Source organism: Pseudomonas fluorescens (assembly GCF_902497855.1).
Classification (GTDB): Bacteria; Pseudomonadota; Gammaproteobacteria; order Pseudomonadales; family Pseudomonadaceae; genus Aquipseudomonas; species Aquipseudomonas fluorescens_BI.
The window spans coordinates 338619-379039 of the sequence record NZ_CABVHU010000005.1 but is presented as its reverse complement, the minus strand read 5'-3'; the positions used below and the strand labels follow the sequence as shown (position 1 = coordinate 379039).

40 protein-coding genes and 1 pseudogene (1 of these 41 only partly in view) are annotated in these 40421 nt (G+C 59.3%); 19 read left to right on the top strand and 22 right to left on the bottom strand.

Features of this window, described 5'->3' with window-relative positions; translation table 11 throughout:
• Positions 1–365 precede the first annotated feature (365 nt).
• From glpD to F8N96_RS13560, 4 genes are all read right to left on the bottom strand, one after another.
• On the bottom strand, positions 366–1904 hold the full coding sequence (glpD, locus tag F8N96_RS13575; RefSeq protein ID WP_150798223.1) for a glycerol-3-phosphate dehydrogenase: 1539 nt from the start codon (positions 1902–1904) through the stop codon (positions 366–368).
• Positions 1905–2179: 275 nt separating this feature from the next.
• Positions 2180–2935 (bottom strand): DeoR/GlpR family transcriptional regulator, encoded by a 756-nt coding sequence (locus F8N96_RS13570; RefSeq protein ID WP_027922833.1) that lies wholly within the window; start codon positions 2933–2935, stop codon positions 2180–2182.
• A 95-nt stretch (positions 2936–3030) separates the two neighbouring features.
• The gene (glpK, locus tag F8N96_RS13565; protein ID WP_150798222.1) at positions 3031–4536 is read right to left on the bottom strand and encodes a glycerol kinase GlpK; all 1506 of its coding nucleotides are present in this window, start codon (positions 4534–4536) and stop codon (positions 3031–3033) included.
• A gap of 75 nt (positions 4537–4611) precedes the next feature.
• Positions 4612–5463, bottom strand: a complete 852-nt coding sequence (locus F8N96_RS13560; RefSeq protein WP_150798221.1) for an MIP/aquaporin family protein — start codon at positions 5461–5463, stop codon at positions 4612–4614.
• Between the two features lie 362 nt (positions 5464–5825).
• Here F8N96_RS13560 and ybaK point away from each other — a divergent pair, with 362 nt between their 5' ends.
• Entirely contained in the window at positions 5826–6296 is a 471-nt protein-coding gene (ybaK, locus tag F8N96_RS13555; RefSeq protein WP_150798220.1) for a Cys-tRNA(Pro) deacylase, read from the top strand.
• A pseudogene (locus F8N96_RS13550) lies at positions 6284–6412 on the top strand (isomerase); the annotation flags it as partial. The gene ybaK and the pseudogene F8N96_RS13550, both read left to right, overlap by 13 nt.
• Positions 6413–6523: 111 nt before the next feature.
• On the opposite strand, the gene F8N96_RS13545 reads toward F8N96_RS13550, so the two are convergent.
• Both F8N96_RS13545 and argF read right to left on the bottom strand, forming a co-directional pair.
• Complete coding sequence (locus tag F8N96_RS13545) at positions 6524–7633, bottom strand: ABC transporter ATP-binding protein (RefSeq protein ID WP_150798219.1); 1110 nt, start codon at positions 7631–7633, stop codon at positions 6524–6526.
• Positions 7630–8550, bottom strand: a complete 921-nt coding sequence (gene argF / locus F8N96_RS13540) for an ornithine carbamoyltransferase (protein ID WP_064679485.1) — start codon at positions 8548–8550, stop codon at positions 7630–7632. The genes F8N96_RS13545 and argF overlap by 4 nt, the downstream gene beginning before the upstream one ends.
• A 381-nt stretch (positions 8551–8931) precedes the next feature.
• Between argF and F8N96_RS13535 the strand changes: the two genes are divergently transcribed.
• From F8N96_RS13535 to grxD, 3 genes are all read left to right on the top strand, one after another.
• Positions 8932–9222: a hypothetical protein gene (locus F8N96_RS13535; protein ID WP_150798218.1), complete on the top strand. Its 291-nt coding sequence runs from the start codon at positions 8932–8934 to the stop codon at positions 9220–9222.
• A gap of 134 nt (positions 9223–9356) precedes the next feature.
• Positions 9357–11462, top strand: a complete 2106-nt coding sequence (locus F8N96_RS13530) for a molybdopterin oxidoreductase family protein (protein WP_150798217.1) — start codon at positions 9357–9359, stop codon at positions 11460–11462.
• A 96-nt stretch (positions 11463–11558) separates the two neighbouring features.
• Entirely contained in the window at positions 11559–11900 is a 342-nt protein-coding gene (grxD, locus tag F8N96_RS13525) for a Grx4 family monothiol glutaredoxin (protein ID WP_150798216.1), read from the top strand.
• Between the two features lie 274 nt (positions 11901–12174).
• Here the strand turns inward: grxD and bfr are convergent, their stop codons facing one another.
• Positions 12175–12648 carry a bacterioferritin gene (bfr, locus tag F8N96_RS13515; RefSeq protein ID WP_064679481.1) on the bottom strand — a complete coding sequence of 158 codons (474 nt, stop codon included), beginning with the start codon at positions 12646–12648 and terminating at the stop codon, positions 12175–12177.
• 198 nt (positions 12649–12846) lie between these two features.
• Complete coding sequence (locus F8N96_RS13510) at positions 12847–13065, bottom strand: bacterioferritin-associated ferredoxin (RefSeq protein WP_150798215.1); 219 nt, start codon at positions 13063–13065, stop codon at positions 12847–12849.
• A gap of 313 nt (positions 13066–13378) precedes the next feature.
• On the opposite strand from F8N96_RS13510, the gene F8N96_RS13505 reads away from it, so the two are divergent.
• On the top strand, positions 13379–13981 hold the full coding sequence (locus F8N96_RS13505; protein WP_128605461.1) for a peroxiredoxin: 603 nt from the start codon (positions 13379–13381) through the stop codon (positions 13979–13981).
• Positions 13982–14043: 62 nt separating this feature from the next.
• On the opposite strand, the gene rnt is transcribed toward F8N96_RS13505, so the two are convergent.
• Positions 14044–14721, bottom strand: coding sequence for a ribonuclease T (gene rnt / locus F8N96_RS13500; protein ID WP_064679478.1), 678 nt, complete (start codon positions 14719–14721; stop codon positions 14044–14046).
• On the bottom strand, positions 14718–15764 hold the full coding sequence (gene pyrC / locus F8N96_RS13495) for a dihydroorotase (protein ID WP_138968976.1): 1047 nt from the start codon (positions 15762–15764) through the stop codon (positions 14718–14720). The genes rnt and pyrC overlap by 4 nt, the downstream gene beginning before the upstream one ends.
• 159 nt (positions 15765–15923) lie before the next feature.
• Here pyrC and F8N96_RS13490 point away from each other — a divergent pair, with 159 nt between their 5' ends.
• Together F8N96_RS13490 and F8N96_RS13485 are read left to right on the top strand one after the other, a co-directional pair.
• Complete coding sequence (locus F8N96_RS13490; protein WP_150798214.1) at positions 15924–16832, top strand: flagellar protein MotY; 909 nt, start codon at positions 15924–15926, stop codon at positions 16830–16832.
• A 129-nt stretch (positions 16833–16961) separates the two neighbouring features.
• Positions 16962–18179, top strand: a complete 1218-nt coding sequence (locus tag F8N96_RS13485; RefSeq protein ID WP_007898502.1) for an argininosuccinate synthase — start codon at positions 16962–16964, stop codon at positions 18177–18179.
• Between the two features lie 149 nt (positions 18180–18328).
• On the opposite strand, the gene F8N96_RS13480 is transcribed toward F8N96_RS13485, so the two are convergent.
• Positions 18329–19027: a hypothetical protein gene (locus F8N96_RS13480; RefSeq protein WP_150798213.1), complete on the bottom strand. Its 699-nt coding sequence runs from the start codon at positions 19025–19027 to the stop codon at positions 18329–18331.
• Positions 19028–19523: 496 nt separating this feature from the next.
• On the opposite strand from F8N96_RS13480, the gene F8N96_RS13475 reads away from it, so the two are divergent.
• Positions 19524–20150, top strand: coding sequence for a response regulator transcription factor (locus F8N96_RS13475; protein WP_150763750.1), 627 nt, complete (start codon positions 19524–19526; stop codon positions 20148–20150).
• An 88-nt stretch (positions 20151–20238) separates the two neighbouring features.
• Here F8N96_RS13475 and F8N96_RS13470 read toward each other — a convergent pair whose 3' ends face one another.
• From F8N96_RS13470 to metG, 8 genes are all read right to left on the bottom strand, one after another.
• Entirely contained in the window at positions 20239–20418 is a 180-nt protein-coding gene (locus F8N96_RS13470; RefSeq protein ID WP_150798212.1) for a PA3496 family putative envelope integrity protein, read from the bottom strand.
• A 107-nt stretch (positions 20419–20525) separates the two neighbouring features.
• Positions 20526–21164, bottom strand: coding sequence for an endonuclease III (nth, locus tag F8N96_RS13465; protein WP_150798211.1), 639 nt, complete (start codon positions 21162–21164; stop codon positions 20526–20528).
• A 25-nt stretch (positions 21165–21189) separates the two neighbouring features.
• Positions 21190–21777, bottom strand: coding sequence for an Rnf-Nqr domain containing protein (locus F8N96_RS13460; protein WP_150798210.1), 588 nt, complete (start codon positions 21775–21777; stop codon positions 21190–21192).
• Positions 21770–22381: an RnfABCDGE type electron transport complex subunit G gene (locus tag F8N96_RS13455; protein ID WP_150798209.1), complete on the bottom strand. Its 612-nt coding sequence runs from the start codon at positions 22379–22381 to the stop codon at positions 21770–21772. The genes F8N96_RS13460 and F8N96_RS13455 overlap by 8 nt, the downstream gene beginning before the upstream one ends.
• Positions 22378–23370 carry an RnfABCDGE type electron transport complex subunit D gene (locus F8N96_RS13450; protein WP_150798208.1) on the bottom strand — a complete coding sequence of 331 codons (993 nt, stop codon included), beginning with the start codon at positions 23368–23370 and terminating at the stop codon, positions 22378–22380. Before F8N96_RS13450 ends, F8N96_RS13455 begins: the two co-directional genes overlap by 4 nt.
• Positions 23357–24367 (bottom strand): electron transport complex subunit RsxB, encoded by a 1011-nt coding sequence (gene rsxB, locus F8N96_RS13445; protein ID WP_150798207.1) that lies wholly within the window; start codon positions 24365–24367, stop codon positions 23357–23359. Before rsxB ends, F8N96_RS13450 begins: the two co-directional genes overlap by 14 nt.
• Positions 24364–24933, bottom strand: a complete 570-nt coding sequence (locus F8N96_RS13440; RefSeq protein WP_150798206.1) for an electron transport complex protein RnfA — start codon at positions 24931–24933, stop codon at positions 24364–24366. Before F8N96_RS13440 ends, rsxB begins: the two co-directional genes overlap by 4 nt.
• A gap of 144 nt (positions 24934–25077) precedes the next feature.
• The gene (metG, locus tag F8N96_RS13435; protein WP_150798205.1) at positions 25078–27129 is read right to left on the bottom strand and encodes a methionine--tRNA ligase; all 2052 of its coding nucleotides are present in this window, start codon (positions 27127–27129) and stop codon (positions 25078–25080) included.
• A gap of 337 nt (positions 27130–27466) precedes the next feature.
• Here metG and apbC point away from each other — a divergent pair, with 337 nt between their 5' ends.
• Positions 27467–28561: an iron-sulfur cluster carrier protein ApbC gene (gene apbC, locus F8N96_RS13430; protein ID WP_150798204.1), complete on the top strand. Its 1095-nt coding sequence runs from the start codon at positions 27467–27469 to the stop codon at positions 28559–28561.
• Between the two features lie 148 nt (positions 28562–28709).
• Here apbC and F8N96_RS13425 read toward each other — a convergent pair whose 3' ends face one another.
• A complete protein-coding gene (locus F8N96_RS13425; RefSeq protein WP_150798203.1) occupies positions 28710–29468 on the bottom strand; it encodes an SDR family oxidoreductase in 759 nt (252 codons plus the stop codon).
• Between the two features lie 163 nt (positions 29469–29631).
• Here F8N96_RS13425 and F8N96_RS13420 point away from each other — a divergent pair, with 163 nt between their 5' ends.
• The 4 genes from F8N96_RS13420 (at position 29632) to groL (ending at position 33137) form a co-directional block, all read left to right on the top strand.
• A complete protein-coding gene (locus F8N96_RS13420; protein ID WP_150798202.1) occupies positions 29632–30363 on the top strand; it encodes a HugZ family protein in 732 nt (243 codons plus the stop codon).
• Positions 30364–30429: 66 nt separating this feature from the next.
• Positions 30430–30906 (top strand): FxsA family protein, encoded by a 477-nt coding sequence (locus tag F8N96_RS13415; RefSeq protein WP_128872612.1) that lies wholly within the window; start codon positions 30430–30432, stop codon positions 30904–30906.
• 244 nt (positions 30907–31150) lie between these two features.
• Positions 31151–31444, top strand: coding sequence for a co-chaperone GroES (locus F8N96_RS13410; protein WP_007898444.1), 294 nt, complete (start codon positions 31151–31153; stop codon positions 31442–31444).
• A 49-nt stretch (positions 31445–31493) separates the two neighbouring features.
• The gene (gene groL / locus F8N96_RS13405) at positions 31494–33137 is read left to right on the top strand and encodes a chaperonin GroEL (protein WP_027922861.1); all 1644 of its coding nucleotides are present in this window, start codon (positions 31494–31496) and stop codon (positions 33135–33137) included.
• A 190-nt stretch (positions 33138–33327) separates the two neighbouring features.
• On the opposite strand, the gene F8N96_RS13400 is transcribed toward groL, so the two are convergent.
• Positions 33328–34071, bottom strand: a complete 744-nt coding sequence (locus tag F8N96_RS13400) for a phosphatase PAP2 family protein (protein WP_150798201.1) — start codon at positions 34069–34071, stop codon at positions 33328–33330.
• A 218-nt stretch (positions 34072–34289) separates the two neighbouring features.
• Between F8N96_RS13400 and colR the strand changes: the two genes are divergently transcribed.
• From colR to F8N96_RS13375, 5 genes are all read left to right on the top strand, one after another.
• Entirely contained in the window at positions 34290–34973 is a 684-nt protein-coding gene (gene colR, locus F8N96_RS13395) for a two-component system response regulator ColR (protein ID WP_008032118.1), read from the top strand.
• Complete coding sequence (locus F8N96_RS13390) at positions 34963–36243, top strand: sensor histidine kinase (RefSeq protein WP_150798200.1); 1281 nt, start codon at positions 34963–34965, stop codon at positions 36241–36243. Before colR ends, F8N96_RS13390 begins: the two co-directional genes overlap by 11 nt.
• 157 nt (positions 36244–36400) lie before the next feature.
• A complete protein-coding gene (locus F8N96_RS13385; protein WP_150798199.1) occupies positions 36401–37069 on the top strand; it encodes a class I SAM-dependent methyltransferase in 669 nt (222 codons plus the stop codon).
• 3 nt (positions 37070–37072) lie between these two features.
• On the top strand, positions 37073–37786 hold the full coding sequence (locus F8N96_RS13380) for a lipopolysaccharide kinase InaA family protein (RefSeq protein WP_150798198.1): 714 nt from the start codon (positions 37073–37075) through the stop codon (positions 37784–37786).
• Positions 37787–37788: 2 nt separating this feature from the next.
• A complete protein-coding gene (locus F8N96_RS13375) occupies positions 37789–38016 on the top strand; it encodes a hypothetical protein (RefSeq protein WP_150798197.1) in 228 nt (75 codons plus the stop codon).
• A 199-nt stretch (positions 38017–38215) separates the two neighbouring features.
• Here the strand turns inward: F8N96_RS13375 and F8N96_RS13365 are convergent, their stop codons facing one another.
• A protein-coding gene (locus tag F8N96_RS13365; protein WP_150798196.1) for a multidrug efflux RND transporter permease subunit crosses the window boundary here: on the bottom strand, positions 38216–40421 show its 3' portion. 833 nt of this gene lie beyond the right edge of the window; only the last 2206 of its 3039 coding nucleotides appear in the window; its start codon lies off the right edge, out of view; it ends in the stop codon at positions 38216–38218.

Below are 40421 nucleotides of genomic sequence, written 5' to 3'. Positions count from 1 at the left end.
GGGCTGGAGCACAATCTACATCACAGGCACAAAGCCTAAGGAGCTGCACGGCTTCCAGGTCCCTCCCTCGATGATCAGTCGAGAACTATCGCTCCTGATGGAGCGATAGTCGAGATACAAGGAGCTGGCTTGCCAGCGAAGGCGTCCCTGAGACCACCAAAAAATTCAAAGACCTCCACAAATCCCTGTAGGCGCTGGCTTGTCGGATCGGCGTACCGCAGCGAAGGTGTCCCTGAGACCAGTACAAAATCCAAGGGCCTCTTCGCTGGCAAGCCAGCTCCTACAGGGGATCGGCGGTGTTATCCAGAACGCAAAAAGCCCCTGAATCGTTAGATTCAGGGGCTTTCGTTCATTCGGTGTCCCGATCAGGCCGCTTCAATCTTGCTGCGGTTCTGCTCGACCTTGCTCAGATAGTCCGCCAACTTCTGTTGCTCTGCCGCCGTGGTGAACAACCCCAGCTTGCTACGCCGCCACAGAATGTCGTGCGCCGTGGTCGCCCACTCCTCGCTGCACAGGTAATCGACTTCGCGGGTATAGAGGCCGCCGCCGATGTGTTCGCCCAGGTCGCCGAGGTTCTGCACACCTTCAAGCATGCGCCAGGTGCGACTGCCGTAGGTGGTGGCCCAGCGTCGGGCGATCTCGGTGGGCACCCAGTCGAACGTGTCGCGGATTTTCGCGCACAAGGCTTGCGGGGTGGTCATGCCTTCGCCGCCCGGCAGGGTCGCGGTGGCGGTCCAGCAGGGCTTGATGTCCTTGAAGTACGGAGCCAGTTGCGCCAGCGCCGACTCGGCCAGTTTGCGATAAGTGGTCAGCTTGCCGCCGAACACCGACAGCAGCGGCGCTTCTTCGCCCGTGCCCGACAAGGCCAGGGTGTAGTCGCGGGTGACGGCCGACGGGTTGTCGGATTCGTCGTTGCACAGCGGCCGGACGCCGGAATAACTGTGCAGGATGTCGTCGCGGCTGATGCGCTTCTTGAAGTGGGCGTTGACCACTTTGAGCAGGTAATCGGTTTCGCCTTCGGTAATCGCCACCTTGGCCGGATCGCCGGTGTACTCGCGGTCGGTGGTGCCGATCAGGGTGAAGTGGTTCAGGTACGGAATGGTGAACACGATACGCTGGTCTTCGTTTTGCAGGATGTGCGCGTGTTCGCCTTCATACATTTTCGGCACGATCAGGTGGCTGCCCTGGATCAGGCGGATGCCGTACGGCGATTCCATTTTCAGGTCGTCACGGATGAACCTGGCGACCCACGGACCCGCCGCGTTGACCAGCGCCTTGGCGCGGATCGAAAACAGGCTGCCATCGGCGCGTTCCAGGTGCAGGTGCCACAGACCCTTGGTGCGACGAGCGCTGACGCAACGGGTCTGGGTGTGAACGTGGGCGCCGTTTTCGCGGGCGGCCATGGCGTTCAACACGACGAGGCGCGCGTCATCGACCCAGCAATCGGAGTATTCGAAGCCTTTGCTGATTTCGCTTTTCAGCGGGCTGTCCGGGCCGAACTTCAGGCTCTTGGAGCCTGCGAGTTTTTCCCTTTTGCCCAAGTGGTCATAAAGGAACAGGCCGGCACGGATCATCCAGGCTGGACGCAGGTGCGGACGGTGGGGCAGCACGAAGCGCATCTGCTTGACGATGTGCGGGGCCTTGGCCAGCAGCACTTCGCGCTCGGCCAGCGCTTCGCGCACCAGGCGGAACTCGTAATGTTCGAGGTAGCGCAGGCCACCATGGATCAGCTTGCTGCTGGCCGACGAGGTGTGGCTGGCCAGGTCATCCTTTTCGCAAAGGAACACCGAAAGGCCGCGACCGGCGGCATCCGCTGCGATCCCCACGCCATTGATCCCACCACCGATGACGGCGATATCGTAGACCTCGGCGAGAGGGGGCGTAGGCAAGGTAGAAGTGGGCATCGGCTGGCCTCGGGCTTTTTTGATGTTCTATATTGGATTTCGAACATTAATGTTCATTTGCGAAAATGGTAGCCCATAAACGCGCCCACAGCCAGCTAACTTCGATTGAAAATACTGATCGAAGGGCTAGGAAAGGAAAATTTTCGAACATTAAAAGCGAGCGGAGGGGTATTGCGGGGAGGCATATTGTAGGAGCCGGCTTGCTGGCGAAGGCGTACTCAAGGGCGCCTTCGCCAGCAAGCCGGCTCCTGCAGGTCGTTTAACACCCTTCGGGGTTAAACGACCTCGAGCCGAATCTTGTGCTGACTCAACAACTGGGCCAATGCCGGTACAGGCTGCTGATCAGTCACCAGGCAATCGATCAAGCTGATCGGCCCCAGGCGAATCATGGCGTTGCGCCCGAACTTGCTGGAGTCGGCGGCCAGGATCACTTTTCGGGCATTGGCGATGATCGCCTGGGACACCCGCACTTCCTGGTAGTCGAAATCCAGCAGGCTGCCATCCTCATCGATACCACTGATACCCACGAGGGCGAAGTCGACCTTGAACTGGTTGATGAAATCGACACTGGCCTGGCCGACCACGCCGCCATCACGCCGCACATTGCCGCCGGTCAGCAGCACGTCGAAATCATCCTTGGCGCTGAGCATCGAGGCTACATGCAGGTTGTTGGTGATGATCTTCAGGTGATTGTGGTTGAGCAGCGCCCGGGCGATCGATTCGGTCGTGGTGCCTATATTGATGAACAACGAGGCGTGATCGGGAATCTGTGCGGCAATGGCTTCGCCGATACGCTGTTTTTCATCGCGCATCTGGTCGGCGCGCATGGCGTAGGCAGTGTTTTCGACGCTGGAGTCGTAAGCGGCGCCGCCATGGTAGCGACGCAATAAATTGGCTTCCGCGAGCTGATTGATATCGCGGCGGATAGTTTGCGGGGTAACGACGAACAGCGTAGCCATTTCCTCGATGCTGACATAGCCGCGTTCGCGGACCAGTTCAAGGATTTGCTGCTGACGGGGAGGCAGATTCATGGGGCGTCCTTTGGGCTGCCGTGCAAAATTTGCCCATGATGCCGGAGGAATCTGCTCCCTACCAGTTACATACCGATACGAGTACCAGGGTTGGCTTATTCAGCGCCTTCGTGCGGTTCCCAATCGCGCGTGCGGCTGACGGCTTTTTTCCAGCCGGCGTAGAGTTTTTCCTTGGCGCTTTCTTCCAGGGTCGGTTCGAACTCGCGCTCGATCACCGCCTTGCCGCGCAACTCGTCCAGGCTGCCCCAGAAGCCACAAGCCAGGCCAGCCAGGTAAGCGGCGCCCAACGCGGTGGTTTCGCGCATTTGCGGACGCTCGACCTGAGTGCCGAGGATGTCGGCCTGGAACTGCATCAGGAAATTGTTCGCCACCGCGCCGCCGTCCACACGCAAGGACTTGAGGCGTTCGCCGGAGTCTTGCTGCATGGCATCGAGTACGTCGCGGGTCTGGTAGGCAATCGACTCCAGCGCAGCACGAATGATGTGATCCACACGCACGCCGCGGGTCAGGCCGAACAATGCGCCACGGGCATACGGATCCCAGTACGGCGCGCCCAGGCCAGTGAAGGCCGGTACCAGGTATACGCCGTTGCTGTCCTTGACCTTGTTGGCGAAGTATTCGGTGTCGTGGGCGTCGTTGATGATCTTCAGTTCGTCACGCAGCCACTGAACGGTAGAGCCGCCGTTGAACACGGCACCTTCCAGCGCGTAAGCCACTTCGCCGCGCGGACCGCAAGCGATGGTGGTCAACATGCCGTGCCTGGACTTCACGGCTTTGTCGCCGGTGTTCATCAGCAGGAAGCAGCCGGTGCCGTAGGTATTTTTCGCCTGGCCCGGCTCGACGCACATCTGGCCGAACAGCGCCGCCTGCTGGTCGCCGGCGATACCGCCGATGGCGATGCCGCTTTTAGTGTGACCGTAGATCTCGGACGAGGACTTAACTTCCGGCAGCATTTCGCGCGGAATATCCAGCACCTCCAGCATCTTCGCGTCCCACTCCAGGGTGTGGATGTTGAAAAGCAGGGTGCGCGAGGCGTTGGTGTAGTCGGTGACGTGCACCTTGCCGCCAGTGAATTTCCAGATCAGCCAGCTGTCGACGGTACCGAACAGCAGTTCGCCCTTGCGTGCGCGCTCGCGGCTGCCTTCGACGTTATCGAGGATCCACTTGAGCTTGGTGCCGGAGAAGTACGGGTCGGTGACCAGCCCGGTGGTGTCGCTGATGTATTGCTCATGACCATCGCGTTTGAGCTGCTGGCAGATTTCGGTGCTGCGCCGGCACTGCCAGACGATTGCGTTGTAGATCGGGCGGCCAGTGATCTTGTCCCAGACCACGGTGGTTTCGCGCTGGTTGGTGATGCCGATGGCCGCCACCTGGTCGTGATGCAGGCCGGCTTGAGCCAGGGCCTCGACCATCACTGCGCTCTGGGTGGCGAAGATTTCCATCGGGTCGTGTTCGACCCAACCGGCTTGCGGGTAATGTTGGGCGAATTCGCGCTGTGCGGTGCAGACCACATTCGCGTCACGGTCGAAAATGATTGCGCGGGAGCTGGTCGTACCCTGATCGAGGGCAATGATGTAGTTCTTATTCTGAATGTCGGTCATGTCGATTGCCTTGGACGAAATAAGGGAGTGGGATCAGGCGCGGGATCGAATGGGCAGGATCGCACGCCAACGCTATCAAGAGGTTCTTGGTTTGCCGTCAATGGCCGGTGCGGCGTCCGTAGTAGCGGGTATGGGGCTGGGCAGATGACGGGCAATCAGCCCGCGATAGGCACCAGCACCGAGGCAGGCACCGACAATCGGTGCAAAAACCGGAATCAGGAAATACGGGATATCGCGCCCGCCGGTGAGGGAAATTTCACCCCAGCCAGCGAAGAAAGTCATCAGTTTGGGACCGAAGTCACGTGCCGGGTTCATCGCGAAACCGGTCAGCGGGCCCATCGAGCTGCCGATCACGGCAATCAGCAGGCCGATCAGCAATGGCGCCAGCGGGCCTTTCGGCAGACCGTTGTTGTCGTCGGTCAGGGACATGATCACGCCCATCAGGATGGCGGTGATGATCACTTCCACCAGGAAGGCTTGAGCCGTGGTCAAGACCGGGTTCGGGAAGGTGGAGAACACCGACGCCAATTCGAGGCTGGCCTGAGTGCCACGAACCATATGGTGGGTTTGTTCGTAATCGAAGAATAAATTGCTGTAGAGCGTGTACACCAGCAACGCGCCACAGAAAGCACCAGCGATCTGGGCGAGGATATAAAAAGGCAGTTTGCGCTTTTCGAAATCAGCGAAAATGCTCAGGGCAATGCTGACGGCAGGATTGAGGTGCGCCCCGGAAACACCGGCGGTCAAGTAGATCGCCATGCTCACGCCAATACCCCAGATGATGCTGATTTCCCACAGGCCAAAGCTGGCACCCGCCACCTTGAGCGCGGCAACACAACCCGTACCAAAGAAGATCAGTAGCGCAGTACCCAGAAATTCGGCCATGCATTGGCTCGAGAGCGACGGTTGTTGTAAAGCGGTTGTCATTGAAAACCTCGTTTTTTGTTGTTGTATGGCGCTTTTTCAAAGCGCGATTTTCACCGAGGCAGGATCCCCATCCTGGTTCTCGGGTTACTGCCGGGTACTGCGGTGAGACAGTTGTACCGTATTCGTATTCGAAAAAATATAGACAAGAAACGCGGCTGTCAAAGGTCGAAAGTGAACCGTCAGTCACAATCGAACTGTTAGTCACATGAATGACCACATCGTTCACGCTACGGGCTGGACATGGACGAACGGTAAAAGGCTTCGCCAAGCCATTGAAACAGCACTGCAATAGAGCCATTTGTCGATCAATGTCCTAGAATCGAGCGCAGTATTTTTCTTCTCTCGCCAAGCCTGGAGCTGCCATGACCCCCGCATTGGATTTGTTGAAAAAAGTTCGTGCCGAACATCGAGTGCACAGTTACGAACATGATCCCAAGGCGGCGTCCTATGGGCTGGAGGCGGCGGAGAAACTGGGACTGGACCCTGCGCAGGTGTTCAAGACCTTGCTGGCGGCCAGTGAAAAAGGTGAGTTGCTGGTGGCAGTGGTGCCGGTCGTCGGAAGTCTCGACTTGAAGGGACTGGCGCACGCGGCGGGGGTGAAAAAAGTCGAAATGGCCGACCCGGCGGCGGCGCAGCGCTCCACCGGTTACCTGCTTGGGGGGATCAGTCCGCTGGGGCAGAAAAAACGCCTGCGCACCTTTATCGATACATCGGCCCAGCCTTTTGCCAGCATTTTTGTCAGTGCCGGTCGTCGTGGCCTGGAAGTCGAGTTGGCACCTGCCGTGCTGGCCGAACACACCCAGGCGAAGTTCGCCCATATCGGTCGCGTCTGACGGCTTTTCAGTGTTCGGTGCGGGGCGGGGAGTTGCTCTGCCGGCTGGAAGGGGATCGATTGAAGATTGGCGGCAATGCGACGCTCGTTGCGAGCGGAACGCTGGTCTTGGGTTAACCCCAATCCCTGTAGGAGCCGGCTTGCCGGCGAAGACGGTCTATCAGTTAACACCTCTACTGAATGTACCGCCGTCTTCGCCGGCAAGCCGGCTCCTACAGATTCCAGATTTCAGCTGGCTGTGCTGTAGCGGCGCACACCGGACTCGACCAGTGGAATCTGCGCCGCCGTGCTGCCCGATGCCTGGAACAGCACCAGGTGTTCAGCCGCCACACGAATGCCGACCTCTGCCCCCACCTGATGATCGGCATGGCTCGGAAAAATCGACTCCAGCTGCGCGCCCGTCGGCAACTGCAAGCGATACAAGGTCGACGCCCCCTGGAAAGACTTGCCGACAATCTTCGCCTTCAAGCCGTTGTCCGGCGCATAAACGATGTCATCCGGACGCAGCAGCACGTCCACTGCGCCACCGATCGGCCAAGTGTAAGCCCGGTTGCCGCGCAACTCGCCCAGCTCGGTCTGCACCGACTCCGGGCTGTTCAACAGGCCGCGAATGAAATAACCCTGGCCGATGAAACTGGCCACGAAGGGTGTCAGCGGTTCGTGATACAGGTTGTAAGGCGTGTCCCACTGTTCCAGGCGACCCTCTCTGAAAACCCCTACATGGTCGCTCACCGCGAACGCTTCTTCCTGGTCATGGGTCACCAGGATCGCACTGGTGCCGCGAGCCTTGAGGATGTCGCGCACTTCGTGGCTGAGCTTGCGTCGCAGTTCGCCATCGAGGTTGGAGAAGGGTTCGTCGAGCAGCAGCAATTGCGGCTCCGGCGCCAGGGCCCGGGCCAGGGCGACACGCTGCTGCTGGCCGCCAGACAGCTCATGGGGGAAGCGCTTGCCGAGGTTTTTCAGGTTGACCAGTTCCAGCAGTTCTTCGATGACGCGATCCTTCTGCGGATGTTTGCGGATCCCGAAGGCCATGTTCTCGGCCACGCTCAAATGCGGGAACAGCGCATAGTCCTGGAACACCATGCCGATCCGGCGCTTCTCCGGAGCGAGGGTGAAGCCGGCGCGGGAGATGGTTTCTCCGGCCAGCTGGATTTCACCTTCGTGCACCGGTTCGAAACCGGCAATCGCCCGCAGGGTGGTGGTCTTGCCGCAGCCCGAAGAGCCCAGCAGGCAACCGATATCCCCGGCATTCAAATGCAGGTTGAGGTTCTGGACCACCCGCTGGTCTTGATAGCCGCACGCGAGGTTGCGCAGGTTAAGCAGCAAGGGATGGCTCATGCGTGGTGATACGCCGGCTCGACCAGAAACTCGAGCAGGGCCTTTTGTGCGTGAAGCCGGTTCTCCGCTTGATCCCAGGCGACGGCGCGCTTGTCATCGAGCACATCAAGGCTGATTTCCTCGCCACGGTGAGCGGGCAGGCAGTGCATGAACAGCACGTCCTCGGCAGCCAGGTCGAGCAGGGCGCGGGTTACCTGGAACGGCGCGAACAGCTTCAGGCGCTTGGCGGTTTCTTCTTCCTGGCCCATGGAGGTCCAGACGTCGGTGCTCACCAGGTGGGCGCCGCGCACGGCATCCTTCGGATCGCGAACGATGGTCACCCGATCGCCGGCCTTGGCCACGAATTCCGGGTTGGGCTCGAAGCCTTCCGGGCACGCGACACGCAACTGGAAGTCGAACTGGATCGCCGCTTCTATATAGCTGTTGCACATGTTATTGCCGTCGCCGATCCAGGCCACGGTCTTGCCCTGGATCGAGCCGCGGTGTTCGAGGAACGTCTGCATGTCGGCCAGCAACTGGCACGGGTGCAGGTCATCGGACAGGCCGTTGATCACCGGCACGCGGGAGTTGGCGGCGAATTCGGTCAGGGTGCTGTGGGCAAAGGTGCGGATCATCACGGCATCGAGCATGCTCGACATCACGATGGCGCAATCGCCGATCGGCTCGCCACGGCCCAGTTGGGTGTCCCTTGGCGACAGGAAGATCGCCTGGCCACCGAGCTGGATCATGCCGGCTTCGAACGAGATACGGGTGCGGGTCGAGGACTTCTCGAAAATCATCCCGAGCACGCGGTTTTTCAGGGGCTCGAACAGTACGCCGCGGTTACGCAGGTCTTTGAGCTCAACGCCTCGACGGATCACGCTGACCAGCTCTTCGGGCGTGCAATCCATCAGGGAGAGAAAGTGCCTTGCGCTCATCATTGACTACCTTTTTGCAACAGACCGCAGATACTCAAAGCCTTGTTTAACTAAAAAAACGGGCGAGACCTGCGGCGTAAGCCGCACGGGGCGACGAAATAGGGGAAGGCGCGATATTGACATTAAATGTCGCGGTTTTCCAATAGGCTACGGTGTACGGGGATTTCAGAGGGGCTACGGGGTGACCGCAGTAGCGCTTTTGAAGCCGGTTTCCTGACAGCAGCCCGTCATTTGTACACTGGGCTTGCAGGGCTTTGCAATAAAACCGGGCGGCGACGGTCGGTTTCTGGCCTCCAGTCGAGCTTTGGCGGTCTGAAACATTTGATAAAGCAGGGGGCTGGGTTATAACTAAGGTTCAAGCGACGCAGGGAAGGCTTTGGAATGGAATCGAAAGAACAGCAGTTAATGGAATTACTCAGCCTCACGGCCCGCTCCCTGACCCATCTCACCGCGTCCATGACCTCGATGTCCTTCGAGCTGATGCGCAGTAACGATGAAGTTACCAAGGCCGCCGGCCGGCGGATGATCGACCGCATGGCGACCATCAGCACCGGTCTCGACGAGCACTGGCGACTGATCGGCGAGCTGACCGGTGTTCATCTGGCCCAGGAGCAGATCGAAACCGTTCAGGAGATTCAATTGCAGGCGCCGACGAACCTGCCGCCGAACTGATCCGCAAACGTCATCGGCTGGCCTGATGGTCACCGATTCACAAGACGAACCTCGCTGGCGCGACGCCGGGTCACGCGCCATAGTTTTGTTCCCGCGGCCAACAATGCCCGCCCAGAACAAGACAGAGACTGGCCATGACCAAGACTCTCCATCACCGTGCCTGCCACCTGTGTGAAGCCATCTGCGGCCTGACCATCGAAACCACCGAGGTCGAAGGCAGCGTGCAGATCACCTCGATCAAGGGGGATGCCCAGGACACGTTCAGCCGCGGGCACATCTGTCCCAAGGCTGTTGCGCTGCAGGATATTCAGAATGATCCGGATCGCCTGCGGCAGCCGATGCGGCGGGTCGGCAGTGAATGGCTGCCTATCGAGTGGGAAGACGCCTTCAACCTGGTCGCCGAACGCCTGGCGGCGATTCAGGCGCGTCACGGCCAGAACGCGGTGGCGGTCTATCAGGGCAACCCCAGCGTGCACAACTACGGCCTGATGACCCACAGCAATTACTTTCTCAGCCTGTTGAAAACCCGCAACCGTTTTTCCGCGACATCGGTCGACCAGTTGCCCCATCACCTGACCAGTCACTTGATGTACGGCCATGGTTTGCTGTTGCCGATCCCGGACATCGATCACACCGATTTCATGCTGATCCTGGGCGGCAACCCGCTGGCGTCCAATGGCAGCATCATGACCGTGCCAGACGTGGAAAAACGCCTGAAGGCCGTTCAGGCCCGGGGCGGTAAAGTGGTGGTGGTCGATCCACGCCGCAGCGAAACGGCGGCGATGGCCGATCAGCATCTGTTCGTGCGTCCGGGTGGCGATGCGGCATTGCTGTTCGGGCTGCTCAATACCCTGTTCGCTGAAGGGCTGACCACAGGCAGTCATTTGCCGGTGGACGGCCTGGATGAAGCCCGTGCCGCTGTCGCGAGTTTCACTGCCGAGACCATGAGCCCGCTGTGCGCCGTGCCGGCCGAACAGATCCGCCAGTTGGCGCGGGACTTCGCGGCCGCCCCGACAGCGGTTTGCTATGGGCGCATGGGCGTTTCAACCCAGGCGTTCGGCACCTTGTGCCATTGGGTGGTGCAACTGATCAATCTGGTGACCGGCAACCTCGATCGCGTGGGCGGGGCGTTGTGCACTGAACCTGCAGTGGACCTGGTGGCCTCGACATCGGGCGGGCACTTCAATCTGTGGCAGAGCCGGGTGTCCGGGCGTCCCGAATACGCGGGCGAACTGCCGGTGTCGGCGCTGGCCGAAGAGATGCTTACCGAAGGGGAAGGGCAGGTTCGGGCGCTGATTACCGTGGCGGGCAATCCGGTGCTCTCCACCCCCAATGGCCGGCAACTGGAACAGGCGCTGGACGGGTTGGAGTTCATGGTCAGCGTCGACTTGTACATCAATGAAACCACGCGGTATGCCGACCTGATCCTGCCGTCCACCTCGGCGCTGGAAAACGATCACTACGACACCACCTTCAATATGTTTGCGGTACGTAACGTGACGCGCTTCAACCGCGCGATTCTGGCCAAACCGGAAGGTGCGTTGCATGACTGGGAAATTTTCGTCGGGCTGGCCAAGGCCTTTGCCGCGAAGACCGGCAAGGAATTGAAGCCGACGGTCCCGCCGGCGCAGATGATCGATCGCGGCTTGCGCACGGGGCTGTATGGCGATGCGTCGGAACACAAGCTGTCGCTGGCGACCTTGTTCGATCACCCCCATGGTGTCGATCTCGGGGCGTTGAAATCCAACCTGGCTCCCCGTCTGAAAACCGCCAGCCAGCGAGTCCAGGCCGCACCGGCGGCGATCCTTGCCGACCTGGCGCGTTTCGCCGCCCTGCAAGCTCCGGCCCAGGATGAGTTGCTGATGATCGGCCGTCGTCATGTACGCAGCAACAACTCGTGGATGCATAACTATCACCGTCTGGTGAAGGGCAAGCCGCGCCATCAATTGCTGATGCACCCGGACGATCTGGCCAGTCGCGGGCTTAATGACGGGCAGCGGGTGCGGGTCAGTTCGCGGGTCGGCGTGATCGAAGTTGAAGTGCTAGGCAGCCTGGATATGATGAAAGGCGTGGTCAGCCTGCCTCACGGTTGGGGGCATGCGCGACCGGGGGTGCAGATGACGATTGCCAGTGGCCAGCCTGGTGCCAGTGCCAACGACCTGACGGATGAATGCCAGCTCGATGAGTTGTCAGGCAATGCGGCATTGAACGGTGTGCCCGTCACTGTGGCGGCGGCTTGATCAAGTCTGTGGGGAGGCCGAGCATGGCGCTCGGGTTTCCGTTACAATGCGCTACCGTGCCGACCCTTGAGTCGGAAAGTTCAGCCGAGGTGCTCCATGGATATTATCGAAACGATTAAAGAGCAGATTGCCAACAACACCATTCTGCTTTACATGAAAGGTTCGCCGAATGCCCCGCAGTGTGGCTTCTCCGCGAAAGCCGCGCAGGCCGTGATGGCATGTGGTGAAAAGTTTGCTTATGTGGACATCCTGCAGAACCCGGAAATCCGCGCCAACCTGCCAAAGTACGCCAACTGGCCAACATTCCCGCAACTGTGGGTCGGTGGTGAGCTGGTCGGCGGTAGTGACATCATGACCGAGATGGCTGCAGACGGTTCGTTGCAAGCTACCATCAAGGCTGCCGTCGAAGCTGCTGCTGTGAACAAGACCGAAGCCTGATCCGGTCCCTCCTGTAGGAGCGAGGCTTGCCCGCGAACAGGGCGCCTCGTTCTACAGGAAATACCGCGTCATCGTTCTTCGCGAGCAAGCTTCGCTCCTACAAGAGCAGGCATAAAAAAACCCCGGCTCTATAAAAGAGAGCGGGGTTTTTTTTGGCGGTAGCAGCAAGCTTGCTCGCGATGGTCGTTAACGATGACGCGGTTTTTACAGGATAAACGCGTCGCCTGTGAGTCCATCGCGAGCGAGCTCGCTCCTACATAGAGCGGGCGCTAACTTACTCTTCACCCATCTGCGATTGCAGATAGTTCTCAAGACCGACTTTATCGATCAGGCCCAGTTGGGTTTCCAGCCAGTCGATGTGTTCTTCTTCGGACTCAAGGATGTCTTCGAGCAATTCACGGCTACCGAAGTCGCCAACGGTTTCGCAATGCGCGATCGCCACCTTGAGATCGGCATGCCCGGTTTTTTCGATGCGCAGGTCGCACTCCAGCATTTCCTGGGTGTGTTCGCCGATCTGCAGCTTGCCCAGGTCCTGGACGTTAGGCAGGCCTTCGAGGAACAGGATGCGCTTGATCAGCTTGTCCGCGTGTTTCATCTCGTCGATGGATTCGTGGTACTCGTGCTTGCCGAGCTTGTTCAGACCCCAATCTTCGTACATGCGCGCATGCAGAAAGTATTGGTTGATCGCGACCAGCTCATTGGCAAGGATCTTGTTGAGATGCTGGATGACTGTAATGTCGCCTTTCATGATGGGGTCCTGCCCTGTATTAGCTGTCTATAAGGCAGAGTTTGAGCCGCACAACTAAGAGTGTCAAACCTAAGTTATTGAAAGTTAAGTGAAAATTAATCGGAATAAGAATGTTTGTGTTCCGCGTCTAGAGCGTAACCGATTGATTTTCAGGCATAAAAAAACCGGACATCAGTCCGGTTCTTTGAAATACGGTATTTATGCAGCGGTAAATTCTACAGGAAAGGGAATCGCAGCCTGGGCCGATTGTATTTTGGTCAGGGTTTCGCGAACCACTTCCTTGGCAAGGCAGGCGCATTTACCGCATTGACTGGCAACGCCGGTAGCCTGGCGGACTTCCTTGTAGCTGCAGCATCCTTCATAGATTGCATCGCGAATTTGGCCGTCGGTGACGCCAGTGCAGAGGCAGACATACATAAGTGAAAACCGTCGCTGGTTGTGACTCAATTGCGATGGATCTTAATGTTAACGAGAATGATTGTCAAAGTGGTTTCTGACAGCTTCCCGTTATAAGGGCGCGCGACCGACGAACGGTTTTTCCCCAAGCAATGTGCCAGTAAGCGCCGCGAAGCATTTTAGCCTGTCTGCGAAAAACCGTTAAGGACAGCTCAAACACGCAGTGTATGATGGCCGGTCCTTATGAAGCGGGTGCGTGTCACAGGGCTGTCGCCTGAAGGTGGCAGGCTGGCACAAACCCGGAACTTCACGTTTTTACACCAGGAGATATCCAATGAGCGTACTCGTAGGCAAGCAAGCCCCTGACTTCACCGTACCGGCCGTACTCGGCAATGGCGAAATCGTAGACAGCTTCACCCTGTCGTCGGCCATCAAAGGCAAATACGGCCTGGTGTTCTTCTACCCGCTGGACTTCACCTTCGTATGCCCGTCCGAGCTGATCGCTCTGGACAACCGCATGTCCGATTTCAAGGCGCGCAACGTTGAAGTGATCGCGGTTTCGATCGACTCGCACTTCACCCACAACGCCTGGCGCAACACCCCGGTCAACAATGGCGGTATCGGCGAAGTCCGTTACACCATGGCGGCCGACATCAAGCACGAAATCGCCAAGGCCTACGACGTTGAGTCCGAAGGCGGCGTGGCTTTCCGTGGCGCGTTCCTGATCGACGACAAGGGCGTTGTCCGCTCGCAGATCATCAACGACCTGCCGCTGGGCCGTAACATTGAAGAGCTGGTCCGTCTGGTCGACGCTCTGCAATTCCACGAAGAGCACGGCGAAGTTTGCCCTGCCAACTGGAAAAAAGGCGACAAAGGCATGACCGCTTCGACCGAAGGCGTCGCGGCTTACCTGACCGAGCACGCTGCTGCGCTGTAAGGCAGGTTCGAGGCATAAAAAAACCGGCCCTGGAGGCCGGTTTTTTTATGGGGGCGTAGTGGTCAGTCGTTGAAATCTTCCCAGCCGCCCATCTGTTTCCAGCGATTGACGATCCCGCAGAACAGCTCGGCCGTCTTCTCGGTGTCATAACGAGCCGAGTGAGCCTCGCGACCGTCGAAGTCGATATCGGCGGCCTGGCAGGCCTTGGCCAGAACGGTTTGACCGTAAGCCAGGCCTGCGAGGGTGGCGGTATCGAAACTGGAGAACGGATGAAAGGGGTTGCGCTTCATGTCCAGGCGCGCAACCGCCGCATTGAGGAAACCCAGATCGAAGCTGCTGTTGTGCCCGACCAGGATTGCCCGCTTGCAACCGTTGGCCTTCAGGGCCTTGCGGATGCCGCGGAAGATATCGGTCAGCGCCGCTTCTTCACTCACGGCCATGCGCAGCGGGTGATCGAGCTTGATCCCGGTGAATTCCAGGGCCGCTGCTTCAATGTTCGCGCCTTCAAACGGCTCGACGCGGAAGAAATAGGTGTGATCGGGGTACACAAACCCTTTTTCATCCATGGCGATGGTGGTTGCGGCAATTTCCAGCAAGGCGTCAGTGGCAGAGTTGAAACCCCCGGTTTCAACGTCGACAACAACGGGCAGGTATCCACGGAAGCGCTCAGCCATCGGATGGCGCGAGCCACCTCCGCCGCCTTGACCGTCCTGTTCGTCGTCGAAATGGTCTTCACTCACGCGTGTTCCTCCAGCAGGCGCCAGCGCAGTTTTTCACCGGCGCGCAGCGGGATAACGGTCAGCTCGCCAAAGGGCAGGCTGGTCGGGGCGGTCCACTCTTCGCGAACCAGGGTGATGCGATCGGTGTTTACCGGCAGACCATAGAAGCGTGGGCCGTTGAGGCTGGCAAACGCTTCGAGCTTGTCCAGCGCGTTACGCTGTTCGAAGGCTTCGGCGTACATCTCGATCGCGGCATAAGCGGTGTAGCAGCCGGCACAGCCGCACGCGGCTTCCTTGGCGTGCTGGGCATGGGGTGCCGAGTCCGTGCCGAGGAAGAACTTGTCGCTACCGCTGGTGGCGGCGTCGAGCAGGGCTTCCTGGTGCGTATTGCGCTTGAGAATCGGCAGGCAGTAGAAGTGCGGTCGAATCCCGCCCACCAGCATATGGTTGCGGTTGTACAGCAGGTGGTGGGCGGTGATGGTCGCGCCGACGTTGGCCGAGGCCTCGTTGACGAACTGCACGGCGTCAGCGGTGGTGATGTGTTCGAACACCACCTTGAGCGTCGGGAAACGCTCGACCACACGACGCATGTGCTCATCGATGAAGATTTTTTCGCGATCGAACACGTCGACATCGCCACGGGTGACTTCACCGTGGACCAGCAGGGGCATCCCGACTTCGGCCATGGCCTCGAGTGCAGGGAAAATCTTGTCGATGCTGGTGACGCCAGAGTCCGAATTGGTGGTCGCGCCGGCCGGGTACAGCTTGGCGGCGTGAATGAAACCGCTGGCCTTGGCCTCGCGAATTTCTTCGGGCTGGGTACGGTCGGTCAGGTACAGCACCATCAACGGTTCGAAACGACTGCCGGCCGGGCGTGCAGCGAGAATCCGCTGGCGATACCCGTCGGCTTCAGCGGCGTTGCGCACCGGAGGTACCAGGTTGGGCATGATGATGGCGCGGCCAAAGGTGCGCGCGACATCCGCAACGGTATTGGTCAACACGGCACCATCGCGAAGATGAATGTGCCAGTCGTCGGGACGCAGCAGGGTCAGGCGGTCGGACATGAGGGGATTCCAGGCGGGTCAAACTCTGGGGAATGCTACCGGAAAAGACTCTTCCAGGCACTCGCTATCAAGTTTTGCGGGAAGCTTCCGATATCCGACAGGTATGCCGTGAACATCTGTGTGTCGGTCTTTTTGTTGTAAAAGCCAGTGGAGCCTCCCGTGCGCCAGCGTTATTTTGCCTTGCTCAGCGTGTTTGCCAGCCTTCCTGCAATGGCGCTCACGTTCCAGACTCGCCTGGAGAGCATCGAGTGGACGGTCGAAGGTGACCAGTTCGAATGCCGCCTGATTCAGCCGATCACCGATTTTGGCTCGGGTGAGTTCGTGCGCCGCGCCGGTGAGCAGGCGACGTTTCGGCTGAAGGCTTATAACGCGATGATCGGCGGCGGTTCGGCGACCTTGCTGGCGGCTGCGGCGCCATGGCAGCCGGGCCGCGGCGACATCAACCTCGGTGCCGTGCAAATCGGTAGCGGCAATGTGCTGTTCAACAGCTCGCACGTACAGGCCGGGCGCTTGATCAGTGGCTTGATGGACGGCCGCAGTCCGGTGGTGCGGCAATATTCGGGCGATGGCCGGGTAGCGGAAGTGCGTCTGTTGCCGGTCAGGTTCAGCAAGGCCTTCAATGAATACCAGGGCTGTGTAGCGAAGCTGCTGCCGAAGAATTTCGAGCAGGTCAAACAATCCCGGATCGGCTTTCCCGGCGAAGGCATCGATCTCGACGCGCAGGCCAAGGCACAGTTGCAAATGATGCTGGCGTTCATGAAGGCCGACCCGACGGTCAATCACGTCGAGCTCGATGGTCACTCCGACAACAGCGGCAACCGCCTGACCAACCGGGACCTGTCGCGGCGCCGGGCCCTGGCGGTCATGGCGTTCTTCAAGGCCAACGGCATCCAGGAGTCGCAGATCACCCTGCGCTTCCACGGCGAACGTTATCCGTTGGCGCCCAATACCACGGCCGCCAACCGGGCGAAAAACCGTCGGGTCAACGTCCATCTCGCGCGGGTGGCGCCGAGCGAAAATCCGACCCCCGGCGCCACGGCGACGGCGAACACGGCATCGACGTTCTGATCGTGCTGTCTTCGTCGCTCGCTTGACATAATCTGTCGCTTCGTCGTCATAAGCTGTCGCGCCCCTGTAAATTATTCTGCATGACCGGTAGACTTGACGGCTTTCCGTAGAACCCCGTGGAGTGATGGCATGGCGGACGTAAACAAGGTCGTTCTGGCGTATTCCGGCGGCCTGGACACTTCGGTGATCCTCAAGTGGCTGCAGGATACTTATAACTGTGAAGTCGTGACCTTCACCGCTGACCTGGGTCAGGGCGAAGAGGTCGAACCGGCCCGCGCCAAGGCTCAGGCCATGGGCGTAAAAGAAATCTACATCGACGATCTGCGCGAAGAATTCGTGCGTGATTTCGTGTTCCCGATGTTCCGCGCCAACACCGTTTACGAAGGCGAGTACCTGCTGGGTACTTCCATCGCTCGTCCGTTGATCGCCAAGCGCCTGATCGAAATCGCCAACGAAACCGGCGCTGACGCCATTTCCCATGGCGCGACCGGCAAGGGTAACGACCAGGTGCGATTCGAACTGGGCGCCTACGCCTTGAAGCCAGGCGTGAAGGTCATCGCTCCGTGGCGCGAATGGGACCTGCTGTCACGTGAAAAGCTGATGGATTACGCTGAAAAGCACAACATCCCGATCGAGCGTCACGGCAAGAAGAAATCCCCGTACTCGATGGATGCCAACCTGCTGCACATCTCCTATGAAGGCGGCGTGCTGGAAGACACCTGGACCGAGCACGAAGAAGACATGTGGAAATGGACCGTCTCCCCGGAGAAGGCTCCTGACAAGGCGCAGTACCTGGAACTGACCTACCGCAACGGCGATATCGTCGCGCTGGACGGTGTCGAAATGACCCCGGCCACCGTGCTGGCGACCCTGAACCGTATCGGTGGCGAACACGGTATCGGCCGTCTCGACATTGTCGAGAACCGCTACGTCGGCATGAAGTCCCGTGGCTGCTACGAAACCCCTGGCGGCACCATCATGCTGCGCGCCCACCGTGCGATCGAATCGATCACCCTGGACCGCGAAGTGGCTCACCTCAAGGATGAGCTGATGCCGAAATACGCCAGCCTGATCTACACCGGTTACTGGTGGAGCCCTGAGCGTCTGATGCTGCAACAGATGATCGATGCTTCCCAGGCTCATGTGAACGGCGTTGTACGCCTGAAGCTGTACAAGGGCAACGTGATCGTCACTGGCCGCAAGTCCGACGAATCGCTGTTCGACGCCAACATCGCGACCTTCGAGGAAGATGGCGGCGCCTACAACCAGGCCGATGCGGCGGGCTTCATCAAGCTCAACGCCTTGCGCATGCGTATTGCGGCGAACAAAGGCCGCAAGCTGTTCTGAGATACCCGATAGTGTAATGCAACGCGCCTGATTGAATCTGTGGCCTTGTCGTCGACAAGGCCACAGTTCTGAATGGGGGATGTTCTGCCTGACATTGCACTGCCGCGTGCCGATGACTTTCCTGCCTGCCTCTACCCTCTCTTCAATCGCTATTGACTGCCCTGGGTCAATGGATGCGTTTGATCAATGACCGTCACGTCATTTGAATTCAAATTGTAAGCAACATAAAGCGATACACCACTGTGTTTTCTTGTGTTTTTTGCTTGTTTGAATGTGCTCTCCTTCAGTAACCTCTGCGATTCAGTGCAGGTGATGAACACGATGGCGTGCGCCGCTTTTCCCTGTTCCTGTCGAATATTTTCCAGCGAGGCGCCCATCTCGATCTTTTGGCTCATCCCGCGTATGTCGACGATGTATAGGTCTTTGAGTCGCTCCGGCAGGCGCACATAGTGTTCCTGCCCGGTCTGTAGATCCGTCCCGGGTGGGTCCTGTGCGTAACCGGGAGGGGGAGTGGATCCGCGATCAATCGTCGACTGATTTCGGGCCGGTTTTTTGTGTGTCGACTTGGGTTCATTCTTTCCCGGGCGCTCGGCCTGGTTCATGGCTGTTATGAAGTGCTCGCCATCTTCAAAATCGGAAGGTGCGTAGAGCGACCGATAATTGAAGTTAAGTGTGGCAAAGAACAGAAAGAGCAGATAAAAAGGAAAGCTGATCAAGAACCAGACGTAGATATCTCTGTCTCCATCATCAAGGAAGGGCAGGGAGACAGCTGCGGAAGTTTCAGACAGGGTTGCGAATATCGCAATGAGTGTCATGGGGTTGGTGATTCTTTGTTTTATATTTTTCATGTTTTGTTCTCATTAAAGTTTGTCTTTTCTCTTGGGTTTGTGGGAGGGATTTTGGTCTGCTACTCGATAGGGTAACTGCTTGTTAGTGTTTCGGGTATGCCCGTTTCATTGAATCAGAATCTTTGTTGTTTTTGTTTGCTGTATGAGTGGTATACGCTGGAAGGACACGGTTGTTATTGTGCGTCCTGCTCCGGAAAATATCGGTTACTTTTCAGGATAGTTCAAGCGTCATTGCAGGCCGAATTTTTCGCCTCCGAGGCTTTTTGTTTATTTTATGGTTGCAAGTCGAAACAAAAAACTGCTGAAGAATGTCCGGGCGAGCGCCTGATAAGTTTTCTGATGCCGTGTATTCGAAGATTTTTTGTAGGAATAATCTGTGTTGTATGTAGGGAATGTCTCTTGCTGTGGGTGGCCGGGGGGGGCGGCATGCCATGGGTGAAACGACTAGGCTATTGTGCGGGCTCTAAAAATTCGAACAGCGAAATTGGACTTGCCCATGAATAAAGTGCTGATCGTGGATGATCACCCCGTCATTCGTCTCGCGGTGCGTATGCTGATGGAACGTCATGGCTACGAAGTCATTGCAGAAACGGATAATGGCGTGGATGCGTTACAGCTTGCCCGCGAACTCATGCCCGATATTGTCATTCTGGATATTGGCATTCCGAAACTCGATGGGTTGGAAGTTATTGCGCGTCTGTCATCGGCAGCAATGCCAATGAAAGTATTGATATTGACGTCCCAGGCACCGGGTCATTTTTCCATGCGTTGCATGCAGTCGGGGGCTGCTGGATATGTCTGCAAGCAACAGGACCTCACTGAGTTGCTCAGCGCAATAAAGGCGGTGTTGTCAGGCTACAGTTATTTTCCGAATCAAGCCTTGCACACTGTGCGTTCCAGTCTGGGCAATGCCAGTGAGTCCGATATGGTGGATCGTCTGTCGGGGCGGGAAATGATGGTGTTGCAGCAATTGGCGAGGGGAAGGACCAACAAGGAGATTGCCGACGGCATGTTCCTGAGCAATAAAACCGTCAGCACTTACAAGACGCGTTTGTTGTTGAAACTCAATGCGCGTTCCCTGGTCGATCTGATCGAATTGGCGCAACGCAATGGTCTGGTGTGACGGCGGCAACGTTGACGATAGGGGGCAGGCGTTTATCCCGGGGGTGGCACTTGGTAAAAAGCCTCCGTTTCGGGAGGCTTTTCAGGTGTCATAGGTCAAAATCGTAATCGGCCAATTGCTTTTGCAGTCGGCGCTCCTCCAGCAGATTGTCAATGGTGCGGCGTTTGCTGAGGTTGGTCTTTGCCACTTCAACCACAGATTCGGCGTCATCAGCCTCAATGGGGGTGAAGTCGTCTTCTACGTCCAATTGCTCTTTGCCAGTACTCATAAGGTCAACTCCAGGCTAATACTGCCTTTGGCGCTCCTTATATCGACATTCTTGCGGCGGGTAAAAAAGATTTTTTCAATCGATAAATCAAAAAACCTAATAGCGCCTCAATCGTCCGAGGTCTTGTGCTTGTATTCGCACAGGTCTTCAATCCGGCAACTGCCACAGCGGGGCTTGCGGGCCAGGCAGACGTAGCGACCGTGGAGAATCAGCCAGTGATGGGAATCGAGCAGGTATTGCTTTGGCACGAACTTCATCAGTTTTGTCTCGACCTCCACCACATTCTTGCCCGGAGCAATTCCGGTACGGTTGCTGACCCGGAAGATATGGGTGTCCACGGCCATGGTCAGCTGACGGAATGCGGTATTAAGCACCACGTTGGCCGTCTTGCGACCGACGCCGGGTAGCGCTTCCAGGGCTTCGCGGGTTTGCGGCACTTCGCCTCCATGGCGCTCCACCAGCAAGCGACAGGTCTCGATCACGTTTTTCGCTTTACTGTTGAACAGGCCGATGGTCTTGATGTATTCCGACAAGCCTTCGACACCCAAGGCATGAATCGCAGCCGGCGTGTTGGCCACCGGAAAGAGTTTGGCGGTGGCCTTGTTGACGCCGACATCGGTCGACTGCGCCGAAAGAATCACGGCGATCAGCAATTCGAACGACGACGAGTAGGCCAGTTCGGTCTTCGGTTCCGGGTTGTCTTCGTGAAACCTGCGGAAAATTTCCAGGCGTTTTGCAGCATTCATGAACAGTGATTTTCCTCGAAGACAGTCAGTGTGAAGGCGTGGGGTGCGCCCAGGCCTGCCAGGCGGCGAGCAGCAGCCCGAGCAGAATGAATCCACCGGGCGCCAGGATAGCCAGGCGCATCCCACCGTCGGCGGTCAGGACCCAGCCTTGCCAGTCCGGTTGCGTGGCGCCAGCCAGCCACGGCAGGTGGCTGCCCAGTGTGCCGCGGCCCAACAGCTCTCGCAGCAGGCCCATACCCATTAGCAACGCGCCGAACAAGCCACACAGGCGCAGGCGATCACGCCCTGTGCGCTGGAAAAAACCGGTCTGGTCCATGACCACGCATTGCAAGGCGATCAATCCTGCATACCAGCCCATCTGTTGATGCCATTGAAGCGACCAGGCTTGCGCCCCGAGTTCCGCGCAACTGGTCAGCGTGGCCGCCAGCACAACGCCAGCCAACACGTGTGTCGCCGGAATCAGTCGAGCGCGCAAGGCGCCCATGCACAGGCCAAAGGCACTGCTCACCACGATGAACATCAGCCACAAGCCCAGCGCCTTTATCAGTGAGTCCGTCGCGCCGATCAGGGGTGCCAGCATCAGCGAGTTTTGCAGGGGCGATGAGTTATTCATGGGCGCTACTCCCGATCAGCTGTTGCGAGTGTTGATCAAAGTAGCGCAATGCGTCATGAATGGCGTTGATCACCGCTCTTGAAGTGATGGTCGCGCCAGCGATCTGATCGAACGTCCCCTGATCTTTTTTCAGGGCCCAGCCCGCATCGCCCGGTTCCACACTGGATTTGCCGGCAAAGACTTGGAGCCAGGCGTTGGGCCAGTCGGCAATCCTGCCGCCCAGCCCCGGGGTTTCCGATTGCTTGAGGGTTTTGACGCCCAACAACTGGCCATTTGCGCCGATGGCGATCAGTAGCTCGATTGAGCCTGCATAGCCCAGGGTCTGGCTGCGCAGCAATACGGCGCTGGGTTGACCGGCCTTGGTCGCCCGGTAGCCACCCACCAGCATGCTTTCAGGCAAGCCTGTTCGTGCAAGGCTGAGGGGGTGTTCGAGCGGCTGATTGTCATAACTGTCAGGGGGCAGCAGGTCGAGCAGGTTTCGACTGTCGATCAGGCGCTGTTCAGCCGCAATGCGTGGCGTACTGGTGTGCTGCACGAGGTAGGTCGCGCCTATCCCCAGGCCCGCCAGCAACACCAGGATCACCACACTCGACGCTCGGCTCATGGCTCAACCCGCTCCTGCCTGGACGCGGCCATCCGCTCCAGCGCCGGTACGCACAGGTTCATCAGCAACACAGCAAAGGCCATGCCGTCCGGATAGCCGCCCCACGTGCGAAGCACATACGTCAGCAGCCCCACGCCCGCGCCGAACAGCAGCCGGGCACGGGGGCTTTTGGCACCGGACACCGGTTCGGTGACAATGAAGAATGCACCCAGCATGCTCGCGCCAGTGAGCAGATGAAACAGCGGCGAACCATGGGAGTCGGAGCCGGTGCCATTCCAGCACAGCAGGCTGATCACGAACAGGCTGGCCAGCATGCCGACCGGCGCGTGCCAGCTGAACACCCGCCGTTGCAGGAGAAATAGGCCACCGGCCAAAAAGGCCAGGTTGACCCATTCCATGCCGCGTCCGCCGAACTGGCCGAATGCCGGGTTGTCGGCGAACAGTTCGTCCATGGTCAGGCTTTTATTGATCCGCAGGCTGTCCAGTGCCGTGGCCTGGGCCCAGGCATCCGGCGTCTGGCCAAGACTGAAACCGAACACCTGCCGCAAGCCGCCGAGCAGGTCCATGCCATGGGATGATGGCCAGTGGGTCATCTGCTGGGGAAAGGCCACCAGTACCAGGGCAAAACCGAGCATGGCCGGGTTGAACGGGTTCTTGCCGACGCCGCCATACAGGTGCTTGCCAAACAACAGCGCAAAAGCTGCGGCACTGACCGTCAGCCACCACGGGCAATAAGGCGGCAAAGCCATTGCCAGCAGCGTCGCACTGACCAGCGCGCTGCCGTCGCTCAACGTCGGTTTGACGGGGCGCTTGCGCAGCTGCAACACCAGCGCTTCAACCGCCAGTGCAGTCACAGCCGCCAGTATCAGGTTGATCAACACGCCCCAGCCATACCACCAGAACAACACCAGCATCCCCGGCACCGTGGCCAGCAACACCTGCCTCATGGCCTGCTGAAGGCGTTCGTCGGCCGATTCAGGCAGTGGCATGGGCATCCACCTGCTGCTCGGCTTCAGTGACCGCGCGCTCCAACGCTGCAATATGCTCGGCCGGTGCGTCACTGGCTTGGGCTTTCTTGAGTTCGGCGCGGCGCATGGCCAATTGGATCTTCGCCCGATTCAGCTGCGCAGTGTTCGCCGGGGCCACGGGCGTCGGGGCGGGTGGAGCACTGCTTTCCAGTTTCGCCAAGGCTTGCTCGGCGGCCTCGAACTGCTGTTGCAACACGATCAGCTGCGACTGTTGTTCGAACGTCGGCGGGTGCCCGAACGCCTTGAGCGATTTGTTCAGTTGCGCGCGGCTCATCGCCAGATCGATCTTCGCCTTCTTCAGTGCCGCATCGGCAGTGGCGGCCTTTTGCGCGCGGACGCGTTCAAGGGCTGCCTGCACCGGGTCGAGCGTCACGTCACTGTGCTGCGGCACGGTCCGTTGCGCCCGGGCGTGGCGCTCGGCGAGTTTGTGCTGTTCTTCACGCTGCAGGCGGGCGTTGCGCTGTTCGAACCGGCGCCGCGCATGATCGCGTTTGGCGGCGCGAGCCTGTTGCTGTTCAAGGCTGAACGCCAGGCCGCCGACCACCGGCACAACCGTTGCCAGCGGCAGCGGTCGCATCTCGATGCAATCCACCGGGCAGGGTGCTACACAGAGGTCGCAGCCGGTGCATTCATCGACAATGACCGTGTGCATCAGTTTCGCTGCGCCGACGATGGCATCCACCGGGCACGCCTGGATGCATTTGGTGCAACCGATGCACTCGGCCTCGCGGATATAGGCGATCTGGGCCGGCGCCGATCCACGACTGACGTCCAGCTCCAGCACCGGCACCTTCAGCAGTTCAGCCAGGGCCGCGATGGTTTCGCTGCCGCCCGGCGGGCACTTGTTGATTGGCTCGCCGCTGGCGATGCCTTCGGCGTAGGGCTTGCATCCAGGATGGCCGCACTTGCCGCATTGTGTCTGCGGCAGGAGGGCGTCGATGCGTTGAATCAGACTCATGTTTTGATCAGTCCGCTGAATCCGAGAAAAGCCACTGCGATCAGGCCGGCGCCGATCAGGTCGATCGGCAGGCCGCGAAAGGGCAGGGGGATATCGTTATCGAGTGTGCGCTGGCGCAAGTCGCTGAACAGGCCCAGTACCAGCCAGAAACCCAGCCCGGCGCCCAGGCTCATGGCCGTGGCGTGAAAGAATCCCTTGTCGTTCTGAACATTGATCAGCGCCAGGCCGAGCACGCCGGCGTTGCTCAGCAACAGCGGCCAGAGGCCTTCGAACGAAAGCTTCGCAAACAACCGCGCCAGCAGCTTCAACATTGGCGCGATCAACAGCACGCTCAGTGGGAGAAATACAAACAGCCGCAGCGGCATCAGCTCCAGCGGTATCAGCAGCCAGTGGTAGAACGCATGGCTGAGCATGCCGACGATCAGCATCAGGCACGTCGTCGCCAGACCCAGCGCATGGACCTGGCGGCGTTCGGTGCCCAGCAGTGGATCGACGCCCAGGGGCCAGTGCAACACGAGGTTGTTGATCAGGGCAGCGCTGATAAGCGTAAGCAGTATCTCGGTCATGATCGTGCCGGCAAGAACGGGGGCTTTCCAATGGAGGCTGTCTAACTAGGTTAGGCATTATCCGGCAAGGACGGAGGGTGGGCCAGACATGAAAATCCCACAGGCGCGCCAGGCACGACTGTGGGATCGATTTACCGCAGAACCTTACTTGATGCGCTGACCTGGCTTGGCGCCACTGTCGGGGCTGAGCAGGTAGATTTCTTCCCCACCGGGGCCGGCGGCCATCACCATGCCTTCGGAGATGCCGAATTTCATTTTCCGTGGCTTGAGGTTGGCGATCATCATGGTCAGGCGACCATCCAGCTTGGACGGATCCGGGTAAGCGCTCTTGATCCCGGAAAACACGTTGCGCTGTTCGTCACCGATGTCCAGGGTCAGGCGCAGCAGTTTGTCGGCACCTTCCACGTGTTCGGCCTTGACGATCAGGGCGACGCGCAGGTCGATCGCGGCAAAGGCGTCGAACTCGATCTCCGGCGACAGCGGGTCCTTGGCCAGCTCGCCGTTGCCGGCAGGCGCGGCATCGCCGGTATCGGTCTGGCTGGCGGTCAGGTCTTCTTTCGAAGCATCGGTCATGGCTTGCACTTTTACCGGGTCGATACGGGTCATCAACGGCTTGAATTCGTTCAGCTGATGGTTGCTGAGCAAGGTGGCGTGGTCGTTCCAGGTCAGTGGCGCGACGTTCAGGAACGCCTCGGCATCGGCGGCCAGCAGCGGCAATACCGGCTTGAGGAAGATCACCAGTTGGCGGAACAGGTTGATGCCCAGTGCGCAGATGGCCTGGACTTCTTCCTGCTTGCCTTCCTGTTTGTTCAGCGACCACGGTGCCTTGTCGGCGATCCAGGCGTTGGCGCGGTCGGCCAGGCCCATGATTTCGCGCATGGCACGGGCAAAGTCGCGAGCCTCATAGGCGTCGCAGATGCTCGGCGCAGCGGCGAGGAACGCTTCGGTCAGTTCCGGCGCGGCATTGCCCTCCACCAGCACGCCGGCATTGCCTTTGTGGATGAAACCGGCGCAACGGCTGGCAATGTTGACGACCTTGCCGACCAGGTCGGAGTTGACCTTCTGCACGAAGTCTTCGAGGTTCAGGTCCAGGTCGTCGACGCCACGGCCGAGCTTGGCCGCGTAGTAGTAACGCAGGTATTCCGGCGACAGGTGATCCAGGTAGGTCCGGGCCTTGATGAAGGTGCCACGGGACTTGGACATTTTCTGACCGTTGACCGTCAGGTAGCCGTGCACGTTGATCCCGGTCGGTTTGCGGAACCCGGCGCCTTCGAGCATGGCGGGCCAGAACAGCGCGTGGAAATTGACGATGTCCTTGCCGATGAAGTGGTACAGCTCGGCGGTGGAGTCTTTGCCCCAGAACGCATCGAAGTCCAGTTCGGGCTTGCGGTCGCACAGGTTCTTGAAGCTGGCCATGTAGCCGATCGGCGCGTCCAGCCAGACATAGAAGTACTTGCCCGGCTCGTCGGGGATCTCGAAACCGAAGTACGGCGCATCACGGGAAATGTCCCACTGTTGCAGGCCGGCATCGAGCCATTCGGCGATCTTGTTGGCCACGGCTTCCTGCAGGGTGCCGCTGCGGGTCCAGGCCTGCAGCATTTCCTGGAAATCCGGCAGCTTGAAGAAGAAGTGCTGGGAGTCCTTGAGCACCGGCGTGGCGCCAGAGATGGCCGACTTCGGATCCTTCAGGTCGGTCGGTGCGTAGGTCGCGCCGCATTTTTCGCAGTTGTCGCCGTACTGGTCTTCGGTGCCGCATTTCGGGCAGGTGCCCTTGATGAAGCGGTCGGCCAGGAACATTTTCTTTTCCGGGTCGAAGTACTGCGTGATCGAGCGCGTGGCGATGTGCCCGGCGTCGCGCAGCTTCAGGTAGACCTGGCTCGACAGCTCACGGTTTTCTTCGGCGTGAGTGGAGTGGAAATTGTCGAAGTCCACCAGGAACTCGGCAAAGTCGGCGCTGTGTTCAGCCTGGACGTTGGCGATCAGTTGTTCCGGGGTGATGCCTTCCTTTTCCGCGCGCAGCATGATGGCCGAACCGTGGGCGTCGTCGGCGCAGACATAAATGCATTGATTGCCGCGGTGCTTCTGGAAACGCACCCACATATCGGTCTGGATGTATTCCAGCATGTGGCCAAGATGGATCGAACCATTGGCATAGGGCAGGGCGCTGGTGACGAGGATCTTGCGTGGCTCGGACATGGGGCTCGGCTACTTGATGAAACGGAGGTCGGCCACTATAAAGCGCTGGCGGATATTTTTCACCCCGTGCGCCTGTTTCATCTTGTAGGAGCCAGGCTTGCCGGCGAAGGCGGCCTTGTAGGAGCGAGCTTGCTCGCGATGGTCGTTAACGATAACGCGTGTTTACTGGTTAAACGCGGCGCTCTTTAGTCCATCGCGAGCAAGCTCGCTCCTACAAGGCCGCCTTCGCCGGTTTGCCGGGCCCCCACAAATATCGCGACTGTTTGGGCATCCCGCCAGACGATCAGAACAGGTACGATACCCGCCTGATTTTCCAGTCTTGCTATCGGAGTTGCCCATGAGCGCCGTCAATCGCGCAGCGGTGGAAGCCGTCCTTCGCCAATACACCGACCCTTACCTGAACCAGGACCCGGTCAGCGCCGGGTGCGTACGCAGCATCGACATCCAGGGCGAGCGCGTCAGTGTCCAGCTCGAACTGGGTTACGCCGCCGGGCTGTTCAAAAGTGGCTGGGCGCAAATGCTGCAAATGGCCATCGAAGGCCTCGACGGCGTGACCGGCGCTCGCGTCGAGATCACCAGCGTAATCGCTGCGCACAAGGCCCAGGCACAGATTCCGGGCCTGGCCAACGTCAAGAACGTGGTGGCCGTGGCGTCGGGCAAGGGCGGTGTGGGCAAATCCACCACCGCCGCCAACCTGGCCCTGGCACTGGCCCGCGAAGGCGCAAAGGTCGGGATTCTCGACGCGGACATCTACGGTCCGAGCCAGGGCATCATGTTCGGTATCCCCGAAGGTACCCGACCGAAGGTCAAGGATCAGAAATGGTTCGTGCCGATCGAGTCCCATGGCGTCGAAGTGATGTCCATGGCGTTCCTGACCGACGACAACACGCCGATGGTCTGGCGCGGGCCGATGGTCTCCGGTGCGCTGTTGCAACTGGTCACTCAAACGGCCTGGGGCGACCTGGATTACCTGGTCATCGACATGCCGCCAGGCACCGGTGACATCCAGCTGACCCTGGCGCAGAAAGTCCCGGTGGCCGGTGCCGTGATCGTGACCACGCCGCAGGACCTGGCACTGCTGGACGCGCGCAAGGGTGTGGAGATGTTCCGCAAGGTCAACATCCCGGTGCTGGGCGTGGTGGAAAACATGGCCGTGCACATCTGCTCCAACTGCGGACATGCCGAGCATCTGTTCGGTGAGGGTGGCGGTGTGAAGCTGGCCAACCAGTACGGCGTCGAACTGTTGGCCTCGTTGCCACTGGCAATGGCTATCCGCGAACAGGCCGATGGCGGCAAGCCTACGGTGATCGCCGAGCCGGACAGCCCGATTGCGCTGGTGTACCAGGAACTGGCCCGCCATGTCGGCGCGCGGATTGTGTTGCAGGAAGCGGTATCCCCGGCGATGCCGAATATCACCATCAGCGACGATTGACGACCTGAATGTGGTCCCCTGTAGGAGCGAGCTTGCTCGCGATGGTCGTAAACGATGACGCGTGCATCCTGGAAAAATGCGCCGCCTTCAAGTTCATCGCGAGCAATCGAGCGTCGACCGGCTGCTCCTACAGTTGTTCCGCGTGTGCTTAGATCCGCATCCCGCCATCCAGCTCCAGAATCCGCCCGGTGTAATAATCGTTCTCGAAAATGTACGCCGCCGAATGGGCAATCTCTTCCGGCTTGCCCATGCGCTTGAGCGGTATACCGGACGTCATCATCTCCAGCGCTTCCGGTTTCATGCTCAAGGTCATCTCGGTTTCGATAAAGCCCGGCGCAATGCCCGCTACACGAATGCCGTAGCGTGCCAGCTCCTTGGCCCAGGTCACGGTTGCTGCAGCCACCCCGGCCTTGGCGGCGGAGTAGTTGGTCTGGCCGACGTTGCCGGCGCGGGAGATCGACGAAATATTGATGATCGTGCCGCTATTCTTCAGCTCGATCATTTTCGCCGCGACTTCCCGGGTGCACAGGAACACCCCGGTCAGGTTGACGTCGATCACCGCCTGCCATTGGGCCAGGCTCATTTTGCTCATCTCGCCATCCTTGACCTTGACCAACAGAGCGTCGCGCAGGATCCCGGCGTTGTTGACCAGACCATGGATCGCACCAAAGTCGTCGGCCACCTGGGCGACCATGTGCGTCACTTGCTCTTCATTGGCGACGTTGCACAAGTAGGCGCGGGCTTGGACGCCCTTGGCCCTGCACGCGACGACGGTGTCGTCGAGTTTTTCCTGGTTCAGGTCCACCAGCGCCAGCTTCGCGCCGAGGCCGGCGAAATACTCGGCCATGGAACGGCCTAAACCCTGGCAACCGCCCGTGATAATGATTACTTTGTCGGTGAGTTGCATTCGCATACCTCAATAGCAGATCAGAAGGGTGTTCTTCTAAAGGGTCTCTCGATCTGCACCTGACACGGCTTGGTTGCACATGAGAACTGCCTCGAAAGAGTAGTCGAACATATCCCAAATATCTGTCCGTTTTTTTGACGGATTCTTTACAAGGAGTCATAAATTGAGCGTTGAAGCGGCCAAGAACGCCCGAGAATTGCTTCTCAAGGAATACCGTGGAGTGCTCTCGACGCATTCCAAGGCGATGCCCGGTTTCCCCTTTGGTTCCGTGGTCCCGTATTGCCTGGACGACCAAGGCCGACCGCTGATCCTGATCAGCCGCATCGCCCAGCACACGCATAACCTGCAAAAAGATCCAAAATGCTCACTGTTTGTGGGCGAGCGCGGGGCCGAGGACGTGCAAGCCGTCGGTCGCCTGACCTACCTCGCCGAAGCGGAAAAGCTCGAGGACGAGGCCGCCATCGAAGCTGCAGCTGTCCGTTACTACCGCTATTTCCCGGATTCGCAGAGTTACCACAAGGCCCACGATTTCGATTTCTGGGTGCTCAAGCCTGTGCGTCACCGTTATATCGGCGGTTTCGGCGCTATTCACTGGGTCGACCAGTTGACCCTGGCCAACCCGTTCGCCGGCAAGACCGAGCTGAGCATGGTCGAGCACATGAATGCCGATCACGCCAAGGCCATCGCCCACTACGTCGAACTGGCCGGTCTGCCCAAGACCGAGCCGGCGCAACTGGCGGGTATCGACACCGAGGGCATGCACCTGCGCATCGGCCAGGGGCTGTACTGGCTGCCGTTCCAGACGCCATGTAATACGCCGACACAAGTCCGGGAAGCCCTGGTTTTCCTGGCTCACGCCGAGCATTGGCCGAAAAATGCAAGGGCCGACGCTTGAATTCATGCAATGGCGACGTCATCTAGAGGAAACTGGCAAGGCATTCTTGCGTTGAGGAACCATTTGATGCGCCCTTTTTTATTGCTCTTTGTACTGTTTCCGGTGTTGGAGCTGTTCGTATTCGTCAAGGTGAGCGGGGCGATCGGGTTTTTCCCGGCCCTGCTGCTGGTCATTCTCGGCTCGATGTTCGGCGTGTTCGTGCTGCGTATCGCCGGTCTGGCCACTGCACTGCGTGCCCGTGAAAGCCTGAACCGCGGCGAGCTGCCGGCCCAGACCATGCTCGAAGGCCTGATGCTGGCCCTGGCCGGCGGCCTGTTGATCCTGCCGGGCTTCGTCACTGACGTGCTGGGCCTGATCATGTTGCTGCCGATCTCCCGTCGGCTGCTGGCCAATAAAATGCGCCAGCGTGCCGAGGAGCAGGCGATACGCCAGCGTGCGTTCGCCGATGACCTGCAACCCCGTGGCGGTCCGGCCCCACGTCAGCCGCTGGGGCGCGAACCGGACGTGATCGAAGGCGAGTTCGAACACCGCGATCCCAAGTAATCGTTTCAGCACGGCACCTTCGGGTGCCGTGTTCGTTTTCGGTGCGACAACGTGAAAAATTTTTGACCCCCGCCCTTGTAATAGGCTTGTCCGCCCTTATGTAACTGTCACCGCAAGGTTTCTGGCAATTACGCCAGACAGACTTCCGCGGTTCGCTTGCCGAACCGCACCCGGCTCCGCCGGATTTGTTAAACCCGCCGGGACTACACCGGCCGATGAAAACCACAATTAGGAGAGATCGACAATGAAGCTTCGTCCTCTGCATGACCGCGTCGTCGTCCGTCGCAGCGAAGAAGAAAAGAAAACCGCTGGCGGTATCGTCCTGCCAGGTTCGGCTGCTGAAAAGCCAAACCAGGGCGAAGTCCTCGCTGTAGGCCCGGGCAAAGCACTGGATAACGGTGAAGTGCGCGCGCTGGCCGTGAAAGTGGGTGACAAGGTTGTGTTCGGCCCGTACTCCGGCAGCAACACCGTGAAAGTCGACGGCGAAGACCTGCTGGTCATCGGCGAGAGCGAAATCCTCGCTGTTATCGAAGGCTGATTCCCCGCTCATTTTCCCGCTACTACAAAGTATTTAAGGAATATCGATCATGGCTGCTAAAGAAGTTAAATTCGGCGATTCCGCCCGCAAGAAAATGCTCGCCGGTGTCAACGTCCTGGCTGACGCAGTAAAAGCGACCCTGGGCCCTAAAGGCCGTAACGTGATCATCGAGAAGAGCTTCGGCGCTCCGACCATCACCAAGGACGGCGTGTCCGTTGCAAAAGAAATCGAGCTGAAAGACCGCTTCGAAAACATGGGCGCGCAGCTGGTCAAAGACGTTGCCTCCCGTGCCAACGATGACGCAGGCGACGGCACCACCACCGCTACCGTTCTGGCTCAGTCGATCGTCAACGAAGGCCTGAAAGCCGTCGCTGCCGGCATGAACCCGATGGACCTGAAGCGCGGTATCGACAAAGCGACCATCGCGATCGTCAAAGAGCTCAAAGCCCTGTCCAAGCCTTGCGCTGACACCAAGGCGATCGCTCAGGTCGGCACCATCTCGGCCAACTCCGACAACTCCATCGGCGACATCATTGCCGAAGCCATGGAAAAAGTCGGTAAAGAAGGCGTGATCACCGTTGAAGAAGGCTCGGGCCTGGAAAACGAACTGTCGGTTGTTGAAGGCATGCAGTTCGACCGTGGCTACCTGTCCCCGTACTTCGTCAACAAGCCAGAGACCATGACTGCCGAGCTGGACGGTCCGCTGATCCTGCTGGTCGACAAAAAGATCTCGAACATCCGCGAAATGCTGCCAGTGCTGGAAGCCGTTGCCAAAGCCGGCCGTCCACTGCTGATCGTGGCCGAAGACGTTGAAGGCGAAGCCCTGGCGACTCTGGTTGTGAACAACATGCGTGGCATCGTCAAAGTCGCAGCCGTCAAGGCTCCAGGCTTCGGCGACCGTCGCAAGGCCATGCTGCAGGACATCGCTGTTCTGACCGGCGGCACCGTTATCTCCGAAGAGATCGGCCTGAGCCTGGAAAGCACTACCCTGGAACACCTGGGTAATGCCAAGCGCGTGATCCTGTCCAAAGAAAACACCACCGTGATCGACGGTGCCGGCGTTGAGGCTGACATCCAGGCTCGCGTTCTGCAGATCCGTCAGCAAGTGGCCGACACTTCGTCCGACTACGACCGTGAAAAACTGCAAGAGCGTCTGGCCAAGCTGTCCGGCGGCGTTGCAGTGATCAAGGTTGGCGCTGGTTCCGAAGTTGAAATGAAAGAGAAGAAAGCCCGCGTTGAAGACGCCCTGCACGCTACCCGTGCAGCCGTTGAAGAAGGCGTGGTACCTGGCGGCGGCGTGGCACTGGTTCGCGCTCTGCAGGCGATCTCCGAGCTCAAAGGCGACAACGATGACCAGAACGTTGGCATCCAGTTGCTGCGTCGCGCTGTTGAAGCGCCACTGCGTCAGATCGTTGCCAACTCCGGCGACGAGCCAAGCGTGGTTGTAGACAAGGTCAAGCAGGGTTCGGGTAACTACGGTTACAACGCTGCGACCGGCGAATACGGCGACATGATCGAAATGGGTATCCTGGACCCGGCTAAAGTGACTCGTTCGGCTCTGCAGGCGGCTTCGTCGATTGCCAGCCTGATGATCACCACCGAAGCCATGATCGCCGAGATCAAGGATGACGCACCAGCTGGCGGCGGCATGCCAGACATGGGCGGTATGGGCGGCATGGGCGGCATGATGTAAGCCAGCCTTACCCCTATAAAAACCCCGCCTGCGAAAGCAGGCGGGGTTTTTTATTGCCCGGAGTTTTGAACGTCACATCAGTTCATTGTGGGAGCGAGCCTGCTCGCGAAAGCGGTGTAGCAGTCGACAGAAATGCTGAATGTTATGGCCTCTTCGCGAGCAGGCTCGCTCCCACATTATTTATCGGTGTTCAGGCGCTGACCGGCTTTGCCTTGCCCACGTGCTCAACCTTCACCGCCGGGCGATACAGGATGTAGTAGTACGACCCCAGGCAAATCAACCAGCAAAAAATCGCCGTCCACACGTTGTGTGAAAAGAAGTGAGCACCCTGGATCATCCGGCCGATGGAAAACACTGAGCCTAGCGCAAAGGCAAAGACAAACGCCGTGCGCGCCAGACGCGGGCGACGGTCACGCAGCACGAAGAACAACGCAAACAGGGTGAAACCAGTCGCCGCATGGCCACCGGGCCAGCAACGGCCGGGTTTGTCGGTTGGCGGGCGTGGGCTGAGCAGCTCGCTGTAGGTTTCATGACCGCCAAATTGTTCAAGACTCCACGGGCATTGCACCGCGGTCAGCGCCTTGACCGGCGTGACAAAGGAGGTGGCCAGCGCCAGGGACAGCACCAGGCAGCCCAATTCCCGTTTGATCGGCTTGAGCCGGTCCATGAAAAAAGCGCCGATGAAACCCAGAATGGCCAACACCGAGAACGCAATGACCACTTGCTTGGCCCGGTCATGCAGAATGTTTTCGAGGAAGTAACTATGGCGCCCGATGAAATCCCCCGCGACCGGGTCATAGAACAGTTGGGCCAGGTCCATGTCCAGGGACGTCAGTTCAAGCAGCAGCAGAATGATCGCCGCGACAGCGGGAACACCCAGGCACAGCCAGGGATTGAGAGCGCGCGAGGCGCAGCGAACAGGGGTCGACACCATGACAGGTCCTTGGTCGGTTGATGAACTGAAGCGTGCAGCCGCGCACAGTCTGGGCGCCGTCCTGTCGCCAGCCTGTGAACCGACAGTGAAAAACTCGTCAAGGCCGCAACAGGGCGACGGCCTGGATTTACACCTGCACGCAGTTCTGGCCCTGAGCCCCGCTTGGCCTTAAGCTGCGCGGGCCAAGACGGCCGTTACTGTGTACGCAGGAGGTTCCCATGAGAATTCTATTGGTTGAAGACAACCGCGATATCCTGGCCAATCTGGCCGATTACCTGGGGCTCAAGGGTTATACCGTGGATTGCGCGCAGGACGGATTGTCGGGGCTGCACCTGGCGGCCACCGAGCATTACGACTTGATCGTGCTCGACATCATGTTGCCCGGCATCGACGGTTACACCCTGTGCAAGCGCCTTCGCGAAGACGCCCGCCGCGATACACCGGTGATCATGCTCACTGCGCGCGATCAACTGGACGACCGCCTGCAAGGCTTCAAGTCCGGTGCCGACGATTACCTGATCAAACCCTTTGCCCTGTCTGAACTGGCGGCGCGCATCGAAGCGGTCATGCGCCGAGCCCAGGGGGGCGGTCGCCGCACCCTGCAAGTCGGCGATCTGAGCTACGACCTCGATACCCTGGAAGTCACTCGCGAAGGGCGGCTGCTGAAACTCAATCCGGTAGGCCTGAAGTTGCTGGCCGTGTTGATGCAGAAAAGCCCTCACGTCCTGCGCAGGGAAATTCTCGAAGAGGCGCTGTGGGGCGACGACTGCCCGGACAGCGACAGCCTGCGCAGTCACGTCCACCAATTGCGCCAGGTGATCGACAAGCCGTTCGCCAAGCCCTTGCTGCAAACCGTGCACGGTGTGGGCTATCGCTTGGCCGAGGGCCGTGATGGAGTTTAGACAGAGCCTTGCGCAACGGATCATCATCGCCTTTGCGTTGATGAGCGCATTGGTGGCAGGGGCCTTCGCCATGGGTATTGTGGCGACCGTGCACCTGGTGGAAGAGAAACTGATTTCGGCAGGCCTGGGCGGCGATCTGCAACGCCTGCTGCTGATGGACAGTGTGTCGGACTGGAGCCATCGCCCGGAGCCGGACCAGCTGTTCTATTTCAGTGGTGGGCCGGGCGACTTCGAATTGCCCAAGGATTTGCGCCACCTGGACCCTGGTTTTCACGAAGTGTTTCGCGAGCAGCTGTCGTACCACGCGATGGTCGAAGTCGTCGACGGCCGGCGTTACGTGCTGATGCAGGACCAGAGCGATTTCGAGGAGCGCGAGCGGGTGCTGTTTGCCGTGGTCCTGGTGGGTTTCGTGCTGAGCCTGGCGTTGGCGGTGTTTCTCGGCTGGCTACTGGCACGCAAGGTCATGGCGCCGGTGGTGCGGCTGGCTCGTCAGGTCCGTCACCGCGACCAACTGTTGGGTCTGGCACCGCCGCTGGCACCGGACTACGCCGCCGATGAAGTCGGGGAGCTGGCCGTCGCCTTCGACGCGACCTTGGGGCGCTTGCGCCAGGCGTTGTCCCGCGAGCGTTTGTTCACCAGTGACGTCAGCCATGAACTGCGCACACCGTTGATGGTGCTGGCCAGTTCCTGTGAGTTGTTGCTGGAAAATCCCGGTCTCGATCAGCGCGGGCGTGCCCAGGTCGAGCGCATCGCCCGCGCCTGCGAAGAGATGCGTGAGCTGGTACAAACCTTCCTGATGCTGGCGCGCGCGCAACGTGACGACGCCAGCATCGCACCGCAACAAACCCTGGGCCAGGTGGCCGACGGGCTGCTCCATCTCTGGCGCGAGCCGATCGAGGCCAAGGGGCTGAGCCTGATCTTCGACGCGGGGGAGCCGGCAACCACCCGTTACAACGCCACCCTTCTGTACGCCGTCATGGGCAACCTGCTGCGTAACGCCCTGCATTACACCGAACAGGGGTTCATCCGCTTGACCCTGACAACCACCGGTTTCGTGGTCGAGGACAGTGGCGTCGGCATTCCCGAGGAAAAACGCGAAGCGATGTTCGAGCCATTCGTGCGGGGCAACGAGAAGCGCGGCGAGGGCCTGGGACTGGGGCTGTCGCTGGTGCAGCGGATTTGCGAAAACCAGGGCTGGAACGTCAGTCTGACGAACATGGAACCCAACGGCTGCCGCTTTCAGGTGGAGTTGAGCCAGGGCGCCGCGTGATCAAGCCTTTCCTTGGTGGCCCAGAGCTATCACTGTCTTCCTGTAAAACCTCGAAATAATTTGACGTTTTACATGACAATTTTTTCACAAAGGCATGACCTGACGCCGACACGGCGCTACCTATCGTGGGTCCATCAGATGTTCTGGAGACCTGATGATGGACGGCCCGATAAAACTCGATTTTTCCGAAAAGTACGACGATCAACACGCTAAAGAATACTTGCGCAAGCATCAGGCCGGCCCCGCTCGCCGCCTGTCGCACTGGCGTGACGAGCAATTGGCGCGACAGGCGCTCAAACTGGTTGGGGAGCCGGGGCTGGTCCTCGATTTACCCTGTGGCGCGGGGCGTTTCTGGCCATTGCTGGCGGAAAAAGCCAATCGCGCCATCATCGGAGCCGACAACTCCGAGTCGATGATCAAGATTGCCCTGCAGGCGCAACCTGCCGACGTGGTGAAACGGGTACAACCCTTGCACACTTCTGCTTTCGACATCACCTTGCCCGATAACGCCGTCGACAGCATTTTCTGCATGCGTTTACTCCACCACATCGGTGAAGCCGAACATCGATTGGCCATTTTGCGTGAGTTCGAGCGCGTCACCCGTGACAGCGTGATTCTTTCATTGTGGGTGGACGGCAACTTCAAAGCCTGGAAGCGCAAGCGGCTTGAAGGAACCCGTGGGCAGGTCAGTTACCAAAATCGTTTTGTGTTACCGGCTGCTACGGTCGAAAAGGAGTTCGAGCAGGCGGGTTTCCGTATCCAGCAACGCCTGGATTTCTTACCGCTCTATGCCATGTGGCGAGTGTACGTATTACGCAAGAGGTAACAGATGGCAGTGCAATGTGCAGCAGGATCGGACATCGCTCCCCGGGAGCGCTTCGACTACTTCTGGAATCTGCGCGGCGAATGGGTAGAGGAGCCCAACGTCCGGCGCGGAGGCGAAAGTGGTGTGCAGCGCGTTCGGGGTAGCGATGGAAAGCTGCTCTACACTAAACGACAGACCGGGCATCTCTATCGCAGCTTGCTGCATCCGTTCGGTCGGCCGACGGTATTGCGCGAACGTGATGCGCTCGTCGGTCTGAGACAGATCGACGTGCGCGTTCCGGACATTGTTTTCTGCGGCGCGCAGCGCGATCCCGTGCACAAATGGCGTGCCCTGCTGGTGACCCAGTCGCTGGACGGCTTTGAGGAACTCGAACATTGGTATGCCGGCGGCGGCCGCGAGCGTCTCGGTGAAGCGGTGCATGATCGCGTGCTCAAGGACCTGGCGGACAATCTGGCCCGTATGCACAGGGCGCGTTGGCAGCACAGCTGCCTCTACATTAAACACGTCTTCGTGCGTGTTACCGGTGAGGGTGAAGCGGCCAGCGTCGAGGTGGCGTTGATCGACCTGGAGAAGTGCCGGCAGCGGTTGACCGCCCGTCGCGCGGCGGCCCATGACATGAAGCAATTGCGCCGCCACTCGTCGTTCAGCACGACGGACTGGCAAAAACTCATCTACTTTTATGAGAAGGCGTTTGGCAGCGCTATCAAGGGTTTATAGCAATGAAACTCGAAATTGCACGAGGTTTGTTTTTGGTAGGAGCCTTGGCAGTTGCCTCACTGGCGCTGGCTGTCTGGGAGCAGCCTCGCCCGCGCGTCCTCAGTTCGTTGAACGCGGATGCGCGTTGTCCATTACCACGGGTTGCCAAGGCAACCGTGGTCACCCAACCCGATCATGATTTGTTGCTGTTCATGTTCGGACTTTCTCAAGGACTGAGGCCAAAGAGTTGAACCGATTGAAGCCCAAATAAAAGGCCTCGCAGTTGCGAGGCCTTTTATATTCCCGTGTCTCAAGACTTGCACCACCCCCTGTAGGAGCGAGCTTGCTCGCGATGGTCGCCAACGATAACGCGTGTTTGCTGGATAACACGCGGTGTTCTGGAATCCATCGTCGGAACGCCGCCCGGAGCAAGCTCGCTCCTACAGGAGGTTACGGGTGTTCTTCAGGTTTGTCGGGTTTTGCCAGCAATGTGTACACGCACGGCAACACAAACAGCGTGAACAGTGTGCCGATCGACATCCCCGTAGCGATCACCGTGCCGATGTCGAACCGGCTGACAGCGCCCGCACCGGTGGCAATGATCAACGGCACCATGCCGAACACCATGGCTGCAGTCGTCATCAATACAGGACGCAGTCGAATGGCCGCAGCTTCCTCCACGGCCTCGCGTGCCGTCAGGCCTTTGTCCTTGCGTAACTGGTTGGCAAATTCGACGATCAGGATCCCGTGTTTGCTGATCAACCCGATCAATGTCACCAGGCCGACCTGGGTGTAGATGTTCATGCTCGACCAGCCCAGGAACAACGGAATCAACGCGCCGCAGATCGACAGCGGCACGGTGACCAGAATCACCAGCGGATCGCGGAAGCTTTCGAACTGGGCGGCCAGTACCAGGAAAATGATCGCCAGCGCCAGGGCGAAGGTGACCCACAAGGCACTGCCTTCCTGGACGTATTGCCGGGATGCGCCGGCGTAGTCGAAGGCATAACCCACCGGTGCCTCTTCCTGGGCGATCTGGCGGACGGTGTCGATGGCTTCGCCCATGCTGACCAGCGGGACCCCGGAAAGAATCGCCGAGTTGAGTTGCTGGAACTGGTTCAGTTGCCGTGGACGCGCCCGGTCGGTCACGGTGATCAGGGTCGACAGGGCCAGCAGTTCACCTTGGGTATTCCTCACGTAGTAGTTGTTCAGCCAGTCGGGGTTGTCCCGGAAAGGCCGCTCGACTTGCGCGATGACTTTGTAGCTGCGTCCTTCGATGGTGAACCGGTTGATCTCCGCTTCACCGAGCAGGGTCGCCAGGGTGCCGCCCAGATCCTGCATGGACACGCCCATCTGCGCGGCCTTGGCGCGATCGATATCCACCACCACTTCAGGCTTGTCGAACGCCAGGTCGAGGTCGACGAAAGCGAACTTGCCGGATTCCATCGCCCTCTTTTTCACCCGGTCGGTCACTTGCAGCAGCGACTCGTAGTCGTTGGCGGAGTTGATCACGAACTGAAACGGCAACCCCTCACCGGTACCGGGCAGGGAGGGCAGGTTGAAGCCGAAGATCTGCAACCCGGAAATGCTCTCCAGTTTGCTCTGGACCTCGGGCAGGATTTCCATCTGTGTACGGCTGCGTTCGTTCCAGGGTTTGAGCAGGAAGCCGCCGATTCCCGATTGCACACCGTTGAAACCATTGATCTGGAACGAGGAGTAGTACTCGGGAAACGCCTTGAAGATGTCGATGAATTCATCCGTGTAAGCGCTCAGATAGTCGAGGTTGGCCGTTTGCGGGGCGTTGGCCATCATGAAAATGATGCCCTGGTCCTCATCCGGGGCCAATTCCGACTTGGTGAACTTGAGCAATACCGGAATCAGGCACAGCACGATCACCGCGAACACCAGCACCACCGGCCGGGTGTTGAGCGTGCCGTGCAGCATGCGCTGGTAACGGCGCTTGAGTCCTTCGAAAATCAGGTCCAGGCGGTGGGCCAGGCCGCTGGGGTTTTCATCGTGGCGCAGCAAGAAGGCGCACATCATCGGCGACAGGGTCAGGGCGACGACGCCGGAAATCACCACCGCCCCGGCCAGGGTCAGGGCGAACTCCTTGAACAGCGCCCCGGTGAGCCCGGTCAGGAAGCCGATCGGGGCATAGACCGCGGCCAGGGTGATGGTCATCGAGACCACCGGCATGGCGATTTCCCGCGCGCCTTCGATGGCGGCATCCAGTGGTGTCTTGCCTTCTTCGATGTGTCGGTGAATGTTTTCCACCACCACGATCGCGTCGTCCACCACCAGGCCGATAGCCAACACCATTGCCAGCAGGGTCAGCAGGTTGATCGAGTACCCCATCATCTGCATGAAGAACATCACGCCGATCATCGACAGCGGAATGGTGACCACCGGAATCACCACCGAGCGCAGCGCACCGAGGAACAGGAATACGACCACGATCACAATCAGCACCGCTTCGAACAGGGTTTTCACCACTTCGTCGATCGAGGCCTGGATGAACAGCGTGGCGTCGTAGGCGATTTCGCCCTTGAGGTTCGGCGGTAGCTGCGCTTCCAGGTCCGGCATGATCTTGCGCACTTCCCTGATCACATCCAGCGGGTTGGCGCCGGGGGTGGCCTTGATGCCGATGTACACCGAG

What these genes read in the sequence shown, in the direction of transcription:
- glpD (WP_150798223.1), bottom strand. Translation starts at nt 1,904, where the DNA reads ATGCCCACTTCTACCTTGCCTACGCCCCCTCTCGCCGAGGTCTACGAT.
- F8N96_RS13570 (WP_027922833.1), bottom strand. Translation starts at nt 2,935, where the DNA reads ATGAATCTGCCTCCCCGTCAGCAGCAAATCCTTGAACTGGTCCGCGAA.
- glpK (WP_150798222.1), bottom strand. Translation starts at nt 4,536, where the DNA reads ATGACCGACATTCAGAATAAGAACTACATCATTGCCCTCGATCAGGGT.
- F8N96_RS13560 (WP_150798221.1), bottom strand. Translation starts at nt 5,463, where the DNA reads ATGACAACCGCTTTACAACAACCGTCGCTCTCGAGCCAATGCATGGCC.
- ybaK (WP_150798220.1), top strand. Translation starts at nt 5,826, where the DNA reads ATGACCCCCGCATTGGATTTGTTGAAAAAAGTTCGTGCCGAACATCGA.
- F8N96_RS13545 (WP_150798219.1), bottom strand. Translation starts at nt 7,633, where the DNA reads ATGAGCCATCCCTTGCTGCTTAACCTGCGCAACCTCGCGTGCGGCTAT.
- argF (WP_064679485.1), bottom strand. Translation starts at nt 8,550, where the DNA reads ATGAGCGCAAGGCACTTTCTCTCCCTGATGGATTGCACGCCCGAAGAG.
- F8N96_RS13535 (WP_150798218.1), top strand. Translation starts at nt 8,932, where the DNA reads ATGGAATCGAAAGAACAGCAGTTAATGGAATTACTCAGCCTCACGGCC.
- F8N96_RS13530 (WP_150798217.1), top strand. Translation starts at nt 9,357, where the DNA reads ATGACCAAGACTCTCCATCACCGTGCCTGCCACCTGTGTGAAGCCATC.
- grxD (WP_150798216.1), top strand. Translation starts at nt 11,559, where the DNA reads ATGGATATTATCGAAACGATTAAAGAGCAGATTGCCAACAACACCATT.
- bfr (WP_064679481.1), bottom strand. Translation starts at nt 12,648, where the DNA reads ATGAAAGGCGACATTACAGTCATCCAGCATCTCAACAAGATCCTTGCC.
- F8N96_RS13510 (WP_150798215.1), bottom strand. Translation starts at nt 13,065, where the DNA reads ATGTATGTCTGCCTCTGCACTGGCGTCACCGACGGCCAAATTCGCGAT.
- F8N96_RS13505 (WP_128605461.1), top strand. Translation starts at nt 13,379, where the DNA reads ATGAGCGTACTCGTAGGCAAGCAAGCCCCTGACTTCACCGTACCGGCC.
- pyrC (WP_138968976.1), bottom strand. Translation starts at nt 15,764, where the DNA reads ATGTCCGACCGCCTGACCCTGCTGCGTCCCGACGACTGGCACATTCAT.
- F8N96_RS13485 (WP_007898502.1), top strand. Translation starts at nt 16,962, where the DNA reads ATGGCGGACGTAAACAAGGTCGTTCTGGCGTATTCCGGCGGCCTGGAC.
- F8N96_RS13480 (WP_150798213.1), bottom strand. Translation starts at nt 19,027, where the DNA reads ATGAAAAATATAAAACAAAGAATCACCAACCCCATGACACTCATTGCG.
- F8N96_RS13475 (WP_150763750.1), top strand. Translation starts at nt 19,524, where the DNA reads ATGAATAAAGTGCTGATCGTGGATGATCACCCCGTCATTCGTCTCGCG.
- F8N96_RS13470 (WP_150798212.1), bottom strand. Translation starts at nt 20,418, where the DNA reads ATGAGTACTGGCAAAGAGCAATTGGACGTAGAAGACGACTTCACCCCC.
- nth (WP_150798211.1), bottom strand. Translation starts at nt 21,164, where the DNA reads ATGAATGCTGCAAAACGCCTGGAAATTTTCCGCAGGTTTCACGAAGAC.
- F8N96_RS13460 (WP_150798210.1), bottom strand. Translation starts at nt 21,777, where the DNA reads ATGAATAACTCATCGCCCCTGCAAAACTCGCTGATGCTGGCACCCCTG.
- F8N96_RS13455 (WP_150798209.1), bottom strand. Translation starts at nt 22,381, where the DNA reads ATGAGCCGAGCGTCGAGTGTGGTGATCCTGGTGTTGCTGGCGGGCCTG.
- F8N96_RS13450 (WP_150798208.1), bottom strand. Translation starts at nt 23,370, where the DNA reads ATGCCACTGCCTGAATCGGCCGACGAACGCCTTCAGCAGGCCATGAGG.
- rsxB (WP_150798207.1), bottom strand. Translation starts at nt 24,367, where the DNA reads ATGAGTCTGATTCAACGCATCGACGCCCTCCTGCCGCAGACACAATGC.
- F8N96_RS13440 (WP_150798206.1), bottom strand. Translation starts at nt 24,933, where the DNA reads ATGACCGAGATACTGCTTACGCTTATCAGCGCTGCCCTGATCAACAAC.
- metG (WP_150798205.1), bottom strand. Translation starts at nt 27,129, where the DNA reads ATGTCCGAGCCACGCAAGATCCTCGTCACCAGCGCCCTGCCCTATGCC.
- apbC (WP_150798204.1), top strand. Translation starts at nt 27,467, where the DNA reads ATGAGCGCCGTCAATCGCGCAGCGGTGGAAGCCGTCCTTCGCCAATAC.
- F8N96_RS13425 (WP_150798203.1), bottom strand. Translation starts at nt 29,468, where the DNA reads ATGCAACTCACCGACAAAGTAATCATTATCACGGGCGGTTGCCAGGGT.
- F8N96_RS13415 (WP_128872612.1), top strand. Translation starts at nt 30,430, where the DNA reads ATGCGCCCTTTTTTATTGCTCTTTGTACTGTTTCCGGTGTTGGAGCTG.
- F8N96_RS13410 (WP_007898444.1), top strand. Translation starts at nt 31,151, where the DNA reads ATGAAGCTTCGTCCTCTGCATGACCGCGTCGTCGTCCGTCGCAGCGAA.
- groL (WP_027922861.1), top strand. Translation starts at nt 31,494, where the DNA reads ATGGCTGCTAAAGAAGTTAAATTCGGCGATTCCGCCCGCAAGAAAATG.
- F8N96_RS13400 (WP_150798201.1), bottom strand. Translation starts at nt 34,071, where the DNA reads ATGGTGTCGACCCCTGTTCGCTGCGCCTCGCGCGCTCTCAATCCCTGG.
- colR (WP_008032118.1), top strand. Translation starts at nt 34,290, where the DNA reads ATGAGAATTCTATTGGTTGAAGACAACCGCGATATCCTGGCCAATCTG.
- F8N96_RS13390 (WP_150798200.1), top strand. Translation starts at nt 34,963, where the DNA reads ATGGAGTTTAGACAGAGCCTTGCGCAACGGATCATCATCGCCTTTGCG.
- F8N96_RS13385 (WP_150798199.1), top strand. Translation starts at nt 36,401, where the DNA reads ATGGACGGCCCGATAAAACTCGATTTTTCCGAAAAGTACGACGATCAA.
- F8N96_RS13380 (WP_150798198.1), top strand. Translation starts at nt 37,073, where the DNA reads ATGGCAGTGCAATGTGCAGCAGGATCGGACATCGCTCCCCGGGAGCGC.
- F8N96_RS13375 (WP_150798197.1), top strand. Translation starts at nt 37,789, where the DNA reads ATGAAACTCGAAATTGCACGAGGTTTGTTTTTGGTAGGAGCCTTGGCA.